The following is a 57,074-nucleotide window of genomic DNA, read 5'->3' as shown; positions in this document are numbered from 1 at the left end:
CGCGGACATGGACGAGGACACGATGCTCGACTATCTCGAAAAGGCAGCGGAACTCGACCGCCTTGAGCGTATTCACCGCTGCGAGGGGAACTTACTTGAGTTCGCGATTGAATATTTCTCGGACGCTCGCAACGACGGCAACGACGGCAACTGGGACGGATTCGACGTTGAAAGCGTCGACGAAGCCCCGGCCTTTCACCGTGAGCTGACCGACCTAATGAACACGGTCTCTAACGATGAGCCTAACGCGAAGATAGCCGCAGCGGCGCCGCGGTCACACGCTAAGTCAACGTATCTTTCGAAGGCGTTTCCGGTGCATGAAGTCGTCTACAGGCGGCGCCGCTACGCCATCATTATTTCGGAAACGCCCGCCGTCTCTAAAGCGAATATGGAGTGGATACGGAACCAGTTGAAATTTAACGCGAAACTAAGGGCCGACTTTGGGCCGCTGCTCTCGCCATCCGACCAGGCGAACATCCGCGACAATAGCGAGGCCTTTATCGCGTGGTATCCCGACGGAGATCACCGCAAGCAGGTCGCTCTGGTTGAAGCGACATCGACCGGTCAGGCGTTGCGGGGACGTAACTGGAACGGATCGCGGCCGGATTTGATTATATGTGACGACTTAGAGGACGCCAGACCGGGCGGTAACGCGTCCACGCCGGAACAGCGCGCAAAATTGAAAGATTGGTTTTCGCAGACGGTCATGCCGCTCGGTGATCCGAAAGGCAAGCGAACAGCCTATGTCGTGATGGGGACTACCGTACACATGCAAAGCTTGTTAATGCACATCCTTTACAAGCGCTCGGATTTTAAGACGAAAGTTTATCGCGCGATCATTAAGGAACCGCGCAATATGCGCCTGTGGGACGAGTGCCGGGCGATTTATATAGACCGCAAGAATCCCAACCGTTTAAAAGAGGCTGACGAGTTTTATGCCGTCAATGAGGCCGCGATGCTAGAAGGCAGCGAAGTCCTGTGGCCGGAAGTGCAGCCGCTTTTGAAGCTGATGAAGTGGAAATGGGACAACGGCTCGAAGGCCTTTAATACGGAATACATGAACAATCCAATTGACGAAGAATCGATGGTCTTTAATCCGAATAATTTCAAATACCACAACGGAAATATTAACTGGCTCAAACACGACGTCGCCCTTGCGGTCGATTTCGCGATGGGCAAGGAGCGCGGAGACTATTCCGCAATCACAACGGTCGCACTCGATAAAGAGAGCGGCCTTATTTACGTTATAGATGCGTTTGGCGAGCGCCTAAAGCCCGATGAATTTTTGAAAGTAATCGTCGATAAGGTCGTTAAATATCAGCCGACTGTTATCGCGGCAGAGGCGCAGGCGGCGCAAGAGTTTTTTGTGGACGAACTTAAAAAGCAGCTACAGGCGGTTGGCTATCCGTCTGATACGCGCGTCAAGAAAATCAAGCACCGTAGCCGCAAAGAACTACGAATCGAAGCGCTTTTGCCGTCAATTGAAAACGAAACAATCCATTTTGATCGTAACCATGCGCTGCTACTCGAACAATTTGAGCAATACGGCACGGGCGCACACGATGACGTCATTGACGCGTTGGAAATGGCGGTATCCGCCGTCCACAAAGCGAATCGCAAAAAAGCCGGAACCGTCGGCACACTACGCTAAACCACACGAAAGGAGGCGATACCCATTTACGTTGACCGCAACTTAATTAATCCGTTCACCTTCGCGTCGCCGCTCGAAAAATTTATCGGCAGCCGCGAGTTTAATCGGATTTGTGAGGAAATTAAGCTTTATAGACGCTATGAAGGCGACTTGACCGTTTGGTCTGACTACGTTAAGCCGGACGACATCGACTATGATCCGTCGCAGATTACGCTTAACTACCCACGCAAACTGATCGACACTATCGCGGCGTGGCAGTTTGAGAAAGAGCCGAAGGTAGTCGTGCCGCCCGACGTCATTGACGACCCCGCGCAGATGGTGCAGCCGGGTTATACGCCTAGCGCCGAACAACAAAAAGAGAACACGCGGGCCAAGGCGAAAGAGCGGCTATTGACGTGGGTATGGGACGATAACAGAATGCACGAAAAGCTACTCGCAGCGGCTAAGGATCGCGCAATCACACGCACAGGCGTCTATGCGCGCTTACATTACGACAAGCGACGCGGAGATATTCGAATCTACTGGCATCCATCGACGGAAGTTATCCCGGTTTACGACGAATGGGACTGCGATGAGCTTAAGGAAGTCCACTTTGCGGCGTTTTTAGACGAAGAACAGACGCGCTATTGGCGGCTCTCTTACTATCTCGAATGGGATGAAGCCGCGCAAAACTACGATTGCAAGGTCGAAGAGTGGATTTTGGACGACCGTATGCAGCCCGTAGAACAACGCACACCTAGACAGTCGATGGGACTCGACTTTATACCGGTTGTACAAGTGCCCGCCGACAAGCTGACTGGATCGACAGAAGGATTTTCGGAATTGGAAAAGATAATCGACATATCTGAGGAGATCGACCGCAAGCTCAGCGACTTTAGTGACGCGCTAAAATTCGAGATGTTCGCAATTACGGTGCTTAAAAACGTCGACGAAGATCCGAAAAATCCGCTCAAAAAGTCGCCAGCGGCCATATGGAACCTGGGCGAAGGAACGCCGGAGACGGGAATGCCGCACGCTGAAAAGTTGGACGGTGGCTTTCAGTTTAAAGAGGCCATCGAAGCCTACATTGATCGCATGTATCGCGGCATGCACGATTTAATTGAAGTCCCCCTCTTAAATACCGCGGACATGAAGGTCGGCGGCCTTAACGACGTCGCTTTGCAGCAGCTTTACGCGATGATTATTAGTAAAACTCAACGCGCTTGGGTCGTTTGGCAATCGCGGCTCCAAACGCTTAACGAATATATTCTCCGATACATGAAGGCGCGCCAGGATCATCCGCGTTTTAAGTACGACAAAGAAATGCTCAAGCAAGTCGACGAATACTACGACAGCGAAATCGTGTTTAACTTGCCGATGCCACAAGACCGCGAGGCACTTATAACACTACTTGGAGACGAACTCGCGAACGGCATGGAATCGATCAAGGGCGCAATAGCACGCAGCGGCAAAGAGAACGCGGAAGCGAAGTTTTACGAAATCATGGAAGAGCGCAACTTCATGCAAAGGGCATCTGATCCGTATAATACAGCCGAGGATGAGACGCGTATCGACGAAGAAATCGAAGAGGAAGAAGAATAACGCGATTGTTTTGACCGACACGCTTATGTCATTAAACTGCGCGGCCGTGTTATTCGCAATTTATAGCCGACGGGCTTTAATCGGGAGGTTTTTATGCCAACAGAAGAAGAGTTGAAACAAGAAGCTGAAGCGACTGAAACCGAAACTACGGTTGAGGAACCGGAAAATAACCCGAAAGATACGGAACAGTCGAATGAGAAGACATTTACGCAAGCCGATATTGACCGCATTTTAGCTGATCGCCTTGAAAGAGAAAAGAAAAAGCAGGCTGAAACAGCGGAGAGGCTTAAGAAGCTAGAAGAGTACGAGAAGGCCGAAGAAGAACGCAAAAAGGCGGAAATGACCGAAGCCGAGCGTTTGAAGGCCGAAAAAGAAGAAGCGGACAAGAAAGCGGCAGAAGCCGCGGAGGAAGCAAAAAAGGCGCTAGAAGCCGCGAACAAACGGATTATCGATACTGAAATCCGCGCAATCGCACGTAGCCTTAACGCGAATGATCCGTCTGACGTACTCGCGCTCATGGACAAATCAGGCGTAGAGATTAACGAAGACGGCAGCGTAAAAGGCGTAGAAGAAGCGGTGGCCGCCCTAAAAGAGGCGAAGCCGTGGATGTTTAAGGCTCCGGTTGGGGCCGACGCAGCAGGCGGAAGCAATCCGGCCAAGACGAATGACAACACGGAGATTGCCGCGAAAGAGCGGGAATTGGCCGAAGCGAAGGAAAAAGCGCTTAAGGACACACGCTTCGCGGGCGCAGTTACGAAAATCTATAACGAGCTTATCGCGCTCAAATCTAAAAAGTAATTAGTCGTCCATAGGGCGGCTTTTTAATTACAAAACAAATACAAATCGAAAAGGGGAAAAATAATGGCAGTAGCAACTACTTATGATTTTCAACAGCAAGTACGTCAAATGCAGGCGAATGTCGATCTTATTTTAACGAAAGCGCCGGTGCTATTCGGTCTTATCGGAAACGGTGAAGGGTTAACGCAAACGAAGTTCGAGTGGCAGAACGACTATCTTAACTCTGATACAGGCGAAGTAGCGGCAGCGGCCGACGCAGACGCAACGGAAATCGAAGTCAAAGAGGGCGACGGTGTTAAATTTACCGTGAACGCGCTCGTACAAAACGGCCTGGAAGTTATGAAAGTAACGGCTGTAGATGGCGACAAAATCACGGTGCAACGTGGTTATGACGCCACTATCCCGGAAGCAATCGATGCTGACGCGGAACTAAAAGTAATCGCACGCCCACGTCCAGAAGGCGAGGAAGCGTTTAGACACAACGAAATCCACGACCGTATCGTATCGTTTAACTACTCGCAAATCTTTAGCCGCTACGCGAAAGTGTCTCGTACTCAACAACAAGTACACACATACGGCGTAGCTGACGAGTTGAATTATCAAGTTAACTTGCGTCTACAAGAAATGCTGCGCGAAGTTAATAATACGCTAATTTATGGCCGTAAATTCCAAGGTGCTGGCGACTCACAACCGCGTACAACAGGCGGCCTATTTGCGTTCGCCCAAGAGCAAGGCTCGGTGTCCGTCGATATGGGTGGCGGCGAGATCGAAGCCAAGAAGCTAAATGACGCTGTCGAGGGAACGTTTAAGCGCGGCGGCCACGTAAACACAATCGTCTGCGGCCCGAACGTAGCACGTCAAATCACGAAGCTTGGCGGCGATACTATCCGCACAACTCGCGGTGAGACTACGAGCGGATACCAAATCCTATCGTTTATGTCTGACCTACCAGGTGGCGCGGTATCAAGCGTAGTTGTCGACCTTAACATGCCGAAAGATCGCGCGTTGTTAGTTGACACGAACTTGATTAAAGCTCGCTACATGCAGCCGTTTTACGATCAAGACGCTACTAACCCAGGCGCGGACTACTTTGCGCGTGTTATCCGCGGCGAACTCGGATTTGAGATCAAAAACGCTAAAGAATCAGTCGCGGTATTAACTAATATCTCTAAGACTGTCAGCTAATTAACGGGGCCTCGCGCCCCTCTGACGATTAACTAACGAAAGGAGACGATAATTTGTCGTTAACAGATAAAGACGTAAAACGACTTAACCTGTCGATGCCAGTCGCAAACGACGTCAAGTTAGGCGAAATCCTAAAGGCGCTACAAGAAGCAACTGGCGGAGATGGCGGCGAAATTACAGTAGCTTGGGCGGACGTAACCGGAAAGCCTTCGACATTCCCTCCCGCCGCACATACACACACTATCGCTCAGGTAGACGACTTACAAACGGAACTAGACAGTAAGCTCGAATCTGTCGCGTGGGGAGACGTCGGCAGCAAACCATCTACATTTCCTCCGGCCTCACACACGCACACTATCGCGCAAGTAACCGGACTACAAGCGGCTCTCGACGATCTACAAGCGGAGATTGACGCTTTAAAAGGTGACGGAGGCGGATCTTAATGGAGCGCGCGACGTTTAAAGCAGGCGTACCCAACTACGAATACAACCGAGACGGTATATACGCGCACTTTAACGGGCAGGGGTTGCTCGTAACGAACGACGCGAAGGTGATCGCAGCATTATCGACAGCCCAGCCGTTTATTAAGCGGGTCGATGAGCAGCCGAAAGCAGCGCCTAAAAAGACGCGCGCTAAGACACCGAAAAAATAACGAAGGAGGCGACGCCATGACGGTAGAGGAACGGCTGAAAACGCGATTAAAAAAGGTGCCCGGCGTCACTGAGACGGACTTGGCCGAATGGGTCGCCGAATCCGTTGCGGAATCAGGATTTACGGAAGAAGAGAATCCCAACGCGGTACTATATTTAGCGCTCGCTATCGCGTACGAAACGATTGCAGGCGATGCGGCGCGATATTTTTCTTATGTAGACGGCGAAGAATCCGTTGACAAATCGATGATATTCGCCAACTACATGAAGATGGCGGCACAAGCGCGGAAACAGTATCGAGGCTATTTACGGGGACGTGGCGCAAGCCAAACGCACCTAAGACGGGCAGATGAATCGAAGCGGGTGAGCGATTGTGACGAAGACAGCGCAGGAACGCCTTAACGACATTTTTGAGCGGATGGCGAAGGATTACAAAAAGCTGAGCGCCAAGGAGCAACAATTTGCGATTAAGGAGTTTGCGCGAGTCAGAGGTGATTTGTCTGACCTGTTATCGGACTTTGCGACCAAGGACGGAACTATCAAGCGTCAGCGCATTAACCGACTACTACGCGAATTGGACGAAATCGAAACGGCCTTGAGGCGTTACGGCATGGACGCAATGAATCACGCTATTGACTCCTCCGCAGCCTTTGCGACAGAGCGAATAAATAAAGCGTTTGAGCGCGTAGTTGGACGTCCGGCCATCAGCGGCTCCATGGCGCGCCTTAACAGAGACGTGGCTTTATACGTAACAAAGCGATTTGGCTACGACGGCCTAGTGCTGTCTGACCGCGTTTGGCGCTTGGCGGGCGATCAACGGGACGATATCGCTAAGGTATTGCGCTCGGACATTTTGCAAGGCGAATCGACGAGTAAGATGATCGCGGACGTGCGGAAAGTACAAGACAACGAAACGTGGAAAATCAAGCGGTTAGTTATAACGGAGGGCAATACAGCTTATCGAGTTGCGACGTCATATAACGCAAGGCGCTCTAGTCTCGTTAAGGCGCTGGAACTCCATCCGGGCGCTAAGCGGTCGCCCGCCTGTTCGGATTTGTCAAACGAGGATCGGTACGGATTAGGTCGCGGCATCTTTTTGCCGGATGACCCGGACATTTACAATCCGCATCCGCAATGTACCTCTTACTTGACATACGTACTCGACGGAAGTGATTACGAAGATTAAGGAGGCGTCAAATTGTTAAACGAAAGCGACATCGATTTTATATATGAAACGCGCATGGACGTAGTACAAGGGCGCCGTCGCCGTATCATCGTTTATTACGAAGTCGAGGGCGAAAAAGACCCGATCACGGGCGAAGGTGGTACGGAAACGCTCGATCGCGCGGTCGAAAGCGTCGTTACGGAAGTCGACTCTAAATTTAAGATGAAGCGCGAACTATTTGGCGGGATCGAGTTGTTGAAAGGTGACATCTGGTTTAGCGTGGAGATCGACTTAATACACGATATCGACACGAAAATTGTACGCGTAAAGTACGAAGACGTAATTTATGAAGTACTCGCGCAAGATCGCAAAGGGATAGGACGCCGCAACCGTTGGGAGTTTCTAGGGAGGCGACAGTCATAGCGAATATATCGATAAAAATTGAAGGCCTTGACGGCGTACTCAAATCGCTGTCTGACGAGGTTGCGCGGAAACAGTTCGACTTGGAGACGGAACGCACAGCCCGAAAAATGGCGAACGCTGCCGCTAACAATGCGCCTCGCGAAACTGGCGCGCTTAAAAACTCGCTAGTGGCGTCCGTGCGCAAAGAGGCTGACGTTGAGTGGTCGTTTGGCTCCGACTTGCCATATGCGCAGCGACAAGAGTACGAACACGCGACGAAAAAGGCGTTTGTACGCCGCGCTATTTGGGACAATGAAGACGCTTATCGACGGGCTATGGCTAAGATAGCGGGGAGGATCGGAAAATGAATCAGTTGGACATACAGCATTCCCTCCGTACCTACTTCGCGGCCAAGCACGACATGGAAGTCGTTTGGATTTTCGACGGCGTCAAGCTGCCGACGGTAAAGCCGTTTATGACGATTGAGCAAATGCAAAACAATACGTCCGTCCTGTCTAAGATGCGCGACGCTGTCCAAACGTTGTATCGCTTCCAAGTCGGATTACAAGCGGTATCGGCGTCACAGCGGGCGCAATTACAGGAGCAGATACATCGCGGACTTTTGTTCGATAGGATTCCGTTGCTCGACGCAAGTAACCCGAGCAGTCCCGCATCGGGCTTTTTTGTCGTTGAAGGCGACATTTCGGTCACGCCGATTAGCGCGGAAGACGTATCGGACAAAACGCAATATCACAAGGTTTACTTCGACGTTACCGTCCGCGCGACGTTTAACGCGAAAACTATACAAGGGGGAAAATAAATGTCGGCTATTGAGTACAAAGGCGATGAGTTTTTATATGCGGTGGCAGTAGAGGACGACGAAGGCGAAACGCTAATTCGTCCGTTTAACCAAACGGGCGGTAGTACGAACATTTCGTCTGACAGCATCGACTTGGCGACGAAGGATAAGAGCGGGTCAGATTACGGCAACGTGACGCAAGAGGTATCGTTGGAGGGCTTAGTTACCGAGGGCGACCCGTTTGTGGACTACGCTAAGAAAGCGATCCGCAAAAAGAAATTCCTAAAAATTTACGAGATCAATACGCGCACGAAAGTCGCAGAACATGGCATGTACATGATTTCGTCATTCGAGCGCAGCTACAGCAACGGAGAGTTCGCGACATACTCGCTGTCCGGTACGCTTAACGGGGACGTAACAGAAGAGACATTGACGGAAGTGCCGGAGGGCGCGCCTACTACGGACGACAACACCGACACGCCCTAAGCAGCCCGAAAATCTCAGCGTAACAGTCACGGACACGGAAGCCACGTTAGCTTGGGATTAGGGCTAAAACAGAAGGAGGCTAAATAATGGCGACAACTTATAACGTTTATCGCGATGGAGTAAAAGTAGCAAGCGGCCTGACAGCAAAAAGCTACACGGACACAGACTTAACACCTAGCACGACATATGAGTACTACGTTACCGCGGAAAATGAGTACGGTGAGTCCGACCCATCCGCTACGGTTGAGGTAACGACAGATGCACCGCATGAGCCGCCTGCTGCGCCGGAGGGTCTAGCAAGTACGGCACAAACAGACACGACAGCAGACTTAGAATGGTCTTAATTTAACGGCGTCCTTGCGGCGCCTTTTTAAATACGAAAATAACCGAGAGGATGATAATACATGGCAACTTTTACGATGGACGGCAAGGAGTACGAATTAAAACTAACTTATCAAGGCGTAACACATTTAAACGATACAGTGGAGGGCGGTTCATTTGGTTTAATCGGTAAAGCACTCATGGGCGACATCGGAGTATTCGCGAATATTGTTCATGCGGGCCTGATGCACCACGGCAAGAACTTTTCCTTTAACGAAGTCAAGGAAGAGATCGCTGACCAGATCGAAAAAGAGAAGCTCGACGCGCAAGATATTTTTCGCATCAGCAACGAGGTTGTAACGGATAGTTTTTTCTACAAAAGTCAGGCCGAGAAGTTAATGGCGGACAATCCAAAAGCAGCCGAAGCATTGAAAAAACTGAAAGCCTAAGCGAACTCGAAGGCCTAACGGAGGTAGAACGTCAGCTAGCGGATAGCTGGCGCTATTTGCGTTTGGAGCCGACGCAGTTTTATCGCCTAACGCCGCGCGAGTTTCAAATACTCCTAGCCGCCCAACGCGACCGCATGCACGACGACTTTGAAAGAGCGGCACGCATAGCGCTTATGCACGAACAGGCAGCGCGCGCGAAAAAGCCGAAGCTGTCCGACTTGTATCAGCGTCCGACTGCGACGCACAACGACGAGATGCTTGCGGAAAAAGCCAAGGAAGCGGAACACGCGCAAGAATGGCTCGACCAGTTTGCGTTCGAAGCGCGTGAATAACGAACAGGAGGCGATTTAATGGAGCAAAACATCCTCGTCAAAATAGGCGGGGACATATCGGGGCTGTCGCAATCGTTATCGCAGGCTGGATCGCAGCTATCGCAGTTTACTCGCGACACGCAGTCGGGCTTCCAAGCCGTGGGTACGGCCGGAAAGTGGATAACGGGGGCTGGCGCGGCGCTAGCGGGCGGCCTCGGAATGGCGGTCAAGACGGCGATGAACTTTGAGACGCAGATGTCACGGGTAGGGGCGCTGAGCGGGGCGACCGATAAGGAGTTAACGAGCTTAACGGATACCGCGAAGCACCTCGGTAATACGACAGTTTTTAGTGCAAGCCAAGCTGCCGATGGAATGGCATTTCTGGCAATGGCTGGATACAAAACTAACGACATAATTTCGGCAATGCCAGGACTCTTAAATATGGCTGCCGCAGGACAGACCGAATTGGGTGAAACTGCTGATATTACCAGTAATATCCTGCAAGGGTTTGGTTTGCAAGCAGAAGAGACTGGAAGAGTAGCCGATGTCTTGACGAAAGCTTTTACCAATTCTAACGTAGATTTACAAATGTTAGGGGAAACTATGAAATATGTCGCTCCCCAAGCGGCAGCAGCGGGATTTTCGTTAGAAGAAATGGCAGCGGCCAGTGGTCTATTGGGAAATGCTGGAATTCAAGCATCCATGGCGGGCACAAGTTTACGTGGAATGCTCGAACGTTTCTCCGGCCCTGTCCCGAAAGCTAAAAAGCTTATGAAGGAACTCGGAATCGAAGTCGTAAACGCGGACGGATCGATGAAGTCCCTCGCAGACATCGTCGACGAGGTAACGCGAGCCACCGACGGCATGGGCGAGGCGCAAAAACTCGCCGCGGTCAAGACCCTAGTCGGCTCACGGGCCTCGGCGTCCTTCCTCGCGCTAATGGAGGCGGGCGGCGACTCATTACGTGACTTCACGAAGGAACTCGAAAATAGTGCGGGCACGGCGGAGGAAATTGCCGCGAAGCAGCTCGACAACTTGAACGGTTCCTTCATCTTGCTTCAATCCGCGCTAGAGGGCGCAGCCATCGCGCTATCGTACGCGCTAGTACCGGCCATCCGATTTGTGGCCGACTTTTTAACGACACTGGTATCGATGTTTAACGGGCTGTCCGAAAACTCAAAGGCGCTAGTCGGAGTTCTTTTAGCGTTAGCGGCAGGCTTCATGCTTATAGTTGGCCCGCTTATGATCCTTATCAGTATGATACCGGGCTTTATCGCGGGCTTTGGCGCAATCGCCGGCATGCTCGGCATCACGTCGACCGCGTTAGCCGTTATACTCGGAAAAATCGCGCTAGTCGCAGGCGCAATCATTCTTATTCCGTCCGCGTTATACATCGCGTACCAGGAGTTCGAGTGGTTCCGTAATGCGTTGGCCGCGATATGGAACGGAATAGTAGCGTCTGCAAATTGGGTGTGGAACGCGCTTAAAGCGGGAGCGACCGCAGCTATTAGTGGACTTTCCGTCGCCTTTAGCGGTCTTTCCGCCGCTGCCGACAACGTTGTGCCTGCGTTAATGGCGGCGTGGAAATGGTTAACACAGACCGCGGTCGTTATCGGAGAGCGTTTAATTCCCGTAATCGATACGCTAAAGACGGCCTTTGCGGGCCTCGGCGTTTTGTTAACGGGCGACTTCGGTCGGGCGGCGGAAATACTTGCGCAAATACTACCGGAGCCGGTCGTCAGCGCGATTATAGCTGGCGCGGAGTACGTAAAGGGGGCGCTGACTAATCTCGTAACCGCGGTATCAAACGCTTTTCTAAACGCGGACTTTACGGGCATAGTGCAGTACATTCCGGCGATTATCGGCATCTTTCTCGGTGGTCTGCCGCGGCTAGTGCTCGCAGGGGCATCGTTTTTGCCGCACCTTGAGCAAGGTATTAAGACGTATCTACCGGCGCTACTCGACGGCCTAGTTAACCTCGTACAGTCGCTAGTTGATTCGTTTGTGCAAGCATTGCCGGGCTTTCTCACCGCGGGCATGGAGATCGTGCACACGCTCATCGAGGGCATTTTGATGGCGCTGCCGGTTATCTTAGAGGCGGCCGTAATGCTAGTAACGACATTGGTGCAGATGATCGTCGAAAACTTGCCGATGCTGCTCGAATTAGGCGTAAGCATTATTACAACTTTGTCCGAGGGCATATATACGGCGATCCCGCTGATTCTTGAGTTAGCCAACACGCTATTATCGTCTATCGTAGAGGCGATTACGACGTACCTACCGCTCATCTTGGGCGCGGGTGTCATGCTCGTGGGCGAGTTACTAAACGGTATACTCACTGCCCTTCCGCTTGTCATCGAAATGGCGACGAATATTATGAACTCGATGGTTGACACGATATTAACGTTGTTGCCTTTGCTGATTGAAACAGGAATGACGTTACTCATGACGTTGATTGAAGGCCTCGTTGCCGCGCTACCTGAACTACTAAACACGGCGCTAGACTTAGTGTTGGCGGTCGTAAATATGATTATCGATAGTTTGCCGATCATTATTGAGGCGGGCATACAAGTCGTGCAGGCGCTTATTGAGGGCATTGTCGCGATGTTACCTAGTCTCATTTTAACAGCGTTGGAACTAATTATAACAACCGCGGGCATAATTATGGAGAACCTCCCAACGATCTTGCAGGCGGGCGCGGAAATACTAATAACCCTCGTTAAAGGTATCTTTAGCATGCTTCCGACTTTAATAATGACGGCGTTTATGTTAGTCGCGGAAGTAGGGGCAACGCTTATAGATAACCTGCCGACAATACTAGACGCGGGCAAGGAGTTACTACTAGCGTTGATCCGCGGAATAACCGAAGTCCTACCTATGCTTATCCAAACAGGCTTTGAGCTTATATTTGAGTTGATAGGCGCGTTGTTTACGTTGCTGCCTGAGATACTCGCTGCGGGTGGTGTATTACTTTGGGAGTTAATAAAAGGTATCGCTGCGTTGATTCCTGAGCTAATTTCCGCTGGTTGGGATGTAGTAGTCGCTTTGGCAGGAGCCATCGTCGAAAGCGTCCCGAAACTCTACGATGCTGGCGTCGACCTAATCAAAGGCCTGTGGGAAGGTATCGGCTCGGTGAAAGACTGGATCATGGGCAAAATCGGCGGCTTTATGGACGACATCGTGGGCGGCATTAAAAACTTCTTCGGCATCAAATCGCCATCACGATTGTTTCGCGACGACATCGGACAGTGGCTTCCGAAGGGCCTAGCGGTCGGCATCGAAGGCGACCTCGGCTCTGTCGACAAAGCAATCGGAGCCATGACCGCGCTTGTACCGCGTCAAATCGATCCGCCCCGCATGAAACCGCTAGAAGTCGCGCGCCCGAACGTTAGAGGCAGCGGAGGGTTAACAGGCGTCATTGAGCGTCAAGATACGGCGACCAACGCAGCCCAAGCGCGGCAAGGCGGAGGTATTACGCTCGTCTACCAAGGTAGCGGAACACGCGAGCAAGCCGATGAGTTTGCGGACTGGATCAGCGAACGCCTCAGCGCACAGGCGCGCATGAGCGATTTATACAACGGCATTAGATAACGTGGAGGTGAACACAATAGGAGAATTTGAACAGCTTGATTTATACGTGCAAAAGGCGGGGTCTTCCGAGGCTCCGCTTTCTTTATTAGCGGCGGGCATCGTTCCTCGCGACTTTATAATCGAGTCGCCCGAACTGATGACGACGTATGAAGAGGCGGCTGGCCTTAACGGCGCTGTCGACATGGGCGCGGTATATGGAAAACGCTACATGGTCGGAGACTTTTACGCCAAGGCCGCGGACGAGTACGACTTCCTTGCGATGCGCGACGAAATATTTGCGCTGTTTAACGGCCCGGAACCGTTCTATATTGCGGAATCACGTGAGCCGGGGAAGCGATGGCTAGTGCGCACAGAGGGGCGCTATTCCCTCGACAGGCAGCGGACTTACGGCTTTTTCCAAGTAAATTTCGTATCCGCATCGCCGTTTTCTGAGAGTATAGGCCTAACTACAGACCCAGCCACTTTCACACACCTAGACCTACCAGTGTCAAGTTTTAATTACACGTCCATACAGAGCGGAGATTTTAGGGTCTACAACGCTGGTACAAAGATAGATCCGAGAAACCCTAACACAACGCTCAGAATTATTTACAAAGGGTCTTCGGAGTCTCTGCGATTATACAATCACGCAACGGGAGATTACTGGCGATACGATGGCCGCTCAAACGATGACGACACTATTACGATAGATGGCGTAAGGTCGCTAAAAAACGGACTCAGTATTGTGCGTAATACAAACTTAGGGGTTATCACACTTGCTCCTGGTTGGAACAGAATTGTCGCGGAGGGAGTTCCTACTCCTGTTCGGCAAGCGGTTCAAGCCCAATTACCTCGACCGAAAACAAATCTAATGAATCCATTTCGGTTTGAGTTTAAATACAACTTTATATAAGAGGTGATTTAATGGCATTTAATACTAAGCCCCTGCTAACTGATTCAGGGGGCAATTTAGTTCCTCAGACATATAATCCTCTCCACGACAGGTGGGAAGTTTTAACAGATGTAAAGGTTGAGTATTTTAAGTTTCAAGATTCTGTAACCGCACCTGGCGTCGGGGAACCATTTCATGTTCGCGACTTTAAGAAAATGAACATAGAAATACATGGAAATTCCACCTCAAGGCTTATTAGATTTATGGGGTCACAAGGCAGTGGTATTAGACGTCCAGTTATGGCTGCTAGGTTGTCTGATTTGCATTTAGACACGCAAACATATGGCACGGGAGAGTTGTGGCAAATCGATTTAACGGGGTTAAACACTCTGTTTATAGACGTGGTAGAGGTCACTGGTGGCACAGTGACCGTGGAAGGGAGAGCGGTGGTTTAATGGATATTATCACATTAGGATATGCGAAAAAGGTAGATGAAAAGTATGAAGAGGAACTGAATCTTGTATCCGAATCATTAGGTTTTAGTAGTGTTGCAGAATTACAAGACTTATATTCCGTACCAAGTATGGTATTAAGTTTTGATGAAGATGGAACATTGTTGTCGAGGTTTATTAATAAAGATTTAGCAAATGCGCCTATATTATTTAAAGATGGCGTTACACAAATATCTGTTGAGTATCTAGGAACAGCGAAATACCTAACCCTGGGAGGAGGCAATAATTTATATACTGCCATAAGTATTGCGGATGATCAATATTTTGGAAGAGTCGTCGATTTCTACGGAACTGGATTTAACATAATTACTGCTAGAGCGATACCTGGAGAAGTAGTTGGTGCCCACGCTAATGATTTTATTAAAGTGACTTATGCAAACGAATCCTATAGATTTGAGATAAAAAGAAAAGATACACCGGATTATATAGATTGGTTTACATTGTCCGTTGCGTCTTTGCCTAGTGCTCGCGGTTGGTTAATTTCCACCCGCCTTGGATTTGCGCGGTTTGGAGAAACTAACAGCGACGTTACTGTCAATCAAAAAATGTACCGAAATATTTCCTTTTATCGTAAATATGGAAAGAACTTTGAGCCAGACATTTTGCGAATAGAAGAAGAAATAGCGGAGCTGAAAAACGAAATCTCCTATACTCCGAAATTCGAAAAATGGGCAGTTTTAGGCGATAGCATAACTAAAGCGAATGGTATACAAGACCCTTACTACAATAGAGTGGCAAGGGCATTAGGCATTAAGACAGTACTTAATTACGCAGTATCGGGCACTCGTATCGCTAAAAATTCCGATGACGATGATAGTGCTATGTCTGTCAGGTACGCAGAAATGGACGATACCGCCGACTTGATTACGGTGTTTGGAGGTACTAATGATTTTGGGCATGGTACCGCCCCTTTAGGTGAACTTGGCGACACAGACCCGTCCACTTTTTACGGAGCTTGCTACCATTTGATGGACGGTCTAATCAAAAAGTACCCAACCGCAACTATAGGTTTCATTGCCCCTTTACAACGCAATTTAAATGGTGACGAAGCGAAGGAGATACGAGGATATAAATTGATACAGTTTGTGGACGCTATTAAAGAGACCGCTGAGATTTTTTCTATTCCGGTGCTAGATTTAAATAGGGCTGGAAGTCTTTACCCGGACGTTGATCTTGTCAGGGAATCTCTTATGCCTGACGGTCTACATCCAAATGATTTAGGCCATGGTAAATTAGCTCAAAAAATTAAGCCTTTTTTACAGCGTATCTAAATAACTTCCTAAGCAAACGTGGTATAATCTACCTATCACGTTTGTTTTTGGGAGGTAAAAATGAGAAATAGATTTCTGATTCCGGTATTTGTTGTTTTTACTGGATTGGTATTAATAATTTCATACACGCATTGGCAAAATAAAGTATCGCACATCGCAGCATCAGCAAGTAAAGAAGAACCTGACTTTTCTAATCCCTATGAAAGAAAAACATTTAAGGAAAAGTTAGAAAATGGGCTGTCGATAAAAACGTTAATCATAGGAGATAGCATCGGCGACAGCATGGGAACGGGCGACGAAGAACATTTTTGGTATAATCAAATTCGCGAGAAAATCGAATCAGAACACGGATCAAACATGAGATTCGAGAAGCTAACAAGAGGCGGAGCCACAACATTCGATGGGTTGTTTGATCTAATAGGATCACCCAACCGGAATGTGTATGACCTAGCAATAGTTGTATATGGACAGAATGATAAAGGTCTATTGTCTGTCAATGAGTTTGAGAGCAACTACAAAAACCTAATCTCCTTAATAAACATGTACCATCCGGCATCTGAGATTGTAACTGTAATAGAAAATAGCTTAGACCCCGACAATGAATATGCCGACATTATAAACTCGCTTGCGGATGAGTACGGAACTATTTTGGTAGATATGAGAGAGCCGTTTACATCAACTAACGGTAATCTAACAGTAGACGGTATCCATCCTAACAACGATGGGTATAATTTGTACGCTGACGCGATTTATGAAGCTATTAGCGAGTATAGCGGGGATTCCGAAGTAAAAACTGAAGAACCTGTATACACAGAGAAGCTAAAGTTATCTTTTAAAGACAGCCAGGGCTTTACTGCACTGAATGGCTCTTATTATTCAGACGAAAAAGGATCTTTTATCGAGTATGAATTTGAAGGTAACGCTGTTGCTGTAAGTTTTTCAGCGACCGAGAATAGCGGCACCGCTAAAGCGTATATTAACGGGGAGCTTGTCAACGAATTTAATTTATATGCGCCAGACGGTAGGCCCAAACACTTTCTTGTAGCGAATGAGTTAGGGGACGGCCAACATACATTAAAAATAGAGGTAACCGGAACCCCTTCCGTGAATTACGACGGAGATAGTACGGAAGGAATTGAAGTAAATCTACTAGGAGCATATCTTCTGCGATAGGAGGGATTTACAAGATTGTTATTAATCACAAATATATACGGAGAATCCGAACCGCTCACGCAGTTCCGCGGTCTCTCCCGCACACGTTCGGTCAATGGCGAAAAGTCGTTGACCTTTTTTGCGTTGCCCAATGACGTAGCCTACCCGTTAATCGAGACGGAATCCACCGTCCTTTTCGACGGCGTGGAATACGTCATCCGCCAGGCAAACGAAACGAATTCCGGAAATCGCACGATCAAAAAAGTCGAAGCCGTCGAGCGCTTCTTCGTCGATATGCTAGACGCACCACAGCCTCGGCTCCATACCGGCTCGATGACGTTCAACGCCGCGCTAAATTTCGTGTTTGAGTACACGGACTACACGTTTAACATCGTTGACCCATTTAGCGCGGAACGCTTCGAAAACTTCGGCCGCACCAACGCGCTTGCCTTATTTCGCACGGTACTAGAACGCTACGGCGCGGAATTTACCGTCAACTCGAAAACGGTGACGCTATACAAAGAGCGCGGCGCCAAGACGGACTTCCAGTTGCGATACGGCATGAACGTTAAGGCAATCGATAAGCAAGTCGAAACGCACGATCTCGCGACAGCTATCGAAGGTTACGGCGGGGAGCCGGACGACGACGGCAATTATCCCGTCCACGAAACGTACATCTCGCCGAATGCCGACTTGTATCCGACGCTGCGCTGGGCTGAACCTGTCGTGGACGAACGCTTTACGACTGTGTCCGGCATGAGGGCGCATCTAAAAAGTGTCTTGATCGACGAGCCGCAGATGTCGATGACCGTTGACTTCGCGGACTTGAGGGCGGCAGGCTATACGCCCCTGGTTCCGAACGAGGGCGACTGGGGCTATATCGTCTACGAGCCGATGAATTTTACGGCTGAGGCGCGGATCGTGAAGATAACGGAGCAGTTTGACGCGTTGCTTAGGCCGCAAGCTACAACGGTCGAGGTGTCGAATATAAGGCAGCGCTTGTCCGATACACTGACGCGTTTCTCGCAGACGACGAAGGCCGTTAATCAGTTATTGTCCGGCCAAAAGAAGCTACCGTTTAATGTGCTGGACGACGCGGTGAAAATCGCGACGCGGGCGCTACAATCGGCTCAGACAGAACTTAAATTTGAGAACGGGATTATCGCGATTGACAAGACGAACGCGAACAATCTCGTTCTTTTTAATTCCGCGGGCATCGGCATTTCCGACGACGGCGGCGCGACATTTAAGACGGCAATGACCGGCCACGGCATCGTCGCTGACGTCATAACCGCAGGACAGCTTAACGCAAATAATGTCACGGTTTACGGCGGCGCAACGGACAACTACACGAACATTAGCGGAAATACTATCGAGTCATTCGGCATCCACGACCGTACGTGGTTCGGAGAAACGGTCAGAGAGCGCGTACGTCTCCGTTTACAGTGGGGCTACTTTATCGCGGAATCAATGGACGAAGACCAGCGCCTTTACTACTCGAACAAAGGTATATCAACGTATCTATATGGTTCGGACGCGGACGAAGAAGGGGGCGGTGAATCCCAATATGCGGGTTCGGGCGTTATCGAGTTCTTTTCGCACCGCTATGATCCTGACGTACGGGGCGTCACTATGTCGTCTAACCGCGGCATCGTAGCGCTAAAGACGTACACGCGCGACGTCATACTCGACGGCGACCGCAGCGTCAAGCTTTGGTCTAACCGCGGCGACATCACGTTTAGGCCGAATTCGACGAACAGGCCCGGCAATAACGAGTTCCAAATGTACGTCAAAAATAACGACAGCGGCAGCGAAACTGATGGCGTATTGGCTTACGGCTCATGGTCGACTAGCGATCCTTACGCGTCGGGGCTACGCTTTCAAAAGACGCAGGCGGGCGAGGCGACCGTTTGGGTGACGAATGGTAGCGGGGACAAAGGTACTGGCACGTTAAGCGCTAAACGGCTTCATACGTACGACTGGTACGAGGGCCATATCCGCGCTAAAACAAGCAATGTGTATGCGCTTGTTGACAATGAATTGCGCGTTACGAATTTCAACGGCTTAACGGATTCAGACATTTTTTACCGCGACTTGGCGTGCCGTGACATTCGCGCGAACACCGTACGAGTCAACGGCGGCACTCACTTTTATATCGCCCCAGCATCCGGCGGAGAGGCGAGAATCACAAGCGCGGCGTTTAACAGCGGCAGCTCGATCACTTGGCGCGCCTTAGCAGCGTCAGACTTGCGGGCAAACTCGCTTGTGTCAAATACGATTGACGATTTGTACTTGGGTGTTGCTAACGGGGCTGAGGTAAAGGTAACAACTAGAGCACTTGGAGGAGGCGCGGTCTATAGGCCGATTCGAGCGGCAGAGTTAATTGAAGCATCCAGTCTTGAGCATAAGCAAAATATTGAGCCGCTTAACTATAACGTTCTGCCGTTAGTTCGCGGTCTGGATGTCGTGAAATACAATCTTAACTCGGACGTAGATGTGGGGATTTATCACAATAAGCAAGTCGGCCTGATCGCGGAACTCTCCCCGGAAGTAGCGAGCCGGGACGGAAAGGGCGTCAGCCTTTATAAACTTGCGAGTTATAACACGAAAGCGATACAAGAACTCGCGGACAAAATCGACGAATTGGAGGCTATTGTACATGGATAATAACGACAAACAACAGCAATTAGGCGCACAAATAGAGGCGGACGTAGCGGCAACACTTGGCGGACTACAGCTCAAGGTAATCGAACTTAGCCGAACGCTTGAGTTAACGTCGTCTGAACTCGCGGCAAAAGACGAAAGGATTTCGGAGCTAGAAGCGTTACTCGACGCGGCTACTAAGGATGAGGAGGCGTAATCCATGACCGAGCCGTCCATATACGATCTCCTACAGAAGATCAGCGAGATGCAAGTCCAACTCGCGGAAGTGACGAAGGAGGTACAGCATCAGACGAAGCGAATCGAGGAATGGCACAAGGAAACGCTTGAGATCGCGAAAAGAGCGGACGCGGCCGAAGACAAAGCGGAACTAGCACTAAGCCGCGCCGACCAAGCGCTCGAAGAAATCGAAAAGGAGCGTGCAGCTACGGCCTTGGCGCGGAAAGAACGCAAGATAGATCGGCGCTGGCTGATCGGTACCGCGCTGACTTTTCTCGGCATCTTAGCGCCGCTACTCATACGCTTTTATTTTAATTAGACGAAAAGGGGACGATAACTTGGCTAAGATAGACGACATTAGGCATCGCACAAAACGTTCAAATGGGACACGCGCATTGTCTAAAATAACGACGATTGTCCGCCATCATTCGGGCGGATCAAGCGGTAACTTTGATACGTTTTGGTCGTTCTGGAACGGTGAGCGCGGTTGGGGAACCGGTGGCTACCATGAAATAATTTTGCGCGATGGCACAGTACAACTATGCTATGACCCAAACGAAATCACTAACGGAGTAGGCGGACAAAATTCGTATACCTATCACATCTGCTTGGTCGGTAACGGACAGTTTACGGATGCTCAAGAAGCGGCGTGGGACGAACGGATTGCCTATAACATGCAGCGGCTAGGCATTAAAGTCGGCAGCGTAAAAGGTCATCGCGAAATGCCCGGCGCCTCAACCGCGTGCCCAGGCATCGATATGAATATTGTTCGCGCTAGAATCTCAGGCGGAGCTGTGGGCGGTGTACAAATCGAAAATCCTGCGTCAACTAAGCACAAACTAGGCGACCGCATCTTGCGCAATCAATCACCGATGATGAGAGGCGACGATGTAAAGACGTTACAAAAAGCGATTGGCGTAACGGCAGACGGCATCTTCGGCCCATCAACGGAGACGGCCGTTAGAAAATACCAGGAGGAGCGCGGATTGCAAGTCGACGGTATCGTAGGCCCCGCGACAGTCAAGGCGATCAATAATAAAGCGTCAAAGTCCGCGGACAAAAAGAAAAAATATCCGCTACCTTCCGGCGTCCTTAAACGCGGCTCCAAAGGCGAGGCCGTACGCCAGCTACAGACCGCCCTCAATGCGGCCAATTTCCGCGTGGGTAACGTTGACGGCGACTATGGCCCGAAGACAGAGGACGCGGTTCGACGGTTCCAGTCCGTATACTTGCCGCGTGGGGTCGATGGTATCTACGGGCCGAATACGCGGAAAGAACTCGACAAAGTCGTAAATTAACGAAGGAGGACGAACAAATGAAGAATATTACAGCGGGCACGGTGACGCGGTTTATCGTGCTTTTAATTGCGCTTATTAATAGCGGACTCTCAATGGCGGGGCATTCACCGCTGCCGATTGACGAGGAAGGGGTCGCAACCTTTATCGACCTGGCGTTCCTCGGCGCGGCGTCGTTGTGGGCGTACTGGAAGGATAATGACGTGACCAAGCGGGCTAGGGCGCGGAAGGGAAAGACGGGGGAGTGACGAGAAAGGCTCCGCCTGTTTTTGTCACACCTTTTTAGGATGCAGCATATCATTTTATTAGCGAATTGCTTGAACTATATGCCTCGAAATTTCTAACCGGGCTGGTAAATCCAGCCCCTATTTTAGCTGTTTTCTGTACCGAAAGCTTCATCAAGTTCTGTGTTTATGGCAGAAGCTTGATATTCTAACTCGTTATCACCAGCGTTCCTAATGACCTCATTTACCTTATCTTTTCCATGCTCTTCAGATAACTCGGCGATGCGGTCTTCTAGTGCCTGTTGATCGTCTAGTACGCGTTTCCACCAGTCGAAGTTTTCTTGGCTTGTGATGTATACCTCACTTTCTTCATCGTAGGCGAATTGGTGATCCTCTTTGCCTAATCCATCGTAATTGCCAATAAGATCTCTTGCACAATCTACCCCTGTTTCGCGATCAATTAATTGGAGCGTCTCTCTTATGCCAGTTTCTTTAATAAGTACATTCATCATTTTATTTCCTCCTTGATTAACTCAGCCGCAAGGGCTTTTAATTTTGATTCGTATTCTTCTTCTGTGATGTCCTCGCATTCGAAGTCATCCATGATTTCTTCAACTTGATCGAGGACTTCGGTGGCTTTTACTTGCTTGATCGTTGCGGTGCAAGTAGCCAAGTCTTCGCCGTCCGAACCTTCGTGATCTAGTAGTTCCCCGCGGAAGATGGTTAGCTGTTTTTGGTCCCATCCCCAATAAATTGATGTTAGATACTCAACTAATTTGACTAGACCTTCTCCTTTTTCGAGGCGATAGCAAGAAATGCCGCCTTCGTAAGCAGAAGGAGTTTGTTCTTTGAAGGAGACCATTTTGCCGTCTACTACTTCGTAGTCAAACCATTCTTCGTCTGGCTCCCCGAATCTGCTTTGGTGCTCGGTACCGTGCCAGCCGCCAATTTCGTCAACTCGTACAAAAATCGTGTTTTCCATCTTAACCGCTCCCTTTCGTTTATCTATATATAATATACCATGGTATTATATATATATGGTCAAGGGGATTTGGGGAGTTTTTTGGTTTTTTATTCGACAAATGACGACATTAGCTGTCAGCCCAATTGACTGACTCGAAGCCGTATCCGTTAGGGTTTAAGAACGCCTCTTGTCCGTCCTCGGCGCGGTAATACTCAATGTATACCTCGCTAGACTCAGACGCTTCCTCGGCCAGTTTCCGTGCCTCGTCCTCTGAGTAGACAGGGCGCTTGCGGCCGTCAATAATCACTGTCCAAATTTCCTTGTACGTTTCTCGGCGACGCTTTTCGGCTTGACGAGCATAAGCCTCAACGTCATCTCGATGGTAGAGACGGACGCGGCTGCGGCCCTCGCCGTGATCATAAAAAGGTTTTAGATTCCCGCTTGAAATTGTTTGGTCAAAACCCTTAATATTTTGACCCGTTGCGCGCATAGCCTCTTGCTTGGTCAAAAGGTTAGCGTCGATGTATTTTTTGATTTCTTCTTTATTCATTATTGTCCTCCAATAGTGGTTTGTGGTATTTCTCTTCTGCTGCCTTTCTCGCCGCGGCAGCTTCTTCTAAAGTGTTAAATAGCCCTAGATGAATATGCTGATTTTTTACGGTTATCCTTGCTTGATATTTGCCGTTTTTGGTTATTGTGACACCTTTTACCCCCGTCTTGCTGTCTGATCTTACCTTGCTAGTCAAGAGGTGGGTATATACGCCATCTTTTATTAAATGCTCTTTGTTATATTGTTGCATCGCTTTGCCCGCATCAGAACGAGCGCAACCGCAGGAGATGATTGAACCAGAAAGTAAATGATGAGATTGAACTTCTGTGATTGCTTCGCATTCGCAACGGCAAACCCACAACGCCCTGCCACCTTTCGAGCGTTTGGGCGATCTATGCAAGACCTCTAGCTTGCCGAATGTCTTACCCGTCAAGTCTTTAGCTTTTGCCATTACGCAACAGCTTCCATCACTTCGTATTCTTCGACGCGCTCAACCTGACCGCCTGTTACACGGACAAAATAGCGAGTGCCGCCGTCACATACATCATAAAAGCCGTCTGTCACTACAAACGTTTTGTCCGCCCATTCGTCGTCTTGCTCAACAAGAAATTGGCGCTCTAACTTGAACTTAGGGTGCTTACCAACGATCTTAGCGACCCAAGACTTGTGCTTACGGCTACCAGATGACGTTACGATAGTAGCTTTACGAGTCTCAGCCCATGCCATTTTAAGCGCTGACGCGAAATACTCTTTTACTTTACCGCCAAACTTAGCTGCTCCAGCTTTAGCAATCTCCCAAGCTCTTGTCATAACGTTTTTCATCTTAATCGCTCCCTTGTTCTTTGTTACATATATAATACCATGGTATATTGTACATGGTCAATAGGTTTAGGGAAATTTTTTGAAGAAATTTTCGGAAGGGTAGTGCCCCTACTTGTTGCGCGGTTGCGGCGCTGCGTGCTATAATCGCGGGTATACGGAATGAAGACGGTTTGTGACCGCTAGACGTTAACGTTGATTTATCGGGTGATTTACCGGTGAAGGGCACGTTACCAGTATCGGAAAACCCTTGACAGGGTAGAGGTCACTGGTTCGAGCCCAGTACGGGTCATCTGTTGAAACCCTTATGTGATAAGGGTTTTTCTTTTTGTTATGAACCGAAAGTAACCTCAAAAAATATTATCGGGGACAAATTGGGGACGAACTATTTTACTCGTTTTAACTGTGGCTTTGAATGAGTTGTGGAAGTTTCATTGTTTCGAGCGAATTTATCAAACTTGCCAGTCCGTCCGTTTTTTAACTTTTTTCGTTATATGCACATAAATATCCTCGGTAGTGGATTTTCGAGAGTGTCCAAGACGTTCTTGGATTGCTTTAAGCAATGAATCTACGTTCGGGTCATCGTCTTCTATTAAAAGGGTTCCCATGCTATGCCGTAAGCCGTGAAACGTTATATACCTAATGTTATGCATTTTACAAAATCTTTTCCACCATTTAGAAGGGTGCTGGTAATAATAAGATTTCCCAAGTCCGTTGTGAAAGACAAATTCACGATCCATACCTTCCCATTTACTGCCCAAGTCTTTTCGTTCTTGTTCCCATTCTTTTTTGTAAAGGGCTAACTCCTCCATATACCATTCCGGCATGTCAGCGAAGCGATAAGAACTGATTGTTTTGGGGCCTTTCTCTATAGCTTTTCCATCTTTAGTTAGTGGGATATTGTTTTCCACTTCAAGGCCTTTCTCCTCGTCAAACTTTACATTGTGCCATTCCAAGCCGATTAGTTCTCCTCGACGGAATCCTCCGATCATAGAACCAAGAATTAATAATCTCCATTTCCGAGTCTCTTGAGACAATGCGTCAATAACTTGCTGAGCTTCTTCTTCCGAGTAATCATTAGGTTTCTGTCTCTGCTTTTTCGCTTTGACGACTTGTTCTTCTCGGTAGTACCGGTTTATCGATTTCTTCCATTGGTTTGGAAACAATAAACCTCCATTTTTCAGCGCAATCAAAAACGTTTTTTAATGTACGATAAATGTATCGCACGGTTTCAATATCGAGCGAACCTTCTTTCCCGTCTTTTCGGGCGCCTGATGTTGTAATTCTTTTAAAAAGGTTACAATTTGGATAGTAGTAATCTTGTCAATATGTCGATTCCCAAAGCCGGGCAGTATTCGGTTTTTTAAGGTGCCTATTATACACTTCCAATGTAGTAGGGGAGAGTTCGTATTTCGCATACTTCTCTTTCCGTTCCTTTTGATGCAACGTCAGTAAAAGACAAGCTATGAGGTGGAGAGATGACATAGTTTTAGCAACTGTGGAGTTGTTAGGATGGAGATGATGCCACTATCATGTCACTTTTGGGGTCTAAAAACGTGATACTATGATAGCGTGGAAAGTTGCGAAAAAAGTGCCTAGCCAGTAATTATGCCAGGCACTTTTTTGATTACTCTTATGGAAATACCTAGTCCTGTAGTGGTAATATTTACTTAGTGATGACACGGGGAGAGGGTATTGGCGATGAAAAAGGTATTATTAGTTTTATTAAGCGTATTTATGTTGGCAGCATGTGGCGGAAAAAATGAACCTGTTCAACTATCATTTGATGAGATAGAGGATTTAAATTTAGACGATCAGGTCAAAGCTATTATTGATAATACAGAACTGCTAGAGGACTACGAAATAGTTATAGAAAATAATTCAGTAGCTATAATTTATCCAGCGACTCACATTTCGGATTCAAGTCTAGCACTAGATGATAGCAATGAAAGCTTTCCGAATGTAGCTATGACGTTAGTAGAACATTTATCCGTTTTAGAATTTGATGAAACAGTCATTACGTCTTACGAACCAACAGAAACCACTGGAATAACGGGTTTAACGAAAGTTTCAGCTTTATTCAATAGAGACACTGTTAAGGAATTGGACTTTGAAGAATGGAAAGATGAAAGGGAAAAGTTCCCGCAAAGGTTTTATAGGTACTCTGATGGCTACTTAATTAGAGGCACTGTTTGGGAGAATTTAGGGGAGGAGAAACAAGAAGCAATTGGAAATGAATCTAAGAACGCAGTTAACTCAGATAGCCAATTTTGGGAGTATTATGGGAGTTATGTAGAATAACTATCAAAGCATCCTAACGGGTGCTTTTTGTTTAGGTAAATAGGTGGAGGATTTTCTCTTTTCCTGTCGAATAGGTTCGATGGGAGGGGTTATATTTTGGAACAAGAAATATTGTTTATAGAAAAAGGAAATCTCCAAGGTTTTAAGGTATTACCAGGAGTTGATCCTAAAAGAGTAATAATTAGAGAAAACGGGTCTGCCAAATTAGATTTAAATATTTCTGGCACAACTATTGCAGTAGCTAGTTCAGGAGTTGATGAGGGCAATGCTCACGAATGGTTGTGGGGTATAGGAATGAAGTTTTTAGAAAAACACGATTTCCAGTACACGAAAATTTTAGTAACATCAGATATGGTTTTAAACGGGGAATTAATAGTCCCTTGGGAAGCAGTTATTAAAGAACAGAGATAAATAACATTAAGCACCCATCGCGGTGCTTTTTCTTATTCCCAAAACAAACACAATACATGGGGGTGGCAGGTAATGCAGGATGGCAGATAAACATATTCAAGCTGAGAAAGACTATAAAAAGGGTATGAAATATAAAGACATTGCTGAGAAACATAACGTGTCGATTAATACCGTAAAGTCATGGGAACGTCGGTATGAGTGGTCACGTGAAAAGGGTGCACCCTCTGAAAAAAGTGTGCACACAAAAAAGAAAGGCGCACCAAAAGGGAATATAAACGCAAAGGGTAATCGGGGCGGCACATCATCAAATATCACATACCGTACCAGGGGCAGGAGTTGACAACAGCAAACGGCTTTTGTCCGCTTGTGCGAGGAAGAGCGTGCACGACCTTATAGTTCATGCGCGCTCTTTTAAAGTTAATGTTTTTGCGCTTTGTGATTGGCTAAGGTTTTACCGGCATTTGTTTTTTGAGTCGGAGATTTGCTTGTGGCGAGCGTTTTTCCGGCTTTGCTGACTGTTGGACTTGGATTACACTTTTTAGACTGTTTAGCTATTGCAATCACCCCCTTTCTCACTTCAAATTATATCATTTCAGGAAGGGATAACATTGAAAATACCGGAAAAAATAAAAGTTGCTGGCGTTGTATATGAAGGAATAAACCGACCATTTATAGAGATTGATAGTAATCGGAATTATCAAGGTGCATGCACATACCCAGATACCGAAATAAGCATCCTTGATGATTTAAGCGATGAACGAAAAGAAGATGTGTTTTTCCATGAATTAACACATGCTATTTTATATGAGGCTGGTTACGAAGAGGCTGACGAGGAAATGGTAAATCGTATCGGTAAAGTGTTACATCAGGTATTCAGGTATTCAAAGACAACGACTTAAATCAATACAAGGATTTTACTAAAAAGGGTGTATGAGCCATAAGGCCGTATGCGCTTTTTTGTTTAACTGAATACAAGATATTGGTTAGATTTATTTTCCATTTCGTAGTTAATAGACGGGTACTATGGTACATAACTTAATAATGGAGGACGCCCTAATGCTATTAACAACTTTAGCTATTATAGCTATCTTTGTGGCACTTCCTTCTGCTATCGATGCTGGCCGTTCAACTTACTGTAGTTGCATACGCTATTTGCCTAATAGTGGGTGTCAAACGGTTAGAGCGAAAACCCTAAAGAAGGATAAAACAGTCTGAGATTAACCAACATTACACGCGTTACTTGTCTCAGAAAAAGTTACTTTGGAAGAGGAGGGGCTAAGTGTAAGGGGCGGAACACAGGATGTTCCGCAACGAAGAAGAGGAGGGCTTTTGCTCTTCTCTTTTTAATTTGCAAATAGGCGTCCTAACGGGCGTCTTTTTATATAGGAGCAGAGACTATGAAGAAAGTAAGCGTTGAGGGTAGAGTTTTGTACCAGGTGATTGGACAATAAATATGATTTATTCGACTAACGTAATTGAAGGAAATTCGCCATTTCTGTCGAATTAGAGGGGCGGAGGTGAGTGAACTGTTATTAACATTCGCTATTATATTGTTGGTTTTATCAATCGTGTTAACTATAAGGAATAGTAAAAAGAAAAAATCTGAAGAGTTACGCTTGATAGCTGAAGAGCAAGCGGCAACTCTAGAAGAAAAATCCCCACCTAAGCCAACGCATGAACACTTTGAATTTAAAGTTGTTGGTGTTACGAAGAAAAATGAAGATGGAAAAGAGATACAGGCAATATTAAAAAAAATAGCTAGTTCTTATAAAAAGAGTGGAGAGCTTGAATCCTACGACGGCATGACTAATAAAGAGATTGCCGAATGGGGTTTAAGTGTAGGTGAGTTTGAAGGTCAATATGTCCATCATAAGATTGAATTAAGGCCAGATCCGGACAATGAGTATGATAAGAATGCAATTAAGGTTTACTTGAAAGATGCTGAAGGCAATAATTATCATGTTGGTTATGTGGGGGAAGAGCAAAATCTAGCTCTAAAAAACATCTTAGATAATGAAAATATAACTGGTATATCTGCAGAATTCATAGGCGGGAAATACAAACATGCCGATTATGACCCAATAAAAGATAAAGACATAGTAACAATTGGAGAAGAGGTAACAAGAGGATTAAAAGTTGATTTAAGTTACAGGATTTAGCACCTGAAAAGAGGGCTACCCTACGGGGTGGCCTCCTTAATTGAACTGCCCCCATCAAGTAGACTGTGGAAAATAAAAAAATGATTTAAGCGGCTTTAGTCCTATATTCCATAGGACTAAGGCCGTCTAATCGTTTTTGGTATCAATCATGATTATAAAAATGGATGTATTCGTCTATCGCAAGAGAAAGTTCCTCAAATGTCTTATATTTATGTAAACGATACTTCTCGCTTTTCAGTGTTCCCCAAAAAGATTCCATTGGTCCATTATCAATACACCGACCAACTCATGACATACTTTGTGTCATCTTGGCCGCAATGATCTTCCGTTTAAATCCTTTAGAATATATTGGAACCCTCTGTCACTATGGATAAGTGGATGTTCACCAGTTAATTGTTCTGTGGCTTGGTCAAGCGTCTTGAATACAAGTGAATTATTATTGGCATGCCCTAGCACATAACTGACAATGATCCATCATAAAGGTCACGTATGGCGCTTAAATAGGCCTTTTTTGATGGGCCATACTTCAATTCTGTCACATCCGTCACCCATTTTTCATTTGGTTGAACAGCTGTAAACTCGCAGTTTAATCGGTTTTCAGCCACATGTTGAGGGGTGGATCGTTTATATGGTTTCTTCTTTAGCCGAATAACCGAGCGTAAATGAGCCAAGTTCATCAGTCGATAGATTCTCTTGTCATTTAATGTCTCTTCAAACGCACTATTCATGTGTAGCGTCATTTGACGACAGCCAAAGGTGCGATCCACTTTTTCATGGAGGACTTTCATCTTTTTTATGATTTCCTCATTGAAACGTTCTCGGTCAGAAGGGGTTCGTTTCAGCCATTTGTAGTAAGCGGCTCTAGAAATACCGGCAATCTCACAAAGTAGAAGAATCGAAAAGCTCTCTTCCTTTTGAAGCTTTTGAATGGCGATATAGTTATCTTCAAATCGGCTTGATTTAGTTTCGCCTCCTTTCGACCTCTTCCAACTTTTTTAGGAAGACATTCTCCGCACGTAACCGTTCATTTTCTCTTTCTAACTTTTTCATTTGAAGTTGGATTTTCTCTTCTGGAGTGAGGAGAGCCTCTTCTTTTTTACTACCACGTTTATCTTTTAACGCTTCCTCTCCGCCATTTTCATACTTCTTCACCCATTGATAGACTTGTTGATAAGAAACATGATACGTACTGGCTGTTTCTTGATAAGCTTTTCCGTTCTCCAAGCAAGCCTGTACAATGTGGATTCGTTCTTCCCAAGTCGTTTTTCTTCCTTTCGTCATAGAGCTCGTCCTTCCTGGTGACGTATCTTTTAATTCACTATGACTAGTATACTTCCAAATTTCAATCTCTGAGGTCAGAGGCGTCCGAGATTTCATACATACGAGTAACCTCTCGTATCGAATACATACCAGACAGATACTCTTTTACGGCGGCTAGCTTCAGATCCTTTGAATACCCTTTCCAGGTAGAAGACTCTTTTAGACCTTCCACCATGTTTATCATATTTATATTCCATTCCAAAATCGTTGAATCGTGTATGTTATAGATTGCCTTTAATTCATTTATTGAATAATCCGCTAATGCGTTTAATACCTCGTATTACTTTTTTACTGAGTAAGACCTTTTGGAAATAACAAATACTCCCCTATAAGTAGCCAGATTTTTATATTTTAATCTGTCTACCTAAAGGGGAGCATATCGACTTTAGGGGGTGTTTTTTCTAAAACCCAGCCTTATACTGAGTAGGAGCCTCAACAGGAAGCTGTAATTCAGACGCAGCGCCAAGGGCCCAGTATGGGTTGGCTAACAGGCCGCGGCCAACGGCGATGAGATCGGCTTCTTCATTGCCGATTACGGCATTGGCTAAAACAGGGTTTTCGAGGCGGCCGACGGCGATGACAGGGACAGATAGTGCCTGTTTGATCTGTTTTGCCAGCGGCGTTTGGTAACCTGCGTGGCTTCCAGGCAGCCCTCTAGAGCCGATTGGCCCTTCGCCGCCAGAGCTGACGTCGAATACGTCGACTCCTTCGTCTTTTAAAATCTGTGAGAAGCGGATGGCTTCTTCTATATCGTAGCCGCCATCGACATATTCGGTTGCTGAAATACGCATCAATAAAGGCATGCTGTCGGGGATGACGCTTTTGACCGCGCGAATGACTTCTTTGGCGAAGAGCGTGCGGTCTTTACCGTAACGGTCTGTTCGTGTATTCGTATATGGTGAAAGGAATTGATGGATTAAATAGCCATGGGCGCCATGGAGTTCAATCGCGTCAAATCCCGCTTCTACTGCTCGGCGGGCTGCTGCCTTAAACGTTTGTACCATCTCAGCGATTTCGTTCTCTGACAGCGCTCGAGGGGTTTTGTATGTTTCGTCAAATGCCTGGGCGGATGGCGCAACGGGTTCAGGTGCGTCTTCCGCTTTTCTGCCAGCATGGGCGATTTGAATGGCGATTTTGGCACCATATTGGTGAGCTGCATCGACAATCGGCTTAAACGCATCGCGATGGGCGTCTGACCAAAGGCCAAGGCAGTAATCGCTAATCCGCCCATTCGGCTCGACATTGGTCATTTCCACAATAATTAGGCCAACGCCGCCAATTGCTCTGCTCGTGTAATGGTGCAAATGCCAGTCAGTCGGCATTCCGTCTTTGCCTATAGCCGAATATTGGCACATAGGCGACATGACGACACGGTTTTTCAACGTAAGCTCTTTCAGTTGAAAGCTGTCCATTAAGTTTGGCAAAAGAACCCCTCCCATTTTTCGTTTGTTCAGGCTTATCGTAAAGAGATGTTGCCCGCAATTCAAGCAAAATGCTTGCAAGGGGGCGTTTCAGTACGGTTAACTAGAATCTATAGAAGCCATTTTTGACTAAAGGGCGAGGCTAGTGGAGCGACATGCTGCGGTTGGAATCGTGCCTTTTGGCGAAGAGGAGGAGAGCGTTTTGCAGAAGGAATTACATAAGCAGTTTACAACGATGATTGCTGAACCACGTGTTCAAGAAGGGTTGGCTTTTTTAAAAAACGATGACAGGCAAACGTTGCATGAACAAATGACGATCGCTGAAATTCCCGCTCCGCCGTTTCAAGAAGAAAAGCGGGCCAACTATGTGCAAGAACAGTTTAAGAAGCTTGGTTTAACAAACGTAAAGCAAGATGAAGAAGGCAATGTCTATGGGCTTAGGCCAGGAAAAAAAGACGTGCCGGCGATTGTGGTGTCTGCCCATTTAGACTCTGTCTTTTCAGAAGAGACGGATGTCACCGTAAAGGAAAGGGACGGTGTCTATTATGGGCCAGGCATAACCGATGATGCCCGGGGCTTGGCGGCATTGCTGTCCGTTATTCGTGCTTTCCAACATACAGGTATTCAGACGGAGGCTCCGATTGTTTTTCTAGCTACAGTTGGCGAAGAAGGACCTGGCGATTTGCGTGGTGTAAAAGCATTTATTGATGGAAATGCTAATATTGCTAGTTTTATTTCGATTGATTCGGTTTCTCCTGAAGAAATCATTTACCAAGGCACTGGCAGTTTCCGCTATGAAGTAACGTTTTCTGGGACGGGGGGCCATAGCTTCCAGCATTTTGGCACGCCGAGCGCTGTTCACGCAGCTGGCCGGGCGATTGCGGCGATTGCTTCGTTGGATGTGCCGGAAACGCCAAAAACAACGTTTAATGTTGGTGTGGTGGAAGGGGGAACGATCCCAACAGCTATTGCTGAAACGTGTACGATTAAATTGGATCTTCGTTCCAATGGCCGAGCTGAATTGGATAGCATTGCTGAAAAAGCGCTCTTGTTGTGCGAAACCGCCTGTTCGCAAGAAGGAGAAGGCGATCAAACCATTCGTTTATCTTCGAAAAAAGTCGGCGATCGTCCTGTGGGTGTTCAATCAGCTGACTCTGAAATCGTTGAAATGGCTGTTTTGGCAACAGAAGCACTCGGCCTTACTCCAGAGTTAGCACCGCCAAGTAGCACAGATGCCAATTATCCGATTAGCAAAGGCATCCCTGCCCTTACCCTTGGAGGGGGCGGAGAGGGCGGCGGTTACCACTCGCTGAATGAATGGTACAAACCGGTGAACAGTTATTTAGGGCCGCAACGTGTATGGCTTGTGGCGTTAGGGCTTGCTCGGGCCATACCGGGAAGTCAAAACAGCTGATAGCATTGTTTTGTGAGCTATGTAAAGGGTATAGAAAAAACAGATAGAGGAAAGGTGGTAGGTCAAGTGAGAGTACTTGTAATCGGTGCAAACGGACAAATTGGCAAACAGCTTGTCGAAAAGATTGAACAGCAATCGCCTCATGAAGCACGGGCGATGGTACGTTCAAAAGAACAGTTGGAATCGTTTCAACAGGCAGGAGTAGACGCTGTGCTGGCGAACCTTGAAGGACCAATTAGCGAATTGGCTGAAGCGGCAAAAGGCTGTGACGTAATTGTTTTTACGGCAGGTTCTGGCGGGCACACAGGCGCAGATAAAACGATGATGATTGATTTGGATGGCGCGATTAAATCAATGGAAGCTGCAAAGCAAGCAGGCGTAAGCCGTTTTGTGATTGTCAGCGCGATTGGCGTTCACCACCGGGAGAAATGGATGTCCTCTGCCCCTTATTATAGCGCCGCTAAGCATTATGCGGATGAATGGCTAAGAGCCAGTGGGCTTGATTATACGATTGTTCGTCCAGGCGGTTTAACGAATGAAAAGGGAAATCAGAAAATCAACGTTGCGGTAGATTTACAGCGTGGCAACATTCCTCGTGAAGATGTCGCGAATGTCCTTCTTGCTGTGTTAGACATGAAGAACACGATCGGCAAGTCGTTCGATGTGGTTAGCGGGGAAGAAGACATTGAAGCTGCTCTTTCTTCTCTATAAAACAAAAAAAGGGTCTCCAGCGCAATCGCTGGAGACCCTTGTCTTTTATACATTTTCTCCTTTTGCTGTTGGTTCCTCTGGGGCATTTAAACGGAACAAACCTGCTTCTATTGCCGAGCGGACAGCAATGTAAACAAAAGGCCCAAAAATCAATCCCATGACACCGAAGAATACAAAACCAAAGTACATCGACAGCACGGTTGGCAATGCATTTAAACCAATTGAGTCACCTAAAACTTTTGGTTCAATGATACGGCGCAAAATCAACAGCACGAGGGCAAGCACCATCAATTGAATGCCCATTGCCGTATTCCCAAGTATGATAACGACCAAGCCCCATGGTACTAGAATAAGGGCAGGTCCGACGTACAATGGAATAATGTCGACTACCCAAATCAAAATCGACATAATCAAGGCAGAGCTTGGAGCAATAAATAATAAGCTGATATAACAGGCTAGGAAGACGCCGATGCTTAAAATAAATTGCGCTTTCCAATAGCCTAAAAATACTTTGCCCATGCGTCGAAAAACGAATTGCAACTTTTGTGACGTTTCGTCTTTAAATAAATTGAACGTGTTGCTGAGCAGACGCGGCAAATCAAGGCTAAATAAGAAAAGGGTGATGATGTATACAAGAGTAACAAACAGCAAGTTAGGAATCGATTGAAGCCATGCTGCAATCGTTGTAATGACTGTGGCTGTGAATCCTAGCACGGTGTCAACAGCTGTCTCAGAAAGGCGTTGCAGTTCCGCAACAATGGCCGCTCCTTGAGGAATACGATCCAACGTATCTGTGAAGTCACTAATAAGCTTGTCAGCGAACTGCTGGATTTCAAATGCATATTGGGGCAGCTGTAATGTCCAACCATAAATAGATTCAATTAAATAGCGAACCGTTATGTATAAAAGAACACCACTGACAAACAAAAAGCTCAAAAACACAATCGTCACCGGCAAGAGCCGTTTTTCTTGTTTCATCTTCTTCTGTAAAAATTTTACGAATGGCTCAAACACCATCGCTGTTAGCAGCGCCAGCAAAATCGGCATAAACGCTGAAAGATTAAAGTAGACAAATAATCCAGCGGCTGCAATGACAACAATCAAAAAGATTTTCTTCACGAGTGAACGGTTCAACTATTGAAAACCTCCTACGCATACAAAACAAATGGAAAGTGCTCCTAGATATGAGAACATCCTTTTAAAAAAAGAATGATCGACGGACAAAGGTGCCTCTTTCCATTATAGCTTAAACCGTCCAATCTAAAAACGAAAAGCACTGGAATCACGCAGAAAATTTTTTTGCTGTTTGGTTGGCTCAGACTGTAGACAAACACTCCCATACGTCATTGTTTGACGAGTGTTTTCTAACCGCCCGAGTCATTTTTATGATTTGCGTTTGCGTAACACGGTAAAAATGACGAGCGCTACAATAAAAAGGCCAGCAATAATGATAGAAAGCCAAAGAACAGACGTGCCAGCTGTGTTTGTTTCATCCTCTCCTGGTCCACTTGCTTCGTGGTCACGATCTTGCTTCACTTCGTTTTCGTTTGCGGCATTTTCTTCCGCTATGCTTTCATCCTCAGGAGTTGTTTCTTCCTCTGCATTTACTTGAAACGAAAAAGATCCATCCAAAGAATGGCCGTCGTCGCCAATGTTTTGCCATTCAACGGTGTATGCCCCATTGCTTAGAGGTTCCTGCAAAATCGCTATCATCGATGTGTTATCTACATCAATGGACTCGATCGCTGCCTCTTCATCTGTGTCGGTGTTTGTGATCGTCATATCCGCTGTGCCAATTCCGCCATCAAAAGAAACTTGGACTTCCGTAACAGGTTCATTGACTTCTTCATTTTCACCAGGTGTTGACGATTGAAAATGGGAGTGTGCCCCGGCTGTGAGTGGGAAAACAAACAATGGCAACAACAGAAAAACTGCAAGACTTAACCGTTTAAAAAACATGTAAGAATATCCTCCATTCATCTTTAAGTGCGATGTTAGTATAACAAGAAATTGTGAGCACTTAATGAAATTAGCCGTTGTTTATAAATTGTTCACAATGTAAATGGACTAACAACTTGTATGCAAGCTAGGCGGTCATTTCGCTTAATAACCATAGTATAGACAAATGTTAACCCGTTCATAAGGGACCGTGCTTCTGTCAGCCGCCAATCTCCTGTTCACATAAACGATTGTTTTTACGCGCAAGCTACTTCCATCTGGATCGGAAAGGGGGATGTCTGTGAAACGGCAGTGGGTGGCGGCAGCGGTTGTGTCTTTCTATTTGGCTGTCAAGTGGGCAAGCCGAAAGGAGGCAATCAAACGACAGGCAGTGCCTCGAAACGAAGAATTTTCAAATGAGTTTTACCCGCTGGATAGCGATGGGCTAGTAACTAGCTCGCACATTGGCAAGCTGCTACGGCAACTCTTGCAATAGCCTCGTCCACTAGATCATGTTAAAATGAAGCGGTACATTTTGTTAAGAGAGGTTTTTGCCATGAACACCATCTGGAAGAACATAACGGACTATTTGATTGAGTTTCCGTGGATGAACCTGCTCACAGCAATCGGGCTGTTTCTTATTTTTCTCCTGTTTCGCAAACTATTCACGAAGTATTTGTTTAAAGTCATTTTAGCGACTGCGAAAAAAACCAATGTGTCTCTTTTAACGCAGCTGCTCCTTTCGTTTGAGCGGCCGTTGCGTGTCTTTTTTATCGTGATCGGCACTTACGTTGCTTTAAATGCGCTGGGCATCAATATGAGAGAACTGGCCTTACTAAACAACGTTTATGGCAGTGTATTGATTGTGCTTGGCGGTTGGGGGCTCTATAATTATGTTTCCACTCATGGGACATTTATGGCGTTTGCCAAACAAAAATTGCATTTAAGAGACGACCATATGCTCGTTCCCTTTATTTCAAACATTCTTCGTTTCGTAGTGATTGCTTTGACAATCGTTGCTTGCTTGTCAGCGATGGGCGTGAACGTAAACGGATTTATCGCTGGCCTTGGTCTTGGCGGATTAGCATTTGCGTTAGCTGCCCAAGAAACGGTTGCCAATTTGTTCGGCGGTGTAGTTATTATTTTGGAAAAGCCTTTTAAAAAAGGGGATTGGATTTCTACGCCATCTGTTGAAGGCGTTGTAGAAGACATCACGTTTCGTAGCACGAAAATCCGCACGTTTGCGGATGCGGTGGTGATTGTCCCGAACAAAACGTTGTCTAACGAAGCAATTACCAACTGGTCGGAAATGAATATGCGGCGTGTAAACTATTCGATAGGCGTCGGTCAAGAAGCAACAAGATTCGAGTTGCAAAGAGCCGTGGAGGAGATTCGCGAACGGATTCTTAACCATCCTGGCGTTGTCCAAGATACAGTCATGGTTTATTTTGACGAATTTGGTGAATCGAGCTATAACATTTTTGTATATTACTTTACGAAAACAGTCGCTTGGTCTGAATGGCATGAGATTAAACAGGAAATTAACTACGACATTCTCGATATTTTAAAGGACGAAGGAATATCTGTCTTAAAGCCAATTGTTGTGTTAGATCAACAAGATGATGAACAGTTTCAAAAAGCTGGCGAATCATCTTAGCCGAACGAATAGAGAACGCTTGGAGCCGAGGGGAGCAATGAAGGATGCGAGCGTTCGTCTATAGTTTGAAACCTTGCCTAACAGCAAGGTTTTTTAGCTTAGATGCCTTTACCGAAGGGCGTTTTAGCGTTTCCCCTTTCTTTCGGGACAAGAGTTCGTTATAATGAAAAGGCAATCATTCGTGACGTAATTTGAAAAAGAGGAGGGGCCTGGCTGCGATGCCAGGTGTATCTTTGTATGAGGTATGTCAACATTGAAGATGTTTTGCCTGGCGCATCCCTTGGGAAAGAGATATTTTCCATGGACGGCCAGGTTCTGCTAAGTAAAGGGGCTTCTTTAACAGCTAACCATATTGCAAGATTGCGAAAATTTGGTGTCCATATAGTGCCCCTTGATCTTCCAGAGGAAAGCAATTTTGAAGAGGAGGCGGCGTCTCCTAAAACGCAAATCGATTCTATTTTTGAAGAAGATTCCCTTCGTTTTATTGGCTATGGGGAAGAGGAGTGGAAAGAGCGTGTGTTAGCGGTGATGGAAAAAGTAGTGGAAACCGCCAAAGCACAGGAATTTCTTCAGTTTATTCGAAACGGAAGCGATTCTCTTTATGCCCACGCGCTTATGGTTGGCCTTATTTCGACTACGATCGGTGCCCGGCACGGGTATTCAGATAAAAAGCTAGAGCAACTGGCGATTTCTGCTCTGCTTCATGATATCGGAAAAGTGCTGCCTGCATCCTATGACGAGCCTGGCGTTGTGCATGGTTCAGACCATACGTGGAGAGGATACAACTTTTTGAAAACGGTCGCTGAGTTTGGCAAAGTTGTCGCCCATGTTGCCTTATGCCACCATGAGGACTTTTCGCAAACAGGCCATCCCCGCAAAGTGGCTGCTTCGGCTGTCCATGAATTTGCGCAAATTGTAGCGATCGCCAACGCGTTTGACCATTTGACCCACCGGCGTAACGGAGAAGCATTAATGGAACCTGGGGAAGCATGCGAATTTATGTTGGCTTTTACGAATAAACGTTTTAGCCATGTGTTTATGAATGACTTTTTGCGGAGCGTGGCCCTTTATCCAACTGGAAGCCAAGTCGTGTTGTCCAACGGCTTGCACGGCATTGTTGTAAGCCAAAATAGCGGTTTGCCGCAACGCCCTGTTATTCATATTTTGCATACGAATAATGGAGGACAACAAATTACAGTGCAAACGATTGATTTGGCTCAAGAGAATACGGTGTTTATTGAGGAAATTATCTCTTAAACGAAAGTGTTCGTTCGTGTGTGTTGCTGACAACGTTGGCAACACACGCAGACTGAGCGCTTATGGCGAGAGGAGATGCGAAGAAACGTGTTTATGGGCAATACGTTTTCTTGCCTGTGCCACAACTATTCTAAAGCATAAGAGCGAGGCAAACGGACGTTTTCGTTCGTTTTTTGTTTTTAAGGAAGGTGTTCTGATGGGGATTTTTTTGCAAGTCGTATTGCCCGTTTGTTCCATTTTTGCAGCAGGTTTTTTGCTGCAGCGGGCGTTTATGCTCGACATACGTTCGGTGTCGTCTGTAGCAATTTATATTATGACGCCGTGCCTCGTTTTTCGTACTTTTTATACTGGGAATCTTGACGCCCAATATGCCTATATGGCCTTGTTTGCCCTTCTCTTGCTTGCGTCGTTAATTGTCATTACAAAAGGGTATGCAAAACTGCGCAAACTAAGTCTCAGTGAAGAAAGCGGGATGATCTTAGCCACTTCCTTTATGAATGTAGGGAATTACGGAACGCCGATTATATTATTTGCTTATGGCGAGGGTGCCTTTGACCTCGCTGTTTCATTTATGGTGTTGCAATCGATTATCATGAATATTTTCGGCGTGTATTACGCAGCTAGAGGCAAAGCCGCTATGAAAGGGGCCGTGTTAGCGGTTTTAAAAATGCCAGCAACGTATGCAACGGTTCTAGCACTCGGACTCAATGTAGGTGACGTCGCACTGCCGCCAAACCTCTTTCAACCGATTGATATCGTCGCGGAGGCGGCCATTCCGACGGTAATGTTAATTTTAGGGATGCAACTAGCAATGATTCCATTGCGTGGGTTTGCGTGGGAAAAGCTGACCGTTGCGACAGTCATACGGATGGCGATTTCCCCTGTTGTCGCGTTTGTGATCGTTTCCTTTTTGCCTATTAGCGAAATCCTTAGCAAAGTGTTGATTATATCGGCGGCAATGCCAAGCGCGGCCACAATCGTGATGTATGCGGTCCAGTTTGATTCAGAACCAAAACTTGTCTCCTCGATTACGCTCGTCACCACACTTGTCAGTTTGTTTTCACTGACGTTCTTTCTAGCGATTTTAAGCTAGTCCATTGCAATTTTAAGCGTGACACTTTATCATAATGACAGAACAAAGGAGGCTACATACATGAAAATGATGGATGCAAACGAAATTATTGAGTTTATTTCTAAATCTGAAAAGAAAACTCCTGTAAAAGTTTACATAAAGGGTCAACTTGACAACCTTTCCTTTGGCGAAGGCGTGCAGTCATTTATAAATGGCAACACGGGCGTGGTCTTTGGCGAATGGAGCGAGATTGAAGCTGTCCTTAACGAAAATGCTGCGTTGATTGAAGATACTGTTGTTGAGAATGACCGCCGCTATTCAGCAATTCCGCTCCTCGATTTAAAAGGAGTAGAAGCGCGAATTGAACCAGGCGCCATTATTCGCGACCAAGTGGAAATTGGAAAAGGGGCCGTTATTATGATGGGGGCAAGCATTAATATCGGCGCTGTCATTGGCGAAGGAACAATGATTGACATGAATGCTGTCCTTGGCGGGCGTGCGACTGTCGGGAAAAATTGTCACGTTGGTGCTGGTGCTGTGTTGGCTGGTGTTATCGAGCCACCATCAGCTTCTCCTGTTATCATTGAGGACGGCGTTGTCATCGGCGCAAATGCCGTCATTTTAGAAGGTGTCCGTGTAGGCGCTGGTGCTGTAGTAGCAGCTGGTGCGATTGTAACAGAAGACGTTCCTGCCAATACAGTAGTTGCTGGGACGCCAGCACGCGTGATTAAAGAAATTGATGAGAAAACAAAAGGCAAAACGGAAATAAAGCTGGAGCTTCGCCGTTTAAATGAAGACCAATAACGTATCGTGTGCAGCTTTGCCTAAGGGCAAAGCTGTTTTCATAAAAAAGGAGTGGATTGGTAGTGGACTGGATTGCGCGGGATAACGCGGCGATTATGGGGACGTATGGGCGGTTGCCCCTTGTTATAGACCGGGGAGAAGGCAATTATTTAATTGATGAGAATGGCAAATCCTATTTAGACTTAATTACAGGTCTTGCTGTCAATGTGGTTGGCCACTCTCACCCTGAAGTGATAAAGGCTCTTCAAGAACAAGGTCAAAAATTTCTGCATATTTCCAACTTGTATGTAAACAAGCCGGCGGTTGAGCTTGCCGAACAACTGAGTGAGGCTACGCTTGGCGGCAAAGTGTTTTTTGCGAATTCCGGCGCTGAAGCGACAGAGGCGGCTGTTAAGTTGATCCATAAATGGAGCATGGCACAAAAGACAGCGAAACGAGGCATTGTCGTTTTAAAAAATAGTTTTCATGGCCGAACGTTAGGCGCGTTAAAACTAACGCGGCAAAAAGGCGTCTACCAAGACTTTCCGAAACATGATTTGCCTGTCTATGAAGTGGAGAGGGAAAATGTCGATGAGTTGCGAGCAGTCATCAAAAAGAACAAGCCTGCTGCACTGCTTATGGAACCGGTGCTTGGCTCAGGGGGAGTCATCCCATTATCCCATTCATTTTTACAAGAAGCACAGGCGTTATGTAATCAGGAAGGCATGCTATTTTGCATGGACGAAATCCAAACGGGTATGGGGCGCACAGGCAAGTTGTTTGCCTACATGCATGCCGACTTAAGCCCAGACGTTGTCCTGTTTGCAAAAGGAGTAGGCGGAGGGCTGCCACTTGGTGGCATCATTGTCAAGCAGGATTGGAGCGGGTTGTTCGCCCCTGGGGACCACGGTACGACGTTTGCTCCTTCGCCATTAAGCTGTGCGCTCGGCCTTGCCGTGCTCCGTGTGCTCCAGCAACAAGGCGCCCTCACTGCTAGCCAACAAACCGCAGCCTACTTGCATGATACATTAACAAAGTTGCAACGGGAATTTCCAAACATTTTAGAAGCGTTCCGCGGCAAAGGGATGATGATTGGCTTGCCGACCAAATTAACGGCGGAAAACACGAAAAAACTTCAACAAATGATGATGGAACAAGGGGTGCTCATTGACGTCACCCAACAAACGATCGTTCGTTTGCTTCCGCCACTTACGCTTACAAAAGCCGAAGTCGACACGTTTGCTGGCCACTTCCGCAACGCATTGGCGCAAATTGACGGAGTGGTGGCATCATGAAGATGAACGATCTCATTCACATACGGCGTGCTTTTCATCAAATTCCTGAACTCGGATTTAACGAATTTAAAACACAACAACTCCTTTTAGACACCATTTCAAACATGGAGCAAACGCGCCTGCAAATCAAAACGTGGAAAACAGCCGTGTTTGTCCGCGTCGAAGGCAGACAAGACTATACGATTGCCTATAGAGCCGATATGGACGGGCTGCCTATTACCGAGGAAACAGGCTATTCATTTGCCTCTAAGCATGAAGGAGCGATGCATGCTTGTGGGCATGACTTCCATATGACGATTGCCCTTGGCTTGCTAGACCATTTTGCCAGCCACGAACCAGAATGCCATTTGCTGTTTATTTTTCAACCGGCAGAAGAAGGGCCAGGAGGAGCAAAACCGATTATAGAAGCAGATGTACTAGGTGCTTGGCAGCCTGATGAAATTTATGCGCTCCATATTGACCCGAACCTTCCTGTCGGGTCAATCGCCACGAAACCAGGGTTATTGTTTGCCAATACTTCTGAGCTTTTTATTGATTTTCAGGGCAAAGGCGGGCATGCGGCTTATCCCCATACAGCGAACGATATGGTGGTTGCTTGTGCCCATTTTGTTACACAAGTGCAAACGGTCGTCGCACGCAACATTGATCCTCTTGATTCAGCAGTTGTAACACTCGGCGTTATAGCAGGAGGCACGAAACAGAATGTCATTGCCGCAACGGCCCGGTTAGAAGGGACGATCCGGACGCTGTCGATGGCATCAATGGAAGTTGTCAAAAGCAGGCTTGAAGCGATTGCTGCTGGTATAGAGGCAAGTTTTGCGTGCAAGATTGCGATTGATTACGGCTCCAATTACTGCGAAGTCTACAATGACCCAGAATTGGCAGAAGCGTTTGCCGCTTTCTCAAAAACACGAAAAGGCATTACGTTTGTAGAGGCAGAAGAAGCAATGACAGGGGAGGATTTTGGCTACTTTTTAAAACAATACCCCGGCGTCATGTTTTGGCTTGGCGTTGATAGCCCGTACGGCTTGCATGATAGCCGCCTGCAACCAAGCGAAGAAGCGATTGGGATTGCCATCGAGCATATGGTCGCCTTTTTAAGCGCGAAAAAGCCCCGCTAATAAGCATGGTATAAAGCCTTCGTTTGCAGCGCATACTAATGTGGAAATAAACGAGGGGGTGCCATATGGCTAAAATAGGGGTACAATCCAATTTGTCAGATGTACAGCAAGAGCTTCAGTCTAAAGGCTATGAAGTTGTACAAATTGAAAATGAACAAGACGGGCAAGACTGCGAATGCTGTATTGTTTCTGGAAGAAATGCGGATGTTGCCGGCATCAGTGTTCCTGGGCAAATGAGCATTATCCACGCAGAAGGTTTAAGTGCAGAAGAAATCGGCCAACGTGTCGACGAAATTGTGACTCAACACTAAAAAAATACCAGCAAAAGCTGGTATTTTTTTTATTCATTTTCTGGTTGTGAAAAGGCATCGTATCGTTGCCGGATCGCTTGGCGGATTTCGCGTTCCACTGCCCATTGCTCCATATTATCCGTTTTGGCAATCACACGGATTGTCGTCGTCGCTAAATCGTCGCTTTCGACGCCTAACACGTCAGGGCCAGATACAATAGCTGGATGGCTAAAGTTTTCTAGTGCCTCTTTCACCATTGCTAGCGATTCGTCTAATTTTTGCCCAGCTGGGATGGAAATGTCGACGAGGGCACGCATATTGCCGCGGGAATGGTTGTCCACATTGGCAATGTTGCGGTTTGGCACGTAGTGGAGTGTACCGTCAAAACCGCGAATCAACGTCGTGCGGAATCCGAGTTCCTCGACAATCCCTTCAACCCCGCCCGCAGTCACATAATCGCCGACTTCAAGCTGACGTTCTAACAATAAGAAAAAGCCAGTCACCACATCGCTTACAAGGCCTTGTGCGCCGAAACCAACGGCAAGCCCTACAACACCTGCACCAGCTAAAATCGGCCCTAAATTGAAACCGAGTATTTCTAAGATCGTCATTGCTACAATAAACAACAACACATAAGAAAATACATTTTGAGTCAGGCTTTTTAACGTTTTCAGTCGAGCTTGTGAGGCGCGGATAGAACGGTTAAATGCCCCGGCGATCAGTTTACGCCCTAAGGCGCGGACGATGAAAAAAATGACGACCACAAGCGCAATTTTCCAAACGGTATGCACAAGCGGATGGGAAAGCCATTCGTTAATAGTACTGTTCACTGATAACCCGCTCCTTCCTCAATATCATTGCTTTGTTGAGAATAGCATAAATCGACAAATCTTTCAAAGACCGCTATGTAAGTAAGGCAGGAATGTGAAGATTTATGTTTCTAGATTAAATTCATTCTCAATTAACATTGACTCCAAAAAGCAAGCCCGTTATAATAATGATTGTATTGGATTTGCAAAGGAGGAGTTAGACTTATGACTGAAAAACGTATGGTTGGCAAACAAGCACCTCGTTTTGAAATGGACGCAGTGTTGCCAAACAAAGAATTTGGTAAAGTTAGCTTAGAAGAAAATATGAAAAATGACAAATGGACAGTGTTGTTCTTTTATCCAATGGATTTCACGTTCGTTTGTCCGACTGAAATTACGGCGTTGAGCGACCGCTACGACGAATTTGAAGACTTGGACGCTGAAGTAATTGGTGTTTCTACAGACACGATCCATACACACAAAGCGTGGATTAATACGTCACGTGATGACAATGGATTAGGCGACTTGGCTTATCCACTTGCTGCTGACACAAACCATGCCATTTCAAGAGAGTATGGTGTGTTAATTGAAGATGAAGGTGTGGCGCTACGTGGGTTGTTCATCATTAGCCCAGAAGGTGAATTGATGTATTCTGTAGTGAACCACAACAACATCGGCCGTGACGTTGATGAAACGTTGCGCGTGCTACAAGCGTTACAAACTGGCGGACTTTGCCCAGCAAACTGGAAGCCTGGACAAGCTACGCTTTAAAGGAATAGTGGCAAGGGCCTAGCGTGTTGTTAGGCCTTTGTTTTTCGGAAAAAGAATAAGTTTCGAGCGTGTGCGCTTTTTATACAGGAGGGAAACGAGATGGCTTTGAAACTACGGTCGGAAATGCCAGAATTGACAGGCGCGACTGAATGGCTGAATGGAGAAGTAGCGAAAGGGGACTTAATTGGCGACAAACCAACGCTCATCCACTTTTGGTCCATTAGCTGTGGCTTGTGTAAAGAGGCAATGCCAAATGTCAATGAATTTCGTGACCAATACAAAGACGAGCTAAATGTCATTGCTGTCCATATGCCGCGGTCTGAAAAAGACTTAAACATTGATGAGATCAAACAAGTTGCCGATGAGCATGGGATCACGCAACCAATCTTTGTTGATAGTGAACATAAGTTGACAGATGCTTTTGAAAATGAATATGTGCCAGCTTACTACGTGTTCGATAAAGAAGGGCAGCTGCGCCACTTCCAAGCAGGAGGCGGCGGCATGAAAATGCTGACCAAACGTGTGAACCGAGTACTCGGCATTAAAGAAGAAAAATAAGCAAAGACGCGCCTCTTTTTAAGGAGGGGCGTCTTTGCTTATTGGCCGATTGTTTGGTACAGTCAAGTTACGATTGAGCAGCGGAGGGCCATTATGAAAAAACAGTTTGCGATTATCGGCTTAGGACGCTTCGGAGGAAGTGTCACCAAAGAGTTAGTGGAGCAAGGCGCTGATGTACTGGCCATTGATAGCGACCGAACCAAGGCAGACGAATTTCGTGACATTGCCACACAAGTGGTGATCGCCAATGCTACAGACGAGCAAGTATTAAGGGAACTAGACATCCCGTTGTATGAGCATGTTGTAGTTGCAATCGGCAATGACATTGAAGCGAGTATTTTGGCAACGTTATTATTAAGCGAAATGGGCGTTAAACACATTTGTGTAAAAGCAGAAACCGATCATCACGAAAAAGTGTTGAAAAAAATCGGCGCCCACCGCGTCCTTCATCCTGAACGGGAAATGGGCGCGCGGCTTGCCCATCACCTTTTATCCGCCAACATTGTTGATTACATCGAGCTATCGTCTCAGGATACGATCATTGAAGCAGTAGCAACGCCTTCACTAATAGGGCAGACGATACAAGATCTTAACATACGCGCCCTTTACGGCTGTACGATTATTGCTATCCGCAGGCAAGGGAGGTTGATGGCTGCTCCTCAGGCCAATGAAGTGATTCAAGCAGAGGACGTACTTGTTTTGCTCGGGCCAAAAAAAGCCATTTATGCATTTGAAAAAGACTTTATTGCCAACTAATAGCTGCTAAACAAGCCTGCCGACAATGGCTTTCATTGTCAGCAGGCTTGTTGTTATACTTCCATGATAATCGGCAAAATCATCGGTTTGCGTTTCGTACGCTCGTACAAAAATGGTCCGAGAAGCTCGGTCATTTCGTTTTTAATTTCAGACCACTGAGACGTTTTCTTTTCCATGACGCTGTTTAAATGTTTAGCGAGCATTTTTTGGGCTTCATGAATCAAATCGCCTGATTCCCTCATGTACACAAAACCGCGGGAAATGATATCTGGCCCAGCTGTGACTTTGAATTCCTTCATATCTAAGCTAACGACAACGATGACTAAGCCTTCCTCTGAGAGAATTCGGCGGTCACGAAGCACGATATTGCCAATATCGCCGATGCCATTCCCATCCACATAAACAGAGCCAGACGGAATTTTGCCGACGACCCCTGCTTCATTAGGATGGAGCGCGAGGACATCGCCGTTATCCATAATAAAACAGTTTTCTTCTTTAACGCCACAGTCTTGAGCGAGGCGGTTATGAGTGCGCAGCATCCGATATTCGCCATGGATGGGTAAGAAGTATTGCGGTTTCATAAGCCGCAACATCAGTTTCTGTTCTTCCTGCCCGCCGTGCCCAGAAGTATGGATATCACTAAGTGGGCCATGGATGACATTTGCACCAACACGGTATAGTTGGTTGATGATTTTTCCAACGCTAAGCGTGTTTCCTGGAATTGGCGAAGAAGAAAACACAACCGTATCCCCTGGAATAATTTGAATTTGGCGGTGTGTTCCAAAAGCTATCCGTGATAGGGCTGCCATCGGTTCACCTTGGCTTCCTGTACAAAGAATCGTTACTTTGTTATCAGGGAGTTTGTTTAACTGTGAGTGCTCAATGAACGTATGTTTAGGCGCATTGATGTAGCCAAGCTCTTGGCCAATGGTAATGGCTGATTCCATGCTGCGGCCAAATACACATACTTTGCGGCCATAGTCAACTGCGGCCTGGATCACTTGTTGCAAGCGATGGATATTCGAAGCGAACGTGGCAAAAATAATGCGCCCATCGACTTTTTGGAAAACGTTGTTGATGCTTTCGCCTACTTTTCGTTCGGACATTGTAAAAGTCGGAATTTCGCTATTGGTGCTGTCAGACAGCAAGCAAAGTACGCCTTCATCGCCGATTTTCGCCATTTTCGTTAAATTTGCCGGTTCGCCAACAGGAGTAAAGTCAAATTTAAAATCGCCTGTATGGACAATGTTTCCTGGCGGCGTTTTGACAACAACGCCATATGAGTCAGGAATGCTATGGGTTGTCCGGAAAAACGATACCGATGTTTTCGTGAATTTGACGACTTGGTCTTCTGCAATCTCGTGAAGCTTAGCGCTGCGTAGCAAGCCGTGTTCTTCAAGTTTTCCTTTTAAGAGGCCGAGTGCAAGCTTGCCGCCATAGACATCAATGTTGATTTCCCGCAACAAATAAGGAATTCCGCCGATATGGTCTTCATGGCCATGGGTAATAAACAAGCCTTTGATTTTGTCCCGATTTTTGATTAAGTACGTATAGTCGGGAATGACATAATCGATGCCAAGAAGCTCGTCTTGAGGAAACATAATTCCAGCATCAATAAGAATAATTTCGTCTTGGAACTGAACACCGTACGTATTTTTGCCAATTTCGCCTAAGCCGCCTAAAGCGAAAACAGCTGTTTGGTTGTTTTTTACTTGTTTCATGGTTAAATGTTCACGACCTTAAAGTCGCTGTTTGCCTGCTCATATTCTAAATATGCTCCAGTTACAGCTGTTACGTATTCAATGTTGAAGTTTTGCTTGGCCAACTTAAGGCGGACGTCTGCTTCGCTTTCGCCTTCTATGTACAATGACTTTGTCCGTTCCCGTACAGGCATCTGCGCGGCATCTTCTTGATAGTAAACTTTAAAAATCATTCTTACCTCTCCTTTAAATGTAGTCCTTCCATTATAATAGAAGTTCGCTTATATTTGAATGGTTTCCTTTATTCCCTGCTGCAATGATAAAAAGCCAACCTGATTGAAAGGCTGGCTTTCTTAGTTTTTCCAAGTTCGACATTCATTAAACGTCAAGCAATAATGACTTCGGCAGGAGGTTTCGGCAACCTTTGACTAGTTTTTTCCGCCACTTTCTTAACATCCCGTTCCACTCCTTTTCAATGCCCTTGTACATGTAGTGTATGCACGTAGGCATTGAAGAATCGAGGGAATTGTTGGCAGCTGTTAAAGCGCAAATCCAGGCAATGGTTTTTTGAAAGGGTCTTCGAGTCCCTCAATTCGGTCGTAAAACATAATGCCGTCTAAATGATCCAACTCATGTTGAAAAACAATGGCAATATATCCCCGCAAGCGCATACGCACGTCGTTGCCTTCATGGTCGACTCCAGTGATCGTTAAACGGGCACGCCGAGGCACAAGGCCGGGAACGTCACGGTCAACAGAGAGACAACCTTCGCCATTTTCAAGTTCATTGGTTTCAACAGAATGGCTAACGACTTTCGGATTGGCGATTCCCATGCTGTAGAGGTTGCCGTTTTCATCTGTGGCATGGATGGCAAATAGCCGTTTAGAAATGCCGATTTGTGGCGCAGCTAAGCCTACGCCAGGACGGAGCCCGTATTTTTCCGCGATTTCAGGGTCTTGGCTGTTTTTAATAAACTCGAGCATGTCGACCAATGTTTGCTTGTCTTCATCTGTTAATGGCAATTCGACCGGCTCAGCGACTTTACGTAAAATTGGATTGCCTTCGCGAACAATGTCGTCCATCGTAATCATATGTACCACTCCTTATTTTCTCTATATAGTTTAAGGATATTCAGTAGCAGGCGCAAGTAGAAAAAGCGAGCAGACGACAGGCTGCTCGCACATATGGCTTGCGTTATTTGTGAGGGCCAGGTCCTGGGCCTACTGGGCCGCACTGTTCTTCGCCGCCGTAGCCAAACCAAGATGCGCCGACAATGATCAAGAGAATAAACAGAACGACAATTAAGGCAAAGCCCCTACCGCCGCCGTAGCCGCCGCAGCCATAACCATAACCACCATAACCACCATAAGCTTCAGGGCCGTAGCCGTAACCACCATATCCGTAACCCATAAAAAAATTCCTCCTTTTTCGTCATCGCAAATATGTTAGGCGATTCAATACACATCATATGCCTCCACCTAATAAACGATTGGATATTCGCCCAGTTTTTCAGAAAATAGTTGAAGCATCTTGCCAAATTTGACCATGTCCGATAATGTGGTATTTAGGCGAAAAAAGCTTAAATCGTCGAAGGAGGAGAAAATGTGTCGAAGACAAAACTTGCGACAATCGGCGTAGGATCGATTTTATTGCTGACTGCCTGTGGCGAAAACGCAACGGAAACCATTTATGACCATTTAGAAAATGCTGCGCAAATTGAAAAAGAAGGGTTTGAAGTGCAGCAAGAACCGCTCGTTCAGGCCGAGGAACATGAGGCTGACTTATATAATCAAATAATGGAACTGGATATGGAACAGTTCGAAGAAATCGTTTCTCTCGCTGATGAGGCGATTGCGTCCATCGAAACAAGGCGAGAACTGTCTGCCAACGAGAAACAAAGCATTGAAGAAGGGTACGAAGAATTTTCAGCAGCAAATGAGGCGTTCGCTGCTTTGGAAGAGGAACCGCTTGCTGAATTGGGACAAACTCTTAAAGAAGCGATGGAAGCTCGCTATGAAAGTTATCAAAAATTGCATGAAGTGTATGCGGAGACGCTTGACCTAGACGAACAACTTTACAATTTGTTAAAAACAGAAGACCTTGATGTCGAGACGTTAACAAACCAAGTAGAGGAAACGAACGCCAAATATGAGGAGTTTCAAGAGGCGACGGACTTATTTAATGAACATACAAATACATACAACGACGCAAAACAAGCATTTTACGAAGCGTCAGATTTAGATGTGCGCTTTGAATAAGCGCACATCTTGTATCTGTATTAGTTCACCGTCTCGATATTGTATAACACAGTTTCATTTTCTTACTAATTAATCATTTGTTTTAGGGAGAAATAAAGAAAGCAAGCAAAAGGATTGACGCATTGTTTCCTTTTCATGTAGACTTATGTCATAAGGTGAGTTGTACTACTGATAAGCAATTTTTTTTGTAACAGTTGAACGAATGCTCAGCCCCGTATCAATGGCTTGTGTAAAAGGGGCCAGCCGCGGTAATGTATCTTTTAGGTTTGGGCATGCTAATGGGGATTTTATAGATGCATTAGGTCATGGATATAAAGAACAATTACCGCTTACTAACGAAAGGATTGGTGGACAAATTGAGTACGAAAACAATTGAGCAAGTCGAAGAACAATTTGAAACCTTCCAGATCTTGAATGAGGAAGGCGAAATCGTGAATGAGTCAGCAATGCCTGACTTAAGCGATGAGCAATTACAAGAGTTAATGCGCCGTATGGTTTATACGCGCATCTGGGACCAACGGGCCGTTTCTTTAAACCGCCAAGGCCGCTTAGGCTTCTATGCGCCAATGGGCGGTCAGGAAGCATCCATGCTTGGCTCTCAATTTGCCCTTGAAAAAGACGATTGGATTTTGCCTGGCTACCGGGACATTCCGCAAATTGTTTTCCATGGCTTGCCTCTCTATCAAGCGTTTCTATGGTCTCGCGGCCACTTCCATGGCGGCCAATTTCCTGACGGCCTAAACATTGCTGTGCCGCAAATCATTATTGGCGCGCAAATTGTACAAACAGCAGGGGTTGCTCTAGGGCTAAAACGGAAGAAAAAAGACAACATTGTCATCACGTATACAGGCGATGGCGGATCTTCACAAGGGGACTTTTATGAAGGCATGAACTTTGCTGGTGCCTACAATGTTCCTGCTGTTTTTGTTGTTCAAAATAACCGTTTTGCGATTTCCGTTCCAGTGGAAAAACAATCAGCAGCAAAAACAATAGCACAAAAAGCCGTTGCCGCTGGAATCGAAGGCATCCAAGTTGATGGCATGGACGTTCTTGCTGTTTACAAAGCAACAAGCGATGCCCGCAAACGTGCGCTTGCTGGCGAGGGGCCGACATTGATTGAAACGCTCACGTACCGTTATGGCGCTCATTCTACTTCTGGTGACGACCCGACTCGCTACCGTACTTCTGAAGAAGAAGACGAATGGGGCAAGAAAGACCCACTTATTCGCTTCCGTAAGTTTTTAGAAAGCAAAAATTTATGGAGTGAAGAAAAAGAAAACGAAGTGGTTGAACAAGCAAAAGAAGAAATTAAAGCTGCGGTGAAAGAAGCAGACAAAACGCCTAAACAAAAAGTAACTGACTTGCTTGGCTTTATGTTTGAAAACCCTCCTGTAAACATTCGTGAACAATTGGAAGAGTATACGGCAAAGGAGTCGAAGTAACTTATGGGTAACTGGACAATGGCTCAAGCGATCACGAACGCGCTTGCTAATGAATTAAAAACGAACGAAGATGTTCTCATATTCGGGGAAGACGTTGGCCAAAATGGCGGTGTTTTCCGGGTAACAGAAGGTTTGCAAAAAGAATTTGGCGAAGACCGAGTATTTGATACGCCTCTTGCCGAGTCTGGAATCGGCGGCCTGGCAATTGGCCTTGCACTGACAGACCATCGGCCAGTAATGGAAATCCAATTCTTTGGCTTTGTGTTTGAAGTGTTTGACTCAATTGCTGGACAAATGTCACGCTGGCGTTACCGCACTGGCGGAAAACAAACGATGCCGATTACCGTACGTTCTCCATTCGGCGGTGGCGTAAAAACGCCAGAAATGCACTCTGATTCTCTCGAAGGTTTAATGGCGCAAACACCAGGAGTAAAAGTCGTTATTCCATCAAACCCTTATGATGCAAAAGGATTATTGATTTCTGCCATCCGCGATAATGACCCGGTCGTGTTTTTAGAGCATATGAAACTTTACCGTTCATTCCGCCAAGAAGTGCCAGAAGAGGAATACACCATTGAGCTTGGCAAAGCGGATATTAAGCGAGAAGGAAAAGACATCACGATTGTGGCCTATGGAGCAATGGTTCAAGCTTCCTTGAAAGCAGCAGAAGAGCTTGCGCAGGAAGGCATTGAGGCAGAAGTGATCGACTTGATGACCATTAGCCCATTTGACGTGGAAACCGTTGTCGCTTCAGTTGAAAAAACAAACCGCGCGATTGTAGTCCAAGAAGCACAAAAACAAGCAGGGGTGGCTTCCCATATTGTCGCTGAAATTACAGAACGGGCGATTCTTTCCTTGGAAGCGCCGGTGCTTCGAGTTACGGCTCCAGACACGGTTTATCCATTTGCTGCTGCTGAAGATGCATGGCTGCCAAACCACCAGACGATCGTAGAAAAAGTTAAAGAAGTTATCAACTTCTAAATAAGCGATTAAAAAGAAAGCAACGAAGCTGGGGAAAAACCAGTATCGTTCTTTCTTTTATAGAAGATGATTTAGAGTTATAATGAAGGAGGCGTTTTAGCCGTGGCTTATAAATATAAACTGCCTGAAGTGGGTGAAGGAATTCACGAAGGCGAAATTGTGAAGTGGTTTGTAAAAGAAGGGGATGAAGTCAAAGAGGATGACATTTTGCTTGAAGTGCAAAATGACAAATCTGTCGTTGAACTTCCTTCTCCAGTAGATGGAAAAGTGCTTGAAGTGAAAGTGGAAGAAGGCACGACAAGCTATGTTGGCGATGTCATCTTAGTCATTGATGATGGCTCTGGCGATGATGACGCTGAAGAAGAAAGCAAAGAGGAAGCGCCGAAAGAAGAAAAACAAGCAGCCTCTGAGCCTGAAAAAGGACAATCTTCTTCTGAAGAAAGCGATGAAGAAGAAGGTTCACGCGTCATTGCCATGCCTTCTGTTCGCAAATATGCTCGTGAAAAAGGCATTGCCATTTCTAAAGTAAAAGGATCAGGCAAAAATGGCCGCGTATTAAAAGAGGATGTAGATGCCTTTGCATCAGGCGGGCAAACGGAAGAAGCAGCGGCTCCGAAAGAAGAAGAAAAGACTGCTTCCTCAAAACCAGCAGCTACAGCACAAGCTGGCGGAAACGAGCAGTTGGAAGAGCGCGTACCGCTTAAAGGCATCCGCAAAGCGATTGCAAAAGCAATGGTGAACTCAAAACATACGGCTCCACACGTGACACATCTCGACGAAGTGGACGTGTCAGCCCTTGTTGCCCATCGCAAACAGTACAAACAAATTGCTGCAGACCAAGGCACGAAACTGACGTATCTTCCATATGTCGTCAAAGCTTTGACGTCCGCTCTTCGCAAATATCCGGCTTTAAATGCGTCAATTGATGACGAAGCAGGCGAAATCGTCTACAAAAAGTACTTTAACGTCGGAATTGCAGCAGACACTGAGCAAGGCCTCGTAGTTCCTGTCGTCAAAGATGCTGACCGTAAGTCTATTTTTGCGCTTGCTGATGAAATTAACGAGTTGGCTGGAAAAGCCCGTGAAGGCAAGCTGTCAAGTGCAGAAATGTCAGGTGGATCGGCAACGATCTCCAACCTTGGATCAGCAAGAGGACAATGGTTTACGCCAATTATTAACCACCCAGAAGTCATGATTTTAGGCATCGGCCGTATTGAAGAAAAGCCTGTTGTAAAAGACGGCGAAATTGTTGTGGGCACTATGCTGGCACTGTCAATTAGCTATGACCACCGCTTGATTGATGGCGTGACAGCACAAAGCGCGCTTAACCAAATCAAGCGTTTGCTAAACGACCCACAATTACTATTAATGGAGGGGTAACAGATGGTTGTTGGAGATTTCGCACAAGAAGTAGATACACTCGTAGTTGGCTCCGGCCCAGGAGGTTACGTTGCGGCGATCCGTGCTGCGCAACTTGGGCAAAAAGTAACCATTGTCGAGAAAGGCAGCCTTGGCGGCGTTTGCTTAAACGTCGGCTGTATCCCATCAAAAGCGTTAATTCAAGCTGGGCACCGCGCTCATCTTGCCAAGTCTTCTGAAGACATCGGCATTCGCGCTGAAAACGTTGCTATTGATTTTGAGAAAGTCCAAGAATGGAAAGGCTCTGTTGTGAAAAAGCTAACGGGCGGCGTCGAAGGCTTGCTCAAAGGCAACAAAGTCGAAATCATCCGTGGCGAAGCCTATTTCTCCGGTGAAGACACTGTGAAAATTATGGATGAGAAAAGCTCAAGCACGTACAAGTTCAAACATTGCATTATCGCGACTGGCTCAAGCCCAATTGAAATTCCAAACTTCAAATACACAGATCGCGTTATTAATTCCACAGGCGCTCTTGCTTTAAATGAAGTGCCGAAAAAATTGGTTGTCATTGGCGGCGGCTATATCGGAATTGAGCTAACAGGTGCCTATTCAAACCTTGGATCAGAAGTTGTCGTTCTTGAAGGCACAAAACAAATTTTGCCTGGTTTCGAAAAACAAATGGCAAAACTTGTTGAGCGCAAGTTGAAGAAAAATGGCGTTACGTTCCATACAGAAGCAATGGCCAAAGGCGTGGAAGAAACGGATAACGGCGTAAAAGTAACAGCCGAAATCAAAGGCGAAGAAAAAGTGATCGAAGCTGATTACGTCCTTGTGACAGTTGGCCGTAAACCGAACACTGAGGAAATCGGCCTTGAAGGCATCGGGGTAGAAATGGATGACCGTGGCTACATTAAAGTAGACAAGCAAGGCCGCACGAGCGTGAAAAACATTTTCGCGATCGGCGATATTGTTCCAGGTCCAGCTCTTGCCCATAAAGCTTCTTATGAGGCTAAAGTAGCAGCAGAAGCGATCAGCGGCGAACCTTCAGAAGTTGATTATCTCGCCATTCCTGCCGTTTGCTTCTCTGAGCCAGAATTGGCAACAGTTGGCTACAATGAAGCACAAGCAAAAGAAGCTGGTTATGACGTTAAAGTGGCGAAATTCCCATTCGCTGCAAATGGCCGCGCTTTGTCTTTAAACGATGCTGACGGCTTTATGAAGCTCGTTACACGTAAAGAAGACGGCCTTGTTATTGGCGGACAAATCGCTGGGCCAAATGCATCAGATATGATCGCTGAAATCGGTTTAGCAATTGAAGCAGGCATGACAGCTGAAGACATTGCATTAACCATCCATGCGCATCCTACGCTTGGCGAAATTACGATGGAAGCGGCTGAAGTTGCCCTAGGCACGCCAATCCACACATTGTAAAAATATTGATAAATAGTTGGAGCACGGATTGCTTTTAATCCGTGCTCTTTGTCATAGTTCTGGCTTGCTATATGTGATAAATTTATTTATAGAAAGTCGAATTTTGTAATTTTTTTAATTGAAACGCAATGAATGAATTGCTATAGTAATAGCAAACGAGTAGCAATTAAAGGTGGTGGAGAAACAATTTTCTAGATTTTTTGTCAAATGAATACAGCTAATTATTTCTTATAATTATGTATAAGGGAGGAGCGTGGCTAGAGACAACTAAAGACATTAGAATTTGGTTTAAGACGATTAGTAAGGTTGGAATATAATGTTAATGAAAAAGAAAAAATGCAGTATAAATGGAGGCTATCAATATGACTAAAATTGCAATTGTAACGGGTGGAAATAGTGGAATAGGAAAAGCAATTGTTAAACAATTCATTGAAGAAGGTTTTAAAGTATTTATTATTGGGAGAGATGAGGGGAAATTGAGAAATACGGAAAAGGAATTTGGTGAAAATGTCGTCGGATATCAAGTCGATATTTCGAAGCCAAAAGAGATAGAAGAATTTGTTAATGATATAGTGAGGCAACATAATACTATTGATGTATTAGTGAACAATGCAGGTTTTGTTAAAGACACTGAGCTAACATTAAGCTTGGAGGAATTAGAGGCTAACTGGGATAGTATGGTTAATACAATGTTAAAAGGAAGTTTTTTAATGACGGCAGCTACAGTTCCGTACTTTAAAAAACCAGGAGGAAGAATTATAAACATAAGTTCTATCGCGGCATTTACAGGAGGAAGAAATCCTGGGGCTTCAGGTTATGCAGCTGCAAAAGCTGGAATTCATGGCTTGACGTACGGGTTTGCAAGAGAATTAAGCCCTCAAGGAATAACGGTTAATACGATAGCTCCTGGTTTTATTGCGGATACTGGATTTACTGGGCAATGGCCAGAAACGGTAGTAAAAAGTTTCGTTAATATGACGCCTGTGAAAAGGGCTGGACATGTGGATGATGTTGCTGCTGCTGTGAAATATTTAGCTTCTCCAGAAGCCTCTTTTATTTCAGGAGAAATATTAAATGTAAATGGAGGACAGTTATTTGGAAGAGGATAAAATTTTTATTTAACAAATATTCGGATTTATGTTATTTATCGGGGCCATTAAAAACTTGTGTAAATGAAAACTGTAAAAGAGAAATAGTGCTTAATTCGGATTATTTTATTAAAGTTAAAATCGACTAGAGGGTTAGTTTTCTAACGATGAACGTGTTAAAACGTATTGTTGATCATGGCTTTCGACTCTTCGACCGATCACATCAGTCATTTCCCCATCAACTGAATGTTTAAGCGAGGGTAAGAAGATTTACGAATGTGAAGAAGATAAAACTGCATAACAATAAAGAGAAGCCACACTTTACGTGCATAAAACAGTGGTAGAGAGTGGGTTAGGGTATGCTGCACAATCTCTCAAAGGGGAAGGTAATGCTTGATTCATTGGTTCTCAATCTAAAAAGTCATTACCGAAAATAATCGTTTTTGAAGAAGAATGGGAAGAGAGACCTGACTTGATCTCTCCTCCCATTCTTTTATAGAGAAAAGCAATGTGAGAAAATCTATTAAGAAAAATAAAAAAACAGAAAAAAACTTGCCGAAAAATCATTCGTTTGTGCTATACTTATCACAAAATTTACCTAGTACTGATGGAGGATAAACATGGCAGAGCCTTTACTTCGACTGCAAGATGTGAAAACATACTTTCATTTGAACCAATCACGCACTGTTAAAGCAGTAGACGGCGTTACGTTTACCATTCATGAAAATGAGACGGTAGCGCTAGTCGGGGAATCGGGCAGCGGAAAAAGCATGACGTCCATGTCGATTATGGGATTAGTGGATGAACCTGGAAAAGTAGAGGGGTCGATCCAGCTTGAAGGACA

At 46.2% G+C, this 57,074-nt stretch carries 66 protein-coding genes and 2 pseudogenes (1 of these 68 only partly in view); 50 read left to right on the top strand and 18 right to left on the bottom strand.

What is annotated here, in order from left to right:
• Positions 1-217 precede the first annotated feature (217 nt).
• From terL to V5G21_RS00510, 25 genes are all read left to right on the top strand, one after another.
• Positions 218-1,651: a phage terminase large subunit gene (gene terL, locus V5G21_RS00625; protein ID WP_422397441.1), complete on the top strand. Its 1,434-nt coding sequence runs from the start codon at positions 218-220 to the stop codon at positions 1,649-1,651.
• 150 nt (positions 1,652-1,801) lie between these two features.
• Entirely contained in the window at positions 1,802-3,232 is a 1,431-nt protein-coding gene (locus V5G21_RS00620) for a phage portal protein (protein ID WP_338465088.1), read from the top strand.
• Between the two features lie 93 nt (positions 3,233-3,325).
• On the top strand, positions 3,326-4,030 hold the full coding sequence (locus tag V5G21_RS00615) for a phage scaffolding protein (RefSeq protein ID WP_212952904.1): 705 nt from the start codon (positions 3,326-3,328) through the stop codon (positions 4,028-4,030).
• A gap of 63 nt (positions 4,031-4,093) precedes the next feature.
• Entirely contained in the window at positions 4,094-5,215 is a 1,122-nt protein-coding gene (locus V5G21_RS00610; RefSeq protein WP_095305134.1) for an SU10 major capsid protein, read from the top strand.
• A 53-nt stretch (positions 5,216-5,268) separates the two neighbouring features.
• Positions 5,269-5,658 carry a hypothetical protein gene (locus tag V5G21_RS00605; RefSeq protein WP_212952912.1) on the top strand — a complete coding sequence of 130 codons (390 nt, stop codon included), beginning with the start codon at positions 5,269-5,271 and terminating at the stop codon, positions 5,656-5,658.
• Positions 5,658-5,867: a hypothetical protein gene (locus V5G21_RS00600; RefSeq protein WP_212952915.1), complete on the top strand. Its 210-nt coding sequence runs from the start codon at positions 5,658-5,660 to the stop codon at positions 5,865-5,867. The genes V5G21_RS00605 and V5G21_RS00600 overlap by 1 nt, the downstream gene beginning before the upstream one ends.
• Before the next feature lie 16 nt (positions 5,868-5,883).
• Positions 5,884-6,267: a hypothetical protein gene (locus V5G21_RS00595; RefSeq protein ID WP_338465087.1), complete on the top strand. Its 384-nt coding sequence runs from the start codon at positions 5,884-5,886 to the stop codon at positions 6,265-6,267.
• A 208-nt stretch (positions 6,268-6,475) separates the two neighbouring features.
• Positions 6,476-7,051 (top strand): hypothetical protein, encoded by a 576-nt coding sequence (locus V5G21_RS00590; RefSeq protein WP_338465086.1) that lies wholly within the window; start codon positions 6,476-6,478, stop codon positions 7,049-7,051.
• Between the two features lie 12 nt (positions 7,052-7,063).
• On the top strand, positions 7,064-7,453 hold the full coding sequence (locus V5G21_RS00585) for a hypothetical protein (RefSeq protein ID WP_338465085.1): 390 nt from the start codon (positions 7,064-7,066) through the stop codon (positions 7,451-7,453).
• On the top strand, positions 7,423-7,800 hold the full coding sequence (locus V5G21_RS00580) for an HK97 gp10 family phage protein (protein ID WP_338465084.1): 378 nt from the start codon (positions 7,423-7,425) through the stop codon (positions 7,798-7,800). The genes V5G21_RS00585 and V5G21_RS00580 overlap by 31 nt, the downstream gene beginning before the upstream one ends.
• On the top strand, positions 7,797-8,252 hold the full coding sequence (locus tag V5G21_RS00575) for a hypothetical protein (protein ID WP_338465083.1): 456 nt from the start codon (positions 7,797-7,799) through the stop codon (positions 8,250-8,252). The genes V5G21_RS00580 and V5G21_RS00575 overlap by 4 nt, the downstream gene beginning before the upstream one ends.
• Complete coding sequence (locus V5G21_RS00570) at positions 8,253-8,717, top strand: phage major tail protein, TP901-1 family (RefSeq protein ID WP_212952934.1); 465 nt, start codon at positions 8,253-8,255, stop codon at positions 8,715-8,717.
• 86 nt (positions 8,718-8,803) lie between these two features.
• Positions 8,804-9,061: a fibronectin type III domain-containing protein gene (locus V5G21_RS00565; protein ID WP_095305126.1), complete on the top strand. Its 258-nt coding sequence runs from the start codon at positions 8,804-8,806 to the stop codon at positions 9,059-9,061.
• A 60-nt stretch (positions 9,062-9,121) separates the two neighbouring features.
• A complete protein-coding gene (locus V5G21_RS00560; protein ID WP_338465081.1) occupies positions 9,122-9,487 on the top strand; it encodes a tail assembly chaperone in 366 nt (121 codons plus the stop codon).
• Positions 9,488-9,549: 62 nt separating this feature from the next.
• On the top strand, positions 9,550-9,819 hold the full coding sequence (locus V5G21_RS00555) for a phage tail assembly chaperone (protein ID WP_338465080.1): 270 nt from the start codon (positions 9,550-9,552) through the stop codon (positions 9,817-9,819).
• An 18-nt stretch (positions 9,820-9,837) separates the two neighbouring features.
• Entirely contained in the window at positions 9,838-13,389 is a 3,552-nt protein-coding gene (locus V5G21_RS00550; RefSeq protein WP_338465079.1) for a phage tail tape measure protein, read from the top strand.
• Between the two features lie 136 nt (positions 13,390-13,525).
• Positions 13,526-14,281 (top strand): phage tail domain-containing protein, encoded by a 756-nt coding sequence (locus tag V5G21_RS21375; RefSeq protein ID WP_422397440.1) that lies wholly within the window; start codon positions 13,526-13,528, stop codon positions 14,279-14,281.
• Between the two features lie 11 nt (positions 14,282-14,292).
• Positions 14,293-14,715 (top strand): hypothetical protein, encoded by a 423-nt coding sequence (locus V5G21_RS00545; protein WP_338465078.1) that lies wholly within the window; start codon positions 14,293-14,295, stop codon positions 14,713-14,715.
• Complete coding sequence (locus V5G21_RS00540; RefSeq protein ID WP_338465077.1) at positions 14,715-16,043, top strand: SGNH/GDSL hydrolase family protein; 1,329 nt, start codon at positions 14,715-14,717, stop codon at positions 16,041-16,043. The genes V5G21_RS00545 and V5G21_RS00540 overlap by 1 nt, the downstream gene beginning before the upstream one ends.
• A gap of 60 nt (positions 16,044-16,103) precedes the next feature.
• A complete protein-coding gene (locus V5G21_RS00535; RefSeq protein ID WP_338465076.1) occupies positions 16,104-17,216 on the top strand; it encodes a GDSL-type esterase/lipase family protein in 1,113 nt (370 codons plus the stop codon).
• 15 nt (positions 17,217-17,231) lie between these two features.
• On the top strand, positions 17,232-19,862 hold the full coding sequence (locus V5G21_RS00530; protein WP_338465075.1) for a phage tail spike protein: 2,631 nt from the start codon (positions 17,232-17,234) through the stop codon (positions 19,860-19,862).
• The gene (locus V5G21_RS00525) at positions 19,855-20,055 is read left to right on the top strand and encodes a hypothetical protein (protein ID WP_338465074.1); all 201 of its coding nucleotides are present in this window, start codon (positions 19,855-19,857) and stop codon (positions 20,053-20,055) included. The genes V5G21_RS00530 and V5G21_RS00525 overlap by 8 nt, the downstream gene beginning before the upstream one ends.
• Positions 20,056-20,103: 48 nt before the next feature.
• Complete coding sequence (locus V5G21_RS00520; protein ID WP_338465073.1) at positions 20,104-20,394, top strand: hypothetical protein; 291 nt, start codon at positions 20,104-20,106, stop codon at positions 20,392-20,394.
• A gap of 19 nt (positions 20,395-20,413) precedes the next feature.
• A complete protein-coding gene (locus tag V5G21_RS00515) occupies positions 20,414-21,373 on the top strand; it encodes an N-acetylmuramoyl-L-alanine amidase (RefSeq protein ID WP_338465072.1) in 960 nt (319 codons plus the stop codon).
• A 17-nt stretch (positions 21,374-21,390) separates the two neighbouring features.
• Positions 21,391-21,618, top strand: a complete 228-nt coding sequence (locus tag V5G21_RS00510) for a phage holin (RefSeq protein WP_187427478.1) — start codon at positions 21,391-21,393, stop codon at positions 21,616-21,618.
• 122 nt (positions 21,619-21,740) lie between these two features.
• Here V5G21_RS00510 and V5G21_RS00505 read toward each other — a convergent pair whose 3' ends face one another.
• From V5G21_RS00505 to V5G21_RS00475, 7 genes are all read right to left on the bottom strand, one after another.
• Complete coding sequence (locus V5G21_RS00505) at positions 21,741-22,106, bottom strand: hypothetical protein (protein ID WP_338465071.1); 366 nt, start codon at positions 22,104-22,106, stop codon at positions 21,741-21,743.
• The gene (locus tag V5G21_RS00500; protein WP_338465070.1) at positions 22,103-22,576 is read right to left on the bottom strand and encodes a hypothetical protein; all 474 of its coding nucleotides are present in this window, start codon (positions 22,574-22,576) and stop codon (positions 22,103-22,105) included. Before V5G21_RS00500 ends, V5G21_RS00505 begins: the two co-directional genes overlap by 4 nt.
• 109 nt (positions 22,577-22,685) lie before the next feature.
• Positions 22,686-23,108 (bottom strand): hypothetical protein, encoded by a 423-nt coding sequence (locus V5G21_RS00495; protein WP_338465069.1) that lies wholly within the window; start codon positions 23,106-23,108, stop codon positions 22,686-22,688.
• Entirely contained in the window at positions 23,101-23,559 is a 459-nt protein-coding gene (locus tag V5G21_RS00490) for an HNH endonuclease (RefSeq protein ID WP_338465068.1), read from the bottom strand. The genes V5G21_RS00495 and V5G21_RS00490 overlap by 8 nt, the downstream gene beginning before the upstream one ends.
• A complete protein-coding gene (locus tag V5G21_RS00485) occupies positions 23,559-23,930 on the bottom strand; it encodes a hypothetical protein (RefSeq protein WP_338465067.1) in 372 nt (123 codons plus the stop codon). The genes V5G21_RS00490 and V5G21_RS00485 overlap by 1 nt, the downstream gene beginning before the upstream one ends.
• A 449-nt stretch (positions 23,931-24,379) precedes the next feature.
• Positions 24,380-25,093, bottom strand: coding sequence for a site-specific integrase (locus tag V5G21_RS00480; RefSeq protein ID WP_244835526.1), 714 nt, complete (start codon positions 25,091-25,093; stop codon positions 24,380-24,382).
• 36 nt (positions 25,094-25,129) lie between these two features.
• Positions 25,130-25,345 carry an N-terminal phage integrase SAM-like domain-containing protein gene (locus tag V5G21_RS00475; protein WP_244835525.1) on the bottom strand — a complete coding sequence of 72 codons (216 nt, stop codon included), beginning with the start codon at positions 25,343-25,345 and terminating at the stop codon, positions 25,130-25,132.
• Positions 25,346-25,628: 283 nt separating this feature from the next.
• Between V5G21_RS00475 and V5G21_RS00470 the strand changes: the two genes are divergently transcribed.
• The 5 genes and pseudogenes from V5G21_RS00470 to V5G21_RS00450 all read left to right on the top strand — a co-directional run bounded on the left by V5G21_RS00470 (position 25,629) and on the right by V5G21_RS00450 (position 28,798).
• Positions 25,629-26,228, top strand: coding sequence for a membrane lipoprotein lipid attachment site-containing protein (locus V5G21_RS00470; protein ID WP_095326210.1), 600 nt, complete (start codon positions 25,629-25,631; stop codon positions 26,226-26,228).
• Positions 26,229-26,324: 96 nt separating this feature from the next.
• Complete coding sequence (locus V5G21_RS00465; protein ID WP_095326209.1) at positions 26,325-26,639, top strand: hypothetical protein; 315 nt, start codon at positions 26,325-26,327, stop codon at positions 26,637-26,639.
• A gap of 79 nt (positions 26,640-26,718) precedes the next feature.
• A pseudogene (locus V5G21_RS00460) lies at positions 26,719-26,937 on the top strand (helix-turn-helix domain-containing protein); the annotation flags it as partial.
• 310 nt (positions 26,938-27,247) lie between these two features.
• Positions 27,248-27,538 carry an ImmA/IrrE family metallo-endopeptidase gene (locus tag V5G21_RS00455; RefSeq protein WP_244835524.1) on the top strand — a complete coding sequence of 97 codons (291 nt, stop codon included), beginning with the start codon at positions 27,248-27,250 and terminating at the stop codon, positions 27,536-27,538.
• 618 nt (positions 27,539-28,156) lie between these two features.
• Positions 28,157-28,798, top strand: a complete 642-nt coding sequence (locus tag V5G21_RS00450; RefSeq protein ID WP_095326207.1) for an HIRAN domain-containing protein — start codon at positions 28,157-28,159, stop codon at positions 28,796-28,798.
• A 142-nt stretch (positions 28,799-28,940) separates the two neighbouring features.
• On the opposite strand, the gene V5G21_RS21370 is transcribed toward V5G21_RS00450, so the two are convergent.
• The 4 genes from V5G21_RS21370 to V5G21_RS00435 form a co-directional block, all read right to left on the bottom strand.
• Positions 28,941-29,057, bottom strand: coding sequence for an IS3 family transposase (locus V5G21_RS21370; RefSeq protein WP_095326206.1), 117 nt, complete (start codon positions 29,055-29,057; stop codon positions 28,941-28,943).
• A gap of 190 nt (positions 29,058-29,247) precedes the next feature.
• Positions 29,248-29,586, bottom strand: coding sequence for an IS3 family transposase (locus tag V5G21_RS00445; RefSeq protein WP_095326205.1), 339 nt, complete (start codon positions 29,584-29,586; stop codon positions 29,248-29,250).
• Positions 29,587-29,758: 172 nt separating this feature from the next.
• On the bottom strand, positions 29,759-30,079 hold the full coding sequence (locus tag V5G21_RS00440) for a helix-turn-helix domain-containing protein (protein ID WP_179291295.1): 321 nt from the start codon (positions 30,077-30,079) through the stop codon (positions 29,759-29,761).
• A 440-nt stretch (positions 30,080-30,519) separates the two neighbouring features.
• Positions 30,520-31,542, bottom strand: coding sequence for an NADH:flavin oxidoreductase/NADH oxidase (locus tag V5G21_RS00435; RefSeq protein WP_095235947.1), 1,023 nt, complete (start codon positions 31,540-31,542; stop codon positions 30,520-30,522).
• A gap of 199 nt (positions 31,543-31,741) precedes the next feature.
• Between V5G21_RS00435 and V5G21_RS00430 the strand changes: the two genes are divergently transcribed.
• Both V5G21_RS00430 and V5G21_RS00425 read left to right on the top strand, forming a co-directional pair.
• A complete protein-coding gene (locus V5G21_RS00430; RefSeq protein ID WP_011247283.1) occupies positions 31,742-32,953 on the top strand; it encodes a M20/M25/M40 family metallo-hydrolase in 1,212 nt (403 codons plus the stop codon).
• 66 nt (positions 32,954-33,019) lie between these two features.
• Positions 33,020-33,664 (top strand): SDR family oxidoreductase, encoded by a 645-nt coding sequence (locus tag V5G21_RS00425; RefSeq protein WP_073304288.1) that lies wholly within the window; start codon positions 33,020-33,022, stop codon positions 33,662-33,664.
• 45 nt (positions 33,665-33,709) lie between these two features.
• Here the strand turns inward: V5G21_RS00425 and ytvI are convergent, their stop codons facing one another.
• Both ytvI and V5G21_RS00415 read right to left on the bottom strand, forming a co-directional pair.
• Positions 33,710-34,798 carry a sporulation integral membrane protein YtvI gene (gene ytvI, locus V5G21_RS00420; RefSeq protein WP_011247281.1) on the bottom strand — a complete coding sequence of 363 codons (1,089 nt, stop codon included), beginning with the start codon at positions 34,796-34,798 and terminating at the stop codon, positions 33,710-33,712.
• Between the two features lie 249 nt (positions 34,799-35,047).
• Positions 35,048-35,623, bottom strand: a complete 576-nt coding sequence (locus V5G21_RS00415) for a copper resistance CopC family protein (RefSeq protein ID WP_179289858.1) — start codon at positions 35,621-35,623, stop codon at positions 35,048-35,050.
• Positions 35,624-35,903: 280 nt separating this feature from the next.
• On the opposite strand from V5G21_RS00415, the gene V5G21_RS00410 reads away from it, so the two are divergent.
• The 8 genes from V5G21_RS00410 to V5G21_RS00375 all read left to right on the top strand — a co-directional run bounded on the left by V5G21_RS00410 (position 35,904) and on the right by V5G21_RS00375 (position 43,098).
• Positions 35,904-36,098 (top strand): hypothetical protein, encoded by a 195-nt coding sequence (locus tag V5G21_RS00410; RefSeq protein ID WP_035201630.1) that lies wholly within the window; start codon positions 35,904-35,906, stop codon positions 36,096-36,098.
• Between the two features lie 60 nt (positions 36,099-36,158).
• Complete coding sequence (locus V5G21_RS00405) at positions 36,159-37,259, top strand: mechanosensitive ion channel family protein (RefSeq protein WP_073304284.1); 1,101 nt, start codon at positions 36,159-36,161, stop codon at positions 37,257-37,259.
• A 237-nt stretch (positions 37,260-37,496) separates the two neighbouring features.
• Positions 37,497-38,516 (top strand): HD-GYP domain-containing protein, encoded by a 1,020-nt coding sequence (locus V5G21_RS00400; RefSeq protein WP_011247278.1) that lies wholly within the window; start codon positions 37,497-37,499, stop codon positions 38,514-38,516.
• A 196-nt stretch (positions 38,517-38,712) separates the two neighbouring features.
• Positions 38,713-39,609, top strand: coding sequence for an AEC family transporter (locus tag V5G21_RS00395; protein WP_338465066.1), 897 nt, complete (start codon positions 38,713-38,715; stop codon positions 39,607-39,609).
• Positions 39,610-39,669: 60 nt separating this feature from the next.
• Positions 39,670-40,392 (top strand): 2,3,4,5-tetrahydropyridine-2,6-dicarboxylate N-acetyltransferase, encoded by a 723-nt coding sequence (gene dapD / locus V5G21_RS00390; protein WP_011247276.1) that lies wholly within the window; start codon positions 39,670-39,672, stop codon positions 40,390-40,392.
• Positions 40,393-40,454: 62 nt separating this feature from the next.
• Entirely contained in the window at positions 40,455-41,666 is a 1,212-nt protein-coding gene (locus tag V5G21_RS00385; protein ID WP_063609912.1) for an aspartate aminotransferase family protein, read from the top strand.
• Positions 41,660-42,787, top strand: coding sequence for an N-acetyldiaminopimelate deacetylase (locus V5G21_RS00380; protein ID WP_095255566.1), 1,128 nt, complete (start codon positions 41,660-41,662; stop codon positions 42,785-42,787). Before V5G21_RS00385 ends, V5G21_RS00380 begins: the two co-directional genes overlap by 7 nt.
• Before the next feature lie 65 nt (positions 42,788-42,852).
• On the top strand, positions 42,853-43,098 hold the full coding sequence (locus V5G21_RS00375; protein WP_011247273.1) for a YkuS family protein: 246 nt from the start codon (positions 42,853-42,855) through the stop codon (positions 43,096-43,098).
• A gap of 29 nt (positions 43,099-43,127) precedes the next feature.
• On the opposite strand, the gene V5G21_RS00370 is transcribed toward V5G21_RS00375, so the two are convergent.
• A complete protein-coding gene (locus V5G21_RS00370; protein WP_212937318.1) occupies positions 43,128-43,907 on the bottom strand; it encodes a mechanosensitive ion channel family protein in 780 nt (259 codons plus the stop codon).
• Between the two features lie 204 nt (positions 43,908-44,111).
• Between V5G21_RS00370 and V5G21_RS00365 the strand changes: the two genes are divergently transcribed.
• The 3 genes from V5G21_RS00365 to V5G21_RS00355 all read left to right on the top strand — a co-directional run bounded on the left by V5G21_RS00365 (position 44,112) and on the right by V5G21_RS00355 (position 45,971).
• The gene (locus tag V5G21_RS00365) at positions 44,112-44,657 is read left to right on the top strand and encodes a peroxiredoxin (protein ID WP_011247271.1); all 546 of its coding nucleotides are present in this window, start codon (positions 44,112-44,114) and stop codon (positions 44,655-44,657) included.
• A 99-nt stretch (positions 44,658-44,756) separates the two neighbouring features.
• Positions 44,757-45,215 (top strand): TlpA disulfide reductase family protein, encoded by a 459-nt coding sequence (locus V5G21_RS00360; RefSeq protein ID WP_279626593.1) that lies wholly within the window; start codon positions 44,757-44,759, stop codon positions 45,213-45,215.
• A gap of 93 nt (positions 45,216-45,308) precedes the next feature.
• Positions 45,309-45,971 (top strand): potassium channel family protein, encoded by a 663-nt coding sequence (locus V5G21_RS00355; RefSeq protein WP_011247269.1) that lies wholly within the window; start codon positions 45,309-45,311, stop codon positions 45,969-45,971.
• 53 nt (positions 45,972-46,024) lie between these two features.
• On the opposite strand, the gene rnjA is transcribed toward V5G21_RS00355, so the two are convergent.
• From rnjA to V5G21_RS21365, 4 genes and pseudogenes are all read right to left on the bottom strand, one after another.
• Positions 46,025-47,692, bottom strand: a complete 1,668-nt coding sequence (gene rnjA, locus V5G21_RS00350; RefSeq protein ID WP_011247268.1) for a ribonuclease J1 — start codon at positions 47,690-47,692, stop codon at positions 46,025-46,027.
• A gap of 2 nt (positions 47,693-47,694) precedes the next feature.
• The gene (locus tag V5G21_RS00345) at positions 47,695-47,904 is read right to left on the bottom strand and encodes a DNA-dependent RNA polymerase subunit epsilon (RefSeq protein WP_011247267.1); all 210 of its coding nucleotides are present in this window, start codon (positions 47,902-47,904) and stop codon (positions 47,695-47,697) included.
• A 306-nt stretch (positions 47,905-48,210) separates the two neighbouring features.
• Complete coding sequence (def, locus tag V5G21_RS00340; RefSeq protein ID WP_011247266.1) at positions 48,211-48,762, bottom strand: peptide deformylase; 552 nt, start codon at positions 48,760-48,762, stop codon at positions 48,211-48,213.
• A gap of 160 nt (positions 48,763-48,922) precedes the next feature.
• Positions 48,923-48,988 (bottom strand): annotated as a pseudogene (locus V5G21_RS21365) (YjcZ family sporulation protein); the annotation flags it as partial.
• A 287-nt stretch (positions 48,989-49,275) separates the two neighbouring features.
• Here V5G21_RS21365 and V5G21_RS00330 point away from each other — a divergent pair.
• The 7 genes from V5G21_RS00330 to V5G21_RS00300 form a co-directional block, all read left to right on the top strand.
• Positions 49,276-49,929, top strand: coding sequence for a YkyA family protein (locus tag V5G21_RS00330; RefSeq protein ID WP_011247264.1), 654 nt, complete (start codon positions 49,276-49,278; stop codon positions 49,927-49,929).
• A 305-nt stretch (positions 49,930-50,234) separates the two neighbouring features.
• Positions 50,235-51,371, top strand: coding sequence for a pyruvate dehydrogenase (acetyl-transferring) E1 component subunit alpha (gene pdhA, locus V5G21_RS00325; RefSeq protein ID WP_050748978.1), 1,137 nt, complete (start codon positions 50,235-50,237; stop codon positions 51,369-51,371).
• A 3-nt stretch (positions 51,372-51,374) separates the two neighbouring features.
• Complete coding sequence (locus V5G21_RS00320; RefSeq protein WP_011247262.1) at positions 51,375-52,352, top strand: alpha-ketoacid dehydrogenase subunit beta; 978 nt, start codon at positions 51,375-51,377, stop codon at positions 52,350-52,352.
• Between the two features lie 102 nt (positions 52,353-52,454).
• Complete coding sequence (locus V5G21_RS00315; RefSeq protein ID WP_011247261.1) at positions 52,455-53,732, top strand: dihydrolipoamide acetyltransferase family protein; 1,278 nt, start codon at positions 52,455-52,457, stop codon at positions 53,730-53,732.
• Positions 53,733-53,735: 3 nt separating this feature from the next.
• A complete protein-coding gene (lpdA, locus tag V5G21_RS00310) occupies positions 53,736-55,142 on the top strand; it encodes a dihydrolipoyl dehydrogenase (RefSeq protein WP_338465064.1) in 1,407 nt (468 codons plus the stop codon).
• A gap of 362 nt (positions 55,143-55,504) precedes the next feature.
• Positions 55,505-56,251: an SDR family NAD(P)-dependent oxidoreductase gene (locus tag V5G21_RS00305; protein WP_269029153.1), complete on the top strand. Its 747-nt coding sequence runs from the start codon at positions 55,505-55,507 to the stop codon at positions 56,249-56,251.
• A gap of 599 nt (positions 56,252-56,850) precedes the next feature.
• A protein-coding gene (locus tag V5G21_RS00300; protein ID WP_011247259.1) for an ABC transporter ATP-binding protein crosses the window boundary here: on the top strand, positions 56,851-57,074 show its 5' end (the start). It continues 793 nt past the right edge of the window; the window shows 224 of its 1,017 coding nt (coding positions 1-224); the start codon lies at positions 56,851-56,853; its stop codon lies beyond the right edge, outside the window.

The sequence above is a fragment of the Shouchella rhizosphaerae genome, assembly GCF_036700015.1.
In the GTDB taxonomy this organism is placed as follows: Bacteria; Bacillota; Bacilli; order Bacillales; family Bacillaceae_D; genus Shouchella; species Shouchella rhizosphaerae.
The sequence above is the reverse complement of the archived record's forward strand: the minus strand, read 5'-3'. Positions and strand labels throughout refer to the sequence as shown.

Bases quoted from the DNA above. Each gene is read 5' to 3' on its own strand.
- V5G21_RS00615 (WP_212952904.1), top strand. From the start codon at position 3,326: ATGCCAACAGAAGAAGAGTTGAAACAAGAAGCTGAAGCGACTGAAACC.
- V5G21_RS00550 (WP_338465079.1), top strand. From the start codon at position 9,838: ATGGAGCAAAACATCCTCGTCAAAATAGGCGGGGACATATCGGGGCTG.
- V5G21_RS00355 (WP_011247269.1), top strand. From the start codon at position 45,309: ATGAAAAAACAGTTTGCGATTATCGGCTTAGGACGCTTCGGAGGAAGT.
- V5G21_RS21375 (WP_422397440.1), top strand. From the start codon at position 13,526: ATGACGACGTATGAAGAGGCGGCTGGCCTTAACGGCGCTGTCGACATG.
- V5G21_RS00360 (WP_279626593.1), top strand. From the start codon at position 44,757: ATGGCTTTGAAACTACGGTCGGAAATGCCAGAATTGACAGGCGCGACT.
- V5G21_RS00595 (WP_338465087.1), top strand. From the start codon at position 5,884: ATGACGGTAGAGGAACGGCTGAAAACGCGATTAAAAAAGGTGCCCGGC.
- V5G21_RS00445 (WP_095326205.1), bottom strand. From the start codon at position 29,586: ATGAAAGTCCTCCATGAAAAAGTGGATCGCACCTTTGGCTGTCGTCAA.
- V5G21_RS00400 (WP_011247278.1), top strand. From the start codon at position 37,497: ATGAGGTATGTCAACATTGAAGATGTTTTGCCTGGCGCATCCCTTGGG.
- V5G21_RS00475 (WP_244835525.1), bottom strand. From the start codon at position 25,345: ATGCGAAATACGAACTCTCCCCTACTACATTGGAAGTGTATAATAGGC.
- V5G21_RS00600 (WP_212952915.1), top strand. From the start codon at position 5,658: ATGGAGCGCGCGACGTTTAAAGCAGGCGTACCCAACTACGAATACAAC.
- V5G21_RS00520 (WP_338465073.1), top strand. From the start codon at position 20,104: ATGCAAGTCCAACTCGCGGAAGTGACGAAGGAGGTACAGCATCAGACG.
- def (WP_011247266.1), bottom strand. From the start codon at position 48,762: ATGATTACGATGGACGACATTGTTCGCGAAGGCAATCCAATTTTACGT.
- V5G21_RS00470 (WP_095326210.1), top strand. From the start codon at position 25,629: ATGAAAAAGGTATTATTAGTTTTATTAAGCGTATTTATGTTGGCAGCA.
- V5G21_RS00565 (WP_095305126.1), top strand. From the start codon at position 8,804: ATGGCGACAACTTATAACGTTTATCGCGATGGAGTAAAAGTAGCAAGC.
- V5G21_RS00500 (WP_338465070.1), bottom strand. From the start codon at position 22,576: ATGGAAAACACGATTTTTGTACGAGTTGACGAAATTGGCGGCTGGCAC.
- V5G21_RS00320 (WP_011247262.1), top strand. From the start codon at position 51,375: ATGGGTAACTGGACAATGGCTCAAGCGATCACGAACGCGCTTGCTAAT.
- V5G21_RS00415 (WP_179289858.1), bottom strand. From the start codon at position 35,623: ATGTTTTTTAAACGGTTAAGTCTTGCAGTTTTTCTGTTGTTGCCATTG.
- dapD (WP_011247276.1), top strand. From the start codon at position 39,670: ATGAAAATGATGGATGCAAACGAAATTATTGAGTTTATTTCTAAATCT.
- rnjA (WP_011247268.1), bottom strand. From the start codon at position 47,692: ATGAAACAAGTAAAAAACAACCAAACAGCTGTTTTCGCTTTAGGCGGC.
- V5G21_RS00575 (WP_338465083.1), top strand. From the start codon at position 7,797: ATGAATCAGTTGGACATACAGCATTCCCTCCGTACCTACTTCGCGGCC.
- V5G21_RS00535 (WP_338465076.1), top strand. From the start codon at position 16,104: ATGAGAAATAGATTTCTGATTCCGGTATTTGTTGTTTTTACTGGATTG.
- pdhA (WP_050748978.1), top strand. From the start codon at position 50,235: ATGGATATAAAGAACAATTACCGCTTACTAACGAAAGGATTGGTGGAC.
- V5G21_RS00570 (WP_212952934.1), top strand. From the start codon at position 8,253: ATGTCGGCTATTGAGTACAAAGGCGATGAGTTTTTATATGCGGTGGCA.
- V5G21_RS00490 (WP_338465068.1), bottom strand. From the start codon at position 23,559: ATGGCAAAAGCTAAAGACTTGACGGGTAAGACATTCGGCAAGCTAGAG.
- V5G21_RS00345 (WP_011247267.1), bottom strand. From the start codon at position 47,904: ATGATTTTTAAAGTTTACTATCAAGAAGATGCCGCGCAGATGCCTGTA.
- V5G21_RS00375 (WP_011247273.1), top strand. From the start codon at position 42,853: ATGGCTAAAATAGGGGTACAATCCAATTTGTCAGATGTACAGCAAGAG.
- V5G21_RS00440 (WP_179291295.1), bottom strand. From the start codon at position 30,079: ATGACGAAAGGAAGAAAAACGACTTGGGAAGAACGAATCCACATTGTA.
- V5G21_RS00510 (WP_187427478.1), top strand. From the start codon at position 21,391: ATGAAGAATATTACAGCGGGCACGGTGACGCGGTTTATCGTGCTTTTA.
- V5G21_RS00505 (WP_338465071.1), bottom strand. From the start codon at position 22,106: ATGATGAATGTACTTATTAAAGAAACTGGCATAAGAGAGACGCTCCAA.
- lpdA (WP_338465064.1), top strand. From the start codon at position 53,736: ATGGTTGTTGGAGATTTCGCACAAGAAGTAGATACACTCGTAGTTGGC.
- V5G21_RS00540 (WP_338465077.1), top strand. From the start codon at position 14,715: ATGGATATTATCACATTAGGATATGCGAAAAAGGTAGATGAAAAGTAT.
- V5G21_RS00395 (WP_338465066.1), top strand. From the start codon at position 38,713: ATGGGGATTTTTTTGCAAGTCGTATTGCCCGTTTGTTCCATTTTTGCA.
- V5G21_RS00365 (WP_011247271.1), top strand. From the start codon at position 44,112: ATGACTGAAAAACGTATGGTTGGCAAACAAGCACCTCGTTTTGAAATG.
- V5G21_RS00405 (WP_073304284.1), top strand. From the start codon at position 36,159: ATGAACACCATCTGGAAGAACATAACGGACTATTTGATTGAGTTTCCG.
- V5G21_RS00610 (WP_095305134.1), top strand. From the start codon at position 4,094: ATGGCAGTAGCAACTACTTATGATTTTCAACAGCAAGTACGTCAAATG.
- V5G21_RS00485 (WP_338465067.1), bottom strand. From the start codon at position 23,930: ATGAAAAACGTTATGACAAGAGCTTGGGAGATTGCTAAAGCTGGAGCA.
- V5G21_RS00495 (WP_338465069.1), bottom strand. From the start codon at position 23,108: ATGAATAAAGAAGAAATCAAAAAATACATCGACGCTAACCTTTTGACC.
- V5G21_RS00545 (WP_338465078.1), top strand. From the start codon at position 14,293: ATGGCATTTAATACTAAGCCCCTGCTAACTGATTCAGGGGGCAATTTA.
- V5G21_RS00305 (WP_269029153.1), top strand. From the start codon at position 55,505: ATGACTAAAATTGCAATTGTAACGGGTGGAAATAGTGGAATAGGAAAA.
- V5G21_RS00525 (WP_338465074.1), top strand. From the start codon at position 19,855: ATGGATAATAACGACAAACAACAGCAATTAGGCGCACAAATAGAGGCG.
- V5G21_RS21370 (WP_095326206.1), bottom strand. From the start codon at position 29,057: ATGGAATCTTTTTGGGGAACACTGAAAAGCGAGAAGTATCGTTTACAT.
- V5G21_RS00590 (WP_338465086.1), top strand. From the start codon at position 6,476: ATGGACGCAATGAATCACGCTATTGACTCCTCCGCAGCCTTTGCGACA.
- terL (WP_422397441.1), top strand. From the start codon at position 218: ATGAACACGGTCTCTAACGATGAGCCTAACGCGAAGATAGCCGCAGCG.
- V5G21_RS00560 (WP_338465081.1), top strand. From the start codon at position 9,122: ATGGCAACTTTTACGATGGACGGCAAGGAGTACGAATTAAAACTAACT.